At 43.1% G+C, this 41,957-nt stretch carries 31 protein-coding genes and 2 tRNA genes; 31 read left to right on the top strand and 2 right to left on the bottom strand.

Translation table 11 applies throughout. The features are described from left to right. Window positions 1-126 precede the first annotated feature (126 nt). The 7 genes from F7D47_RS03605 to F7D47_RS03575 all read left to right on the top strand — a co-directional run bounded on the left by F7D47_RS03605 (window position 127) and on the right by F7D47_RS03575 (window position 6,144). Window positions 127-1,293, top strand: coding sequence for a sensor histidine kinase (locus F7D47_RS03605; protein WP_153086051.1), 1,167 nt, complete (start codon window positions 127-129; stop codon window positions 1,291-1,293). Window positions 1,294-1,397: 104 nt separating this feature from the next. After that, window positions 1,398-1,916, top strand: a complete 519-nt coding sequence (locus tag F7D47_RS03600) for a YceD family protein (protein ID WP_153086050.1) — start codon at window positions 1,398-1,400, stop codon at window positions 1,914-1,916. Window positions 1,917-1,944: 28 nt separating this feature from the next. After that, window positions 1,945-2,130, top strand: coding sequence for a 50S ribosomal protein L32 (gene rpmF / locus F7D47_RS03595; RefSeq protein ID WP_006848356.1), 186 nt, complete (start codon window positions 1,945-1,947; stop codon window positions 2,128-2,130). Then, window positions 2,130-3,143, top strand: a complete 1,014-nt coding sequence (locus F7D47_RS03590) for a beta-ketoacyl-ACP synthase III (RefSeq protein ID WP_006848355.1) — start codon at window positions 2,130-2,132, stop codon at window positions 3,141-3,143. The genes rpmF and F7D47_RS03590 overlap by 1 nt, the downstream gene beginning before the upstream one ends. A gap of 146 nt (window positions 3,144-3,289) precedes the next feature. Then, window positions 3,290-4,171 (top strand): GTPase Era, encoded by an 882-nt coding sequence (gene era / locus F7D47_RS03585; RefSeq protein ID WP_006848354.1) that lies wholly within the window; start codon window positions 3,290-3,292, stop codon window positions 4,169-4,171. Between the two features lie 221 nt (window positions 4,172-4,392). Next, window positions 4,393-5,706 (top strand): ribosome biogenesis GTPase Der, encoded by a 1,314-nt coding sequence (gene der / locus F7D47_RS03580; RefSeq protein ID WP_117694991.1) that lies wholly within the window; start codon window positions 4,393-4,395, stop codon window positions 5,704-5,706. A 39-nt stretch (window positions 5,707-5,745) separates the two neighbouring features. Further along, window positions 5,746-6,144 carry a hypothetical protein gene (locus tag F7D47_RS03575; protein ID WP_118200187.1) on the top strand — a complete coding sequence of 133 codons (399 nt, stop codon included), beginning with the start codon at window positions 5,746-5,748 and terminating at the stop codon, window positions 6,142-6,144. Window positions 6,145-6,213: 69 nt separating this feature from the next. On the opposite strand, the gene F7D47_RS03570 is transcribed toward F7D47_RS03575, so the two are convergent. After that, window positions 6,214-6,987 carry an ABC transporter ATP-binding protein gene (locus tag F7D47_RS03570; RefSeq protein WP_153086049.1) on the bottom strand — a complete coding sequence of 258 codons (774 nt, stop codon included), beginning with the start codon at window positions 6,985-6,987 and terminating at the stop codon, window positions 6,214-6,216. Between the two features lie 3 nt (window positions 6,988-6,990). After that, window positions 6,991-7,737 (bottom strand): MlaE family ABC transporter permease, encoded by a 747-nt coding sequence (locus tag F7D47_RS03565; protein WP_153086048.1) that lies wholly within the window; start codon window positions 7,735-7,737, stop codon window positions 6,991-6,993. Between the two features lie 133 nt (window positions 7,738-7,870). On the opposite strand from F7D47_RS03565, the gene lptB reads away from it, so the two are divergent. The 24 genes from lptB to F7D47_RS03445 all read left to right on the top strand — a co-directional run bounded on the left by lptB (window position 7,871) and on the right by F7D47_RS03445 (window position 41,888). Then, on the top strand, window positions 7,871-8,695 hold the full coding sequence (gene lptB / locus F7D47_RS03560) for an LPS export ABC transporter ATP-binding protein (RefSeq protein ID WP_022121319.1): 825 nt from the start codon (window positions 7,871-7,873) through the stop codon (window positions 8,693-8,695). Between the two features lie 132 nt (window positions 8,696-8,827). Beyond that, on the top strand, window positions 8,828-10,186 hold the full coding sequence (gene tig, locus F7D47_RS03555; protein ID WP_153086047.1) for a trigger factor: 1,359 nt from the start codon (window positions 8,828-8,830) through the stop codon (window positions 10,184-10,186). Window positions 10,187-10,320: 134 nt separating this feature from the next. After that, window positions 10,321-10,983, top strand: a complete 663-nt coding sequence (gene clpP, locus F7D47_RS03550; protein WP_006848346.1) for an ATP-dependent Clp endopeptidase proteolytic subunit ClpP — start codon at window positions 10,321-10,323, stop codon at window positions 10,981-10,983. Window positions 10,984-11,048: 65 nt separating this feature from the next. Continuing rightward, window positions 11,049-12,278, top strand: a complete 1,230-nt coding sequence (gene clpX, locus F7D47_RS03545) for an ATP-dependent Clp protease ATP-binding subunit ClpX (protein WP_117695001.1) — start codon at window positions 11,049-11,051, stop codon at window positions 12,276-12,278. A gap of 76 nt (window positions 12,279-12,354) precedes the next feature. Then, window positions 12,355-14,535, top strand: a complete 2,181-nt coding sequence (gene recQ, locus F7D47_RS03540; protein ID WP_117728554.1) for a DNA helicase RecQ — start codon at window positions 12,355-12,357, stop codon at window positions 14,533-14,535. 103 nt (window positions 14,536-14,638) lie between these two features. Beyond that, on the top strand, window positions 14,639-16,123 hold the full coding sequence (guaB, locus tag F7D47_RS03535) for an IMP dehydrogenase (RefSeq protein WP_022121322.1): 1,485 nt from the start codon (window positions 14,639-14,641) through the stop codon (window positions 16,121-16,123). Between the two features lie 14 nt (window positions 16,124-16,137). Then, window positions 16,138-17,124 carry a peptidylprolyl isomerase gene (locus F7D47_RS03530; protein ID WP_022121323.1) on the top strand — a complete coding sequence of 329 codons (987 nt, stop codon included), beginning with the start codon at window positions 16,138-16,140 and terminating at the stop codon, window positions 17,122-17,124. A gap of 19 nt (window positions 17,125-17,143) precedes the next feature. Further along, a complete protein-coding gene (locus F7D47_RS03525) occupies window positions 17,144-18,598 on the top strand; it encodes a peptidylprolyl isomerase (protein WP_153086046.1) in 1,455 nt (484 codons plus the stop codon). 50 nt (window positions 18,599-18,648) lie between these two features. After that, complete coding sequence (locus F7D47_RS03520) at window positions 18,649-20,250, top strand: OstA-like protein (RefSeq protein WP_022121325.1); 1,602 nt, start codon at window positions 18,649-18,651, stop codon at window positions 20,248-20,250. Between the two features lie 42 nt (window positions 20,251-20,292). After that, a complete protein-coding gene (gene mutL / locus F7D47_RS03515) occupies window positions 20,293-22,149 on the top strand; it encodes a DNA mismatch repair endonuclease MutL (protein WP_022121326.1) in 1,857 nt (618 codons plus the stop codon). Window positions 22,150-22,300: 151 nt separating this feature from the next. After that, window positions 22,301-23,473: an OmpA family protein gene (locus F7D47_RS03510; protein ID WP_022121327.1), complete on the top strand. Its 1,173-nt coding sequence runs from the start codon at window positions 22,301-22,303 to the stop codon at window positions 23,471-23,473. 336 nt (window positions 23,474-23,809) lie between these two features. Beyond that, window positions 23,810-23,884: transfer RNA gene (locus tag F7D47_RS03505), tRNA-Val, on the top strand. A 51-nt stretch (window positions 23,885-23,935) separates the two neighbouring features. Further along, window positions 23,936-24,010 (top strand) — tRNA-Val (locus tag F7D47_RS03500). A gap of 132 nt (window positions 24,011-24,142) precedes the next feature. Beyond that, the gene (purB, locus tag F7D47_RS03495; protein ID WP_022121328.1) at window positions 24,143-25,489 is read left to right on the top strand and encodes an adenylosuccinate lyase; all 1,347 of its coding nucleotides are present in this window, start codon (window positions 24,143-24,145) and stop codon (window positions 25,487-25,489) included. Between the two features lie 94 nt (window positions 25,490-25,583). Further along, window positions 25,584-27,014, top strand: coding sequence for a pseudouridine synthase (locus F7D47_RS03490; RefSeq protein ID WP_022121329.1), 1,431 nt, complete (start codon window positions 25,584-25,586; stop codon window positions 27,012-27,014). A gap of 66 nt (window positions 27,015-27,080) precedes the next feature. Next, window positions 27,081-28,508, top strand: a complete 1,428-nt coding sequence (asnS, locus tag F7D47_RS03485) for an asparagine--tRNA ligase (RefSeq protein ID WP_153086045.1) — start codon at window positions 27,081-27,083, stop codon at window positions 28,506-28,508. Window positions 28,509-29,727: 1,219 nt separating this feature from the next. Beyond that, complete coding sequence (locus F7D47_RS03480) at window positions 29,728-32,799, top strand: PL29 family lyase N-terminal domain-containing protein (protein WP_153086044.1); 3,072 nt, start codon at window positions 29,728-29,730, stop codon at window positions 32,797-32,799. 84 nt (window positions 32,800-32,883) lie between these two features. Continuing rightward, a complete protein-coding gene (locus tag F7D47_RS03475) occupies window positions 32,884-33,468 on the top strand; it encodes a hypothetical protein (protein ID WP_153086043.1) in 585 nt (194 codons plus the stop codon). Then, window positions 33,465-33,845, top strand: a complete 381-nt coding sequence (locus F7D47_RS03470) for a DUF1573 domain-containing protein (RefSeq protein ID WP_119229753.1) — start codon at window positions 33,465-33,467, stop codon at window positions 33,843-33,845. The genes F7D47_RS03475 and F7D47_RS03470 overlap by 4 nt, the downstream gene beginning before the upstream one ends. Window positions 33,846-33,856: 11 nt before the next feature. Next, window positions 33,857-35,002 (top strand): OmpA family protein, encoded by a 1,146-nt coding sequence (locus F7D47_RS03465; protein ID WP_153086042.1) that lies wholly within the window; start codon window positions 33,857-33,859, stop codon window positions 35,000-35,002. 185 nt (window positions 35,003-35,187) lie between these two features. Further along, entirely contained in the window at window positions 35,188-36,273 is a 1,086-nt protein-coding gene (gene trpS / locus F7D47_RS03460; protein WP_117695026.1) for a tryptophan--tRNA ligase, read from the top strand. Window positions 36,274-36,467: 194 nt separating this feature from the next. Beyond that, the gene (locus F7D47_RS03455; RefSeq protein WP_194252557.1) at window positions 36,468-38,315 is read left to right on the top strand and encodes a transglutaminase domain-containing protein; all 1,848 of its coding nucleotides are present in this window, start codon (window positions 36,468-36,470) and stop codon (window positions 38,313-38,315) included. Between the two features lie 35 nt (window positions 38,316-38,350). Continuing rightward, a complete protein-coding gene (locus tag F7D47_RS03450) occupies window positions 38,351-40,501 on the top strand; it encodes a DUF3857 domain-containing protein (RefSeq protein WP_153086040.1) in 2,151 nt (716 codons plus the stop codon). 91 nt (window positions 40,502-40,592) lie between these two features. Beyond that, window positions 40,593-41,888: an MATE family efflux transporter gene (locus F7D47_RS03445; protein WP_153086039.1), complete on the top strand. Its 1,296-nt coding sequence runs from the start codon at window positions 40,593-40,595 to the stop codon at window positions 41,886-41,888. Window positions 41,889-41,957 lie beyond the last annotated feature (69 nt).

Genomic DNA, 41,957 nt, shown 5'->3' with positions numbered 1-41,957 from the left:
AGGTCGGAAAACGAAAGTAGGAGGAAAACTACTTCGTTTTCCTCCTACTCGATTTTTTTTATCTGCTCAAGATGTTTTTTATCAGCAGATGACGTTGATTACACGGATTTTTATTATCTTTGCAGCATGATTTGGACCGATAGAATACGACAGGTGAAGATTTTTTTGGTGATAGCGGCAGTGTTTATTGCTGTCGCCTCTCTTGTTGTGTCCCATTTTCTGGTTCATGATTTAGCTGAAGAGGAGCGCAACCGTATGGCGGTTTGGGCTGAAGCTATGCGTACGCTCAATAATGCCGATGAGAATACTGACTTGAACTTGGTATTGAAGGTTATCAATGAAAATAATTCCATTCCGGTTATCGTAATGGATTCTGAAAACCATGCTCAGACTTTTCGTAATGTTGATGTGGAAGGGAAAGATTATACAGATTCCCTTGCTTATGCTTCTGCCATCGGTCAGCGACTCTTGAAACAAGGCAAGAATATTAAAATTGAACTAGATGATTCAACGCATGACTATATTCAGGTTTGCTATGATGAATCCCTTATGATACGACGTCTGTCAGCTTATCCTTATATTCAGTTGGGGGTAGTCATGCTCTTTGTGGTTATTGCCATCTTTGCTTTGCTTACTTCCAAAAGAGCGGAACAGAATAAGGTGTGGGTGGGGTTGTCTAAAGAAACCGCTCATCAGTTGGGTACTCCAATTTCCAGTCTGATGGCTTGGATTGAAATTCTGAAGATGAATTATCCGGATGACGAACTCATTCCTGAAATGAACAAGGATATCCAACGTTTGCAACTGATAGCAGACCGTTTCTCAAAGATAGGTGCCCTGCCAGAACCTGTTCCTGCAAGTTTGAACGAAGTGATGAATCATGTTATAGACTACATGGATCGTCGAACATCGAAGAATGTTAAAATGGTGAAGAAAATACCTGAACAGGATGTTATCGTTAAGATGAATGCCTCTCTCTTTGAATGGGTGGTAGAAAATCTGTCGAAGAATGCTGTTGATGCTATGGGAGCAAATGGTGGACAGATTACGCTCCATGTGGAAGAAACAGCTGATAAAGCTATTATAGAAGTTTCAGATACAGGAAATGGTATAAGAAAAAAGGATTTGAAGAATGTATTCCGTCCCGGTTTTACTACCAAAAAGCGAGGTTGGGGCTTAGGTTTATCACTAGCTAAACGAATCGTAGAAGAATACCATCATGGTAAAATATGGGTGAAAAGTACAGAAATTGGGCATGGAACCACCTTCAGAATCGAGTTAAAGAAAGAATAATCAATTAATAATGAGTGATTTTAGTGATTTTTACATAAAAAATTATTTTATCTCAAAAATTATTTGTAACTTTGCAGCCCGAAACAATATAGTATATATTGAATATGTGTAACATAGATTCTTTTAAGATTGATTTGAAAGCTTTACCTCAAGGGATAACCGAAAAGGAATTTAAGCTTACCAATGAATATTTTGAGGCAATCGATGCTCCTGATGTTCAGAGAGGCGAGTTGTCAAGTAGTCTGTCTGTCAATAGGACGGACGACTTCTTCGAACTCAATTTCCATACTGAGGGAGTGGTTCACATACCATGCGACATATGTCTGGACGATATGGATCAAACCATTGAAACTAATGACAGGCTAGTCGTAAAATTTGGAGAAGAGTACTCAGAGGATGATGATCTGGTGACTGTGGCCGAGAACGAAGGAATACTCGATGTCGCCTGGTTTATCTATGAATTTATAGATCTCAATATTCCCATCAAGCATGTGCATGCACCTGGAAAATGCAACCCTGCTATGATTGAAAAGCTCAATGAGCATTCTGCCGCCCGAAGCGGTGAGGAAGAAGAGGAAACTGTAGATCCACGCTGGGAAGCTCTATTGAAATTGAAAAAATAAAAATTAAAATTTTAAACATTTAAAAATTATGGCACATCCTAAAAGAAGACAGTCAAAGACACGTACACTTAAGAGAAGAACTCATGATAAGGCAGTAGCTCCTACATTGGCAGTTTGCCCTAACTGTGGTGCATACTATGTATACCACACTGTTTGCCCTACTTGCGGTTACTATCGTGGTAAGGTTGCAATCGTTAAGGAAGCAGCTGAATAATGGGTAAAATTAATGCTGTAATTACAGGTGTCGGTGGCTACGTGCCAGACTATATCCTCAACAACGAGGAATTGTCTCGCATGGTAGATACTACAGATGAGTGGATTACCACCCGTGTGGGTATCAAAGAGCGCCGTATCCTTACAGAGGAAGGCCTCGGAACCAGCTATCTGGCGCGTAAAGCTGCCAAGCAGTTGATTCAGAAGACTGGCGTTGATCCTGATACAATCGATGCACTGATTGTAACAACCACGACACCTGACTACAAGTTCCCTTCTACAGCATCTATTGTCCTCGGTAAGCTGGGCTTGAAGAATGCTTTCGCATTTGACTTCTCTGCAGCTTGCTGTGGATTCTTGTATACCCTTGATGTTGCTGCAAGCATGATTCAGAGTGGTAGATACAAGAAGATTATTGTGATTGGTGCTGACAAGATGTCTTCATTGGTAGATTACACAGACCGTGCTACTTGTGTTCTCTTCGGAGATGGAGCAGGTGCGGTTTTGGTGGAGGCAACTGAAGAGGAGAACGTTGGTGTTCAGAACTCATACCTTCGTACAGATGGACAAGGTTTGCCTTTCCTTCACATGAAGGCTGGTGGTTCTGTTTGCCCTCCATCACATTTTACAGTTGATCATCGCCTGCACTATCTTTATCAGGAAGGTCGTACTGTATTCCGTTACGCAGTAACAGATATGAGCAACGACGTGATGAAGATCATGGAAATGAACAATCTGAAGGCTGATGATGTGAACTGGGTAATTCCTCACGAGGCTAATCTCCGTATTATCGAGGCAGTAACCAAGCGTGCTGGAATTCCACTTGATAAGGTGGTTGTAAACATCGATCATTATGGAAATACTAGTGCAGCAACAATTCCATTGGCACTCTGGGATGCTGAAAGCCAATTGAAGAAGGGCGATAACGTCATCTTCACAGCATTTGGTGCAGGATTTGTACATGGCGCTTCTTTCTATAAGTGGGCATATGATGGCGCTGCTTACGGAAAGTAATCTATAAAAATAGGATAGAATAATAATCTATATAAGGAAACGCATCTTTCTTATTTCTCTATAAATAAGTAAGGATGCGTTTCTTTAGCTTAAAAACAATAGAGCTTAACTTCTTGATAGTAAAATTTTGCTAAATTCAATTTTTTATGCATAAAGCTGGTTTCGTTAATATAGTAGGTAACCCTAATGTGGGAAAAAGTACCTTGATGAATCAATTGGTGGGTGAACGTATTAGTATTGCAACTTTTAAGGCTCAGACAACCCGTCATCGTATCATGGGTATTGTGAATACTGATGATATGCAGATTGTATTTTCTGATACTCCTGGTGTTTTGAAGCCTAATTACAAGATGCAGGAGATGATGCTTGCCTTCTCTGAGAGTGCATTGGCGGATGCAGATGTGCTGCTTTATGTGACTGATGTGATAGAAAACCCTGAAAAGAACATGGAATTCTTGGAAAAGGTTAAGAAAATGCAGATTCCTGTACTCTTGCTCATCAACAAGATTGATCAGAGTGATCCGAAGAAGTTGGGTGATATTGTTGAAAAATGGCACTCTTTGTTGCCTAATGCAGAGATTCTTCCTATCTCAGCGAAGAATAAATTCGGAACGGATATGCTCTTGAAGCGCATTAAGGAACTCTTGCCGGAATCTCCTGCTTTCTTTGATAAGGATCAGCTGACAGACAAGCCTGCCCGTTTCTTCGTTTCAGAGATTATCCGAGAAAAGATTTTGCTCTATTATGATAAGGAAATACCTTATTCTGTAGAGGTAAGAGTGGAGCGATTTAAGGAAGATGAAAAACGTATCCACATTAATGCGGTGATTTATGTTGAACGTGATTCCCAAAAGGGTATCATCATCGGGCACCAGGGTATCGCATTGAAAAAGGTGAATACCGAGAGTCGTAAGGCTTTGGAAAAGTTCTTCGACAAGAAAATCTTCTTGGAGACTTTCGTAAAAGTTGATAAGGATTGGCGCAGCTCTCAGAGAGAACTTGATGCCTTTGGATATAATCCGGAATAATTGATAGTTAAGAGCTAATAGTTTAAAGACGCCCTTAATAACTATAAACTATCAACTGTAAACTATCAACTAAAATAACTCCTCCCTGAATGTAATCGAGGGAGTGACTCTCGCCAAAAGAGCGAGGGCCGGAGCAAGGTCAGCTTCGGCAAATTATTAACTTGGATGCAGAGACCACATCCTTGAATACCTCCTAAAAGGAAGGAGGATAATGACTGTTTATGGCAAATTTAGTAGCTATTGTAGGACGCCCTAATGTGGGTAAGTCTACTTTATTTAATCGTTTGACTCAATCACGTCGCGCTATCGTTAGTGATACTGCCGGTACTACTCGTGACCGTCAGTATGGTAAGTGCAGTTGGAATGGTAGAGAATTTTCGGTTGTTGATACCGGTGGTTGGGTTGTAAAATCTGATGATATTTTTGAAGATGCTATCCGCAAGCAGGTGCTTGTTGCTACCGAAGAGGCTGACCTGGTTCTCTTCCTGGTAGACGTTAACACTGGCCTTACTGATTGGGATGAAGACGTGGCGCTTATTTTGCGTCGTGCCAAATTGCCTGTTATCCTTGTTGCTAACAAGGTTGATAACAGCGCAGAGTATTATCAGGCTGCTGAGTTCTACAAGTTAGGCTTGGGGGATCCTCAGTGTATCAGTGCTGCTACAGGTGGTGGTACTGGTGATTTGCTTGATATGATTCTGGACAAACTTCAGGACAATCCTGAGGAGGCAATCGAAGAAGATATTCCTCGTTTTGCGGTAGTAGGTCGCCCGAATGCTGGTAAGAGTAGTATTATCAATGCTTTTATTGGTGAGGATCGTAATATCGTGACAGAAATTGCAGGTACTACACGTGACAGTATCTATACCAGATACGATAAGTTTGGTTTCGATTTTTACCTGGTTGATACAGCTGGTATCCGTCGTAAGAACAAGGTAAGCGAAGACTTGGAATTCTATTCAGTGATGCGTTCTATCCGTGCCATCGAGAATAGTGATGTCTGCATCCTGATGCTTGATGCTACCCGTGGTATCGAAACCCAGGATATGAACATCTTCCAGTTGATTCAGAAGAACAACAAGAGTTTGGTGGTTGTTGTAAACAAATGGGATTTGGTTGAGGAGAAGAATCAGAAGGTAATTGATACTTTTGAAAATGCAATCCGCAAGCGTATGGCTCCATTCGTAGACTTTCCTATCATCTTTGCTTCAGCCTTGACTAAGCAGCGTATTTTCCGAGTATTGGAAACTGCCAAGGAAGTTTACCAGAACCGTAAGGCTCATATTGGAACTTCTAAGTTGAATGAGGTGATGTTGCCTATTATCGAGGCATATCCTCCACAGAGCATAAAGGGTAAGTATATCAAAATTAAGTATTGCACCCAGTTGCCTAATACAACGATTCCTTCGTTTGTGTTCTATGCAAACTTGCCTCAGTATGTCAAGGAGAACTATCGCCGTTTCCTGGAGAATAAGATTCGTGAGAACTGGTCATTACATGGCTGTCCTATCAACGTCTTCATTCGTCAGAAGTAAATAAATGAAGCGAAGAATGCTGAATCAAAGTGTATAAAAATGAAGAAACTTTTGATTTTTATGATATTCATGATGGGATTGTTTTTTTCTTCCTGTAGGGAGGAGAAATCTGATCCTGGCTATCTTGCAGGTATTGCAGCCAAGGGATATTATGATTTGCTTTTAGAGGGCAAGTATAAGGAGTTTGTAGATGGTTACAATCAACCTTATCGGTTGCCAAATGGCTATCAGGATCAATTGCTGATGAATGCCAAAATGTTTGTTGAACAGCAGCAAGATGAACATAAAGGTATGGTTAAGGTGAATGTTCTGAATGCAAAAGCTGATACAGCGCATCATGTTGCTGATGTTTTTTTGCAAGTGGTGTATGGTGACAGTACTAAAGAACAGATTGTGGTACCTATGGTAGAGGTAAAGGATGCCTGGAAAATGAGATAGTATTTATTTTGTAATAAAAAAGCCATCAGCCAGTTTCTGGGCTGATGGCTTTTTTTGAACGATACTGTTTTATTTGTTTTTAGCTTCTTCCAGCTCCACCTCCTTTACTTTGCGGAAGAGATCGGAAGCAAAGACTAAATCGTTGAGTTTCTCGTTTGTTGAGGTCATCACTTCATCTTTGTTGCCTTGCCATTCTTTATGACCTTGGTAGATAAAGCTGATGTTTTCACCAATGCCCATCACCGAATTCATGTCGTGGGTGTTGATGATAGTAGTCATATTATAGTCTTTGGTGATGCCTGAAAGCAGTTCATCTATCACAAGTGAGGTCTTTGGATCCAAACCTGAGTTTGGCTCATCGCAGAACAAGTATTTCGGATTCATTACTATGGCACGTGCAATAGCTACTCGTTTCTGCATACCACCCGAGATTTCTCCGGGATATTTCTGCTGAGCCTCTATCAGATTGACGCGGTCAAGACATTCCTGAGCCCGTTTTACGCGCTCCCTGTAATTCATGGTAGAGAACATATCAAGTGGAAACATGACATTCTCAAGTACATTCAAAGAGTCGAACAGGGCTGCGCTTTGGAAAATCATTCCCATCTCGCGGCGCATCAGAACTTTTTCTTTTTTCGACATCCGGGTGAAGTCACGGTCATCGTAGAGAACTTCGCCACTTGTAGGCTGAAGTAATCCTACGAGATTCTTCATGAGTACGGTCTTTCCGGAACCGCTCTGTCCGATTATCAAATTAGTCTTTCCTGTTTCAAAGGTGACGTTTATATTGTCTAATACAACCTTGTCGCCAAACGACTTGGTGAGATTTCTAACTTCTATCATAGTTTACGAGAGAATTTGAGTGAGGAAAACATCTGAAAACAGAATCAAAACACTAGAACAGACAACAGCATCGGTTGACGATTTTCCAACCTCAACAGATCCACCTTCTACGGTATAACCGAAATAAGAAGATACGCTGGAAATGATGAATGCAAAGAAAAGGCTCTTGATAATGCTCATCCATACAAACCATTGGTTAAATGAATGCTGCAAGCCGAGTGTCAGATCATCTGGTGGTAGGATATGCCCAATATATGCCGTTCCATAGGCGCCGATGATACCCATGCCAGAACTGAAGATAACCAGGAATGGCATGAGGGTAACCAAACCGAGAATTTTAGGCAGAATGAGGTAACATGCAGAGTTCACTCCCATGATATCAAGGGCATCAATCTGTTGGGTGACACGCATTGTTCCCAACTCCGAAGCGATATTAGAGCCCACTTTACCTGCGAGAATCAGACACATGATACTTGATGAGAACTCCAAAAGCATGATTTCTCGAGTGGTGTAACCTGAAACCCATCGTGGCATCCATGGACTCTGAATGTTCAATTTCATCTGGATGCAGATAACTGCTCCAATGAAGAAGGATATCAGTAAAACGATACCAATAGAGTCAATACCCAATTGCGACATCTCCTTGATGTATTGTTTCAAGAACATGCGCATGCGCTCAGGACGGGAAAAAGAACGTCCCATCAATATGAGATATTTACCGAAGGTGGTAAGCCATTTTTCTATTAACATGCTATTATAAAACTGAATTTTGCTGCAAAATTAACCAAAATCCTCTAAAAAACTGCAATATTATGAATAGTTTTTGATTTTATAAGCGATATTTCCTTTATTTTTAGTATTTTTGCAGCCAAATTAGCTAATTATGGACGAAATTAACAATAACGAACAGCAAAATCAGAATTCTCTGGTTTTGCGAACAGAGGGATTGGTGAAGCGCTATGGTAAACGAACGGTTGCCAATGGAGTTTCTATCAATGTGAAGCAAGGAGAAATTGTGGGATTACTGGGACCTAATGGTGCTGGTAAGACAACTTCTTTCTATATGACAACTGGACTTGTTGTGCCTAATGAGGGACATGTCTTTCTGGGAGATCAGGAAATTACTGATTTTCCTGTATACAAACGTGCCCGTGCGGGAATCGGATACCTGCCTCAGGAGGCCAGTGTTTTCCGCAAGATGAGTGTTGAGGACAATATACTTTCAGTCTTGGAAATGACAGGAAAACCACGTAGTTATCAGTTGCAGAAGTTAGAGAGTCTTATTAGCGAGTTTCGTCTCAATAAGGTTCGTAAGAATAAGGGTGACCAGCTTTCCGGAGGTGAGCGCCGCCGTACAGAGATTGCCCGTTGCCTGGCTATTGACCCAAAGTTTATCATGCTCGATGAGCCATTTGCTGGTGTTGACCCTATTGCGGTAGAAGATATTCAGCATATTGTATGGCAGTTGAAGTATCGCAATATCGGTATTTTGATTACCGACCATAATGTACAGGAGACTCTGACCATTACTGACAGAGCCTATCTGCTGTTCGAAGGTAAGATTCTTTTTCAGGGCAAACCGGAGGAATTGGCAGAGAATAAGATTGTGCGCGAAAAGTATCTGAGTAACAGTTTTGTGCTCAGAAAGAAGGACTTTCAGCTCATAGATGAGCAAAAAAGAGCCAAAGAAGCAGCGACTGATGGTTAAAAAATCATTTTTTTCTCTTATATATTAGGTATATCCATTAAAAATGTGTAATTTTGCAAGCCAATTGCGGTTATACACGAAAACTGTAGAATTAAAGAAAATATTAACAATAATAAAATAACAAATATCAAGATGAAAATTTCATTTGAAAATCCTGACAAGATTAATGGTCTTTTGACCCTCGTTGTCGAAGAGGAAGATTACAAGAATGATGTCGAGAAGACATTGAAAGATTATCGTAAGAAGGCTAATGTTCCAGGTTTCCGTCCTGGTCAGGCTCCTATGGGTATGATTAAGCGTCAGTTCGGTCCATCTGTAAAAATGGAAGCTATCAACAAGCTCGTTGGTCAGCAGATTTACAAGTATGTACAGGACAACAATATCCAGATGCTCGGTGAGCCTCTCCCATCAGAGAAGCAGGAGCCAGCTGACTTGGAGAATGGTACTTCTTTCACATTTATGTTTGATATCGCTGTTGCTCCAGAGTTCAAGGTAACTCTCAATGGTCGCGACAAGGTTGATTATTATAACATCACAGTTGATGATAAGATTCTCGATCAGCAGATTGATATGTACGCTCAGCGTGCAGGTAGCTATGAGAAGGCTGAGAAGTACGAGGAGAATGACCTTTTGAAGGGTGACTTGCGTGAGCTTGATGAAAATGGCAATACCAAGGAAGGTGGTATCACTGTAGAGGGTGCTATCCTGATGCCTAGCTACATCAAGGTTGACGAGCAGAAGAATCTCTTCAACGGTGCTAAGCTCGGTGATGTAATCACATTCAACCCTAAGAAGGCTTATCCAGAGAACGATACTGAGGTTTCTTCACTCCTGAAGATTGAGCGTGAAGCTGTTAAGGACTTGGAGTCAGAGTTCAGCTTCCAGATTACAGAAATCCAGCGTTTCAAGAAGCACGAGATCAATGAGGAACTTTTCAAGCAGGTTCTCGGTGAGGATACTGACGTGAAGGACGAGGCTGCTTTCCGCGCTAAGATTGCAGAGGGCTTGCAGGCACAGCTCGTTAACGACTCAGATTATAAGTTTATCCTCGACGTTCGCGAGCACTGCGAGAAGAAGGTTGGTGAATTGCAGTTCCCAGATGCACTCTTGAAGCGTATCATGTTGGCTAACAACAAGGATAAGGGCGAGGAGTTCGTAGAGAAGAACTATGCTGAGAGCATCAAGGAGTTGACATGGCATCTTATCAAGGAGCAGCTTATCAAGGCTCAGGATATCAAGGTTGATGACAATGACCTGATGGAGACAGCTAAGGAGGCTGCTCGTGCTCAGTTCGCTCAGTATGGTATGAACAACATTCCTGAGGAATACATTGAGAACTATGCTAAGGAAATCCTCAAGAAGGGTGACGCTACAGATGCACTTGTAGATCGCTCTATCGACCGTAAGTTGGCTGCAGCTCTGAAAACAGCTGTAAAACTCAACGAAAAGGAGATTTCTGTAGAAGATTTCAACAAGATGATGCAGGAATAACATTTTTTTGAAAAAAAACTTCAAATAAATACGAGGTTATCGACTTTTTTTATTATCTTTGTTCCACCGAACGAGAAATAAGGGTCGATAACCTCTTTTTTCGTATGATTTAAGACGTAAAATACTATATAGATATGAACGATTTTAGAAAATATGCAACCAAGCATCTTGGTATGAATGGTATGGTGCTTGATGATGTTATTAAGGCACAGGCTCAGTATATGAACCCTTACATCTTGGAGGAGCGTCAGTTGAACGTTACTCAGATGGATGTTTTCTCTCGCTTGATGATGGATCGTATCATCTTCCTGGGTACACAGATTGATGACTACACAGCAAATACATTGCAGGCGCAATTGCTGTATCTTGATTCTGTAGATAGTGGCAAGGATATTTCTATCTATTTGAATAGTCCTGGTGGTAGCGTTACTGCCGGTTTGGGTATTTATGATACCATGCAGTTTATCTCTAGCGATGTTGCTACTATCTGTACAGGTATGGCTGCTTCTATGGCTGCCGTGCTGCTCGTTTCTGGCCAGGAGGGTAAACGCTCTGCTTTGCCTCATAGCCGTGTCATGATTCACCAGCCATTAGGAGGCGTGCAGGGTCAGGCTTCTGATATTGAGATTGAGGCTCGCGAAATCTTGAAGATGAAGAAGGAATTGTATACTATCATTTCTGACCATTCTCATACTCCTTATGATAAGGTTTATGCTGATAGCGACCGTAACTATTGGATGACAGCTGAAGAAGCCAAGGAATATGGAATGATAGATAATGTGTTGGTTCGTAAATAACGAATTGTTTTAAGTAAATATGCGTATATATAATAAGGTGCGCAAGAAGAGATAATAATTATAATATGCCAAAGAAAGTATGTAGCTTCTGTGGAAGATCAGAAAATGAAGTCAGATTACTCATCACGGGTATCAATGGCTTCATTTGCGAAGATTGTGCTAAGCAGGCTTATGAAATTATACAGTCTACAGGGGTATTGGCTCCTAAAGCTGGGGAGGGTAAGTTTGTTCTCAAAGAGGTGCCAAAGCCTGTAGAGATCAAAAAATACCTGGATGAATATATCATCGGTCAGGATCAGGCTAAGCGCAATTTGGCTGTCGCTGTATATAACCACTACAAGCGTTTGCAGCAGCCAAAGGATGAAGATGGTGTAGAAATCGAAAAGAGTAATATCATCATGGTTGGTAGTACCGGTACAGGTAAAACCTTGTTGGCGCGTACAATAGCTAAGATGTTGGATGTTCCTTTCACCATTGTTGATGCCACTGTATTTACTGAAGCAGGTTATGTGGGTGAAGACGTTGAAAGCATCTTGTCGCGTCTGTTGCAGGTTGCTGATTATGATGTGGCTGCAGCAGAAAGGGGCATTGTGTTCATTGATGAGATTGATAAGATAGCCCGCAAGAGCGATAATCCTTCTATCACGCGTGATGTGAGTGGCGAAGGTGTACAGCAGGGATTGTTGAAACTCTTGGAAGGTACCATGGTTAATGTTCCGCCTAAGGGTGGACGCAAGCATCCTGATCAGGATTATATCCATGTAGATACCAAGAATATCCTGTTTATCTGTGGTGGTGCTTTTGACGGTATTGAGCGTAAAATAGCTCAGCGTATGAATACGCACGTAGTAGGCTATAATTCGGTTCAGAATGTAGCTAAGATAGATAAGAAGGATTTGATGCAGTATATCCTTCCACAGGATTTGAAGTCTTTTGGCTTGATACCTGAAATTATCGGCCGTTTGCCTGTGCTTACTTATCTCAATCCGTTGGATAGGGAGGCTTTGCGCAAAATCTTGGTTGAACCTAAGAATTCAATTGTCAAGCAGTATCAGAAATTGTTTGAGATGGATGGCATCAAGTTGAAGTTTGATGAGGAAGCACTCGATTATATCGTAGATAAGGCGGTAGAGTATAAATTGGGTGCTCGCGGACTTCGTTCAATTGTTGAAGCTGTGATGATGGATGCTATGTTTGAGATTCCATCAGAGAAGGTTAAATCATTCACTGTTACGCTGGAGTATACCAAGCAACAGTTGGATAAATCTCATCTCGGACAGTTGGAAACAGCATAAATCAGTTGGGCTTTTCGCCCAATTGAATGCTATTTAATCGTATATATAGACATATATAATATAATAATAGGTGGATATGACAGAACAGGTTAATCTTACAGGACAGTTGAAGCATTATTTCGGCTTCGATTCGTTTAAGGGTGATCAAGAGGCAATCATCAGAAATTTGATGAGTGGCAATGATACTTTTGTATTGATGCCTACAGGTGGCGGTAAGAGTTTGTGTTACCAGTTGCCTTCGCTCATTATGGAGGGCACAGCTATTGTGATTTCTCCTCTGATTGCTTTGATGAAGAACCAGGTAGATGTTATTAATGGTTTGAGTGAAAGTGATGGCGTGGCTCATTATCTCAATTCATCATTGAATAAGTCGGCTATTGAGAAGGTGAAGAATGATATTCTCAATGGTACGACCAAACTCCTGTATGTTGCACCTGAATCTTTGACGAAAGAAGATAATGTTGAGTTCCTTAAAACAGTAAAGATTTCGTTCTATGCCATTGATGAGGCTCACTGTATCTCTGAGTGGGGACACGATTTCAGACCAGAGTATCGTCGTATTCGCCCTATTATTAACGAAATAGGTGTTGCACCTGTGATAGCGCTTACAGCTACTGCAACAGATAAGGTACGTACTGATATCAAGAAAAACTTAGGCATCATGGATGCCAAAGAATTCAAGAGTTCTTTTAACCGCCCTAACTTGTATTATGAGGTGCGCCCGAAGAACAAGGATATCGATCGTCAGATCATCATGTTTATTCGTCAACACAAAGGAAAGAGTGGTATTATCTATTGTCTCTCCCGTAAGAAAGTAGAGGAATTGGCAGAGGTGTTGAAAGCCAATGAAATCAAAGCAGCTCCTTATCATGCCGGTCTTGATTCGGCTACCCGTTCTCAAACCCAGGATGATTTTCTGATGGAGCGTATTGATGTCATTGTTGCTACTATCGCCTTCGGAATGGGTATCGATAAACCTGATGTCCGTTTTGTTATTCATTATGATATACCCAAGAGCTTGGAAGGTTATTATCAGGAAACGGGTAGAGCTGGCCGTGATGGCGGTGAGGGCATCTGTATCGCCTTCTATGCCCGTAAAGACCTCAGAAAACTGGAGAAGTTTATGGAGAATAAACCTGTAGCAGAACAGGATATCGGCAGACAGTTGTTGCAGGAAACGGCTGCCTATGCAGAATCGTCTGTCTGTCGCAGAAAAATGTTGCTTCATTATTTTGGTGAGGAATATCATGAAGAAAACTGCCATAACTGCGACAACTGCTTGCATCCTACAGAAAAATTCGAGGCTAAGGATGCGCTGCTCGTTGTTTTGGAGTCTGTTGCTGCGGTGAAGGAGAATTTCCGTCAGGAATATATCATCGATTTTGTAAAGGGACGTGCTACTGATGATATCGTTTCTCACAAGCATGATGAACTGGAGGAGTTTGGAGCAGGAGAAGATATGGATGCTAAAGTTTGGAATCCTGTTATCCGTCAGGCGTTGATAGCCGGTTATCTCAAGAAAGATGTAGAGAACTATGGCCTTTTGAAGTTGACAGCTGCGGGTAAGCGTTTCATTAAGAATCCTGAATCATTCATGATCGTTGCCGATAAGGAATTCTCTGATGATTTTGATGGAGCGCCTCTGAGCGAGCATAATACAGGTGCTTTGGATCAGACACTTTTCTCCATGTTGAAAGACTTGCGTAAGACAGTAGCAAAGAAGCATAAATTGCCGCCTTATGTTATTTTCCAGGATATTTCTCTGGAACAGATGGCAACGATGTATCCTGTAGATATGCAGGAATTGCAGAACATACAGGGAGTTGGAGCCGGTAAGGCAAAGAGGTATGGTAAGGAGTTCTGTAAATTGATCAATCAGTATTGTGAAGAGAATCTGATAGAGCGTCCTGAGGAATTACGTGTCAGGACAGTTGCCAAGAAATCAGTCTTGAAGGTAAGCATCATTCAGAGCATAGACCGCCAGATAGATCTTGATGATTTGGCAGAAGCAAAAGGTTTGGATTTCTCAGAATTGCTTGACGAAATAGAGGCAATCGTTTACAGCGGTACCAAGCTGAATATCGATTATTTCATAGAGGAAGTTGTGGATGATGACCATGTAGATGACATCTACGATTACTTCATGGAGAGCGATACTGATGATTTGAATGCGGCTCAAGATGAATTGGGTGAAGACTACAATGAAGACGAAATTCGACTCGTCAGAATCAAGTTTTTGTCCGAACAAGCCAACTAATCACGTTAAATAGCATTAATAAGGTAAGATTTTCGTGAAAAGCGAACTCTATCTGAGAAATTATTGCTAAATTTGCACGCAATAAATTTTTAAAGGTTACAATATGTCATCATTTGTTGCAGATAAAATTGTAATGGACGGTCTCACTTACGACGACGTCCTTCTTATCCCTGCGTATTCAGAGGTACTACCAAAACAGGTAGAGTTGAAAACCAAGTTCTCTCGTAACATCGAGTTGAACGTTCCATTCGTTACAGCAGCGATGGACACCGTTACTGAGGCTTCAATGGCGATAGCTATCGCTCGTGAAGGTGGTATCGGTGTAATTCACAAGAACATGACCATTGAGGAGCAAGCTCGTCAGGTCGCTATTGTGAAGCGTGCTGAGAATGGTATGATTTATGACCCTGTCACCATCCGTCGTGGCAGTACAGTGAAGGATGCTCTTGATATGATGCATGATTATCATATCGGTGGTATTCCTGTGGTAGATGATGAAAATCATCTTGTAGGTATTGTTACCAACCGTGATCTTCGTTTTGAGCGCCACATGGACAAGAAGATTGATGAGGTAATGACTAGCGAGAATTTGGTTACCACTCACATCCAGACCGACTTGGTTGCTGCTGCTGCCATCCTGCAGGAGAATAAGATTGAGAAACTCCCTGTAGTTGACAACGAAAATCACCTGGTAGGTTTGATTACTTACAAGGACATCACAAAGGCTAAGGACAAACCTATGGCTTGCAAGGATGCCAAGGGACGTCTTCGTGTGGCTGCCGGTGTGGGTGTTACTGTAGATACATTGGATCGTGCCAAGGCTTTGGTTGAGGCTGGTGCTGATGCTATCGTTATCGATACTGCTCATGGTCACTCTAAGGGTGTAATTGAGAAACTCAAGCAAGTTAAGGCTGCCTTCCCACAGGTAGATGTTGTGGTAGGTAATGTGGCTACTGGTGAGGCTGCCAAGTATTTGGTAGAGAATGGTGCTGATGGTGTTAAGGTAGGTATCGGTCCTGGTTCTATCTGTACTACTCGTGTGGTTGCCGGTGTTGGTGTTCCACAGTTGAGTGCTGTTTATGATGTATATTCTGCTCTTAAGGGTACTGGTGTGCCTTTGATAGCTGATGGCGGTCTTCGTTACTCAGGTGATGTTGTGAAGGCTTTGGCTGCCGGTGGTAGCTGCGTCATGATCGGTTCTTTGGTTGCTGGTACCGAGGAGAGTCCTGGTGATACCATTATCTTCAATGGCCGTAAGTTTAAGAGCTATCGTGGTATGGGTTCTTTGGAGGCTATGGAACAGAAGAATGGTTCTAAGGACCGTTACTTCCAGGGTGATACCAAGGATGTCAAGAAATTGGTTCCAGAGGGTATCGCTGGTCGTGTGCCTTACAAGGGAACTGTCCAGGAGGTCATCTACCAGCTGATTGGTGGTTTGCGTTCTGGTATGGGATATTGTGGTGCTGCTACCATCGAGAACTTGCACAATGCCAAGTTCGCTCGTATCACAAATGCAGGTGTGTTGGAGAGTCATCCACATGATATCACTATCACTAGTGAGGCTCCTAACTATAGCCGTCCTGAATAATATAATTAGGAAATATGAAGTTTTATGCACTTATAGCGGCAATGCTCCTTTCGGGGAGCATTGCTTTTGCTCATACCGACCCAATTGTTATGATTATTGATGGTCAATCTGTCAAGAAGTCGGAATTTGAGTACTTTTATCAGAAAAATCATTTGGGAAATACGGTTGATTCTAAAAGTGTCAAGGTGTTTACCGATGGCTTTGTTGATTATAAGCTGAAAGTGCAAGCTGCTAAGGATGCTCATCTCGATACGTTGCCTAATATCAGGCGTGTGTTGAAACGATATGATGATGTCGAGTCATGCGAGTTGATGCCCGATAAAGGCAGTGTTCATGTTGCACATATCCTCTTGAGATTGGGACAGAAAGCATCTTACCAGGAACAGGAGGTGGTGGAAAGAAGAATCGATTCTATTTATCAGGCTCTTTGCAAAGGTGCAGATTTTGCAGACCTGGCAAAAAAGTGTTCTGATGATAAAGGGTCTGCGGTCAATGGGGGGACTTTGGCATGGTTTACAAAAGGTCAGACTGTGCAGGCTTTTGAAAAAGTAGCTTTCTCTCTGCGAAAGGGTGAGATTAGTAGACCGTTTATGTCTGAGTTTGGTTATCATATCGTCAAGTTGCTGGATAAACATGATGATGGTAATCTGAAAAAATATGTTGCTGATGCTAAGGTAGAAAATTGTCGGGGAACCTACCAGCAGCAGGAGGAAGTAGAAAACCTTTTGCTGAATGAAATCTGCCAGCGTAATATTTGGGATAAGGCTGCTGCTGATAAAAAAGGTCTGGCTGCCTTCTATGCCAAGAATAAGAAAAAATACAAATGGGAAATGAAGCGCCTGAAGAAGATGAAGGTTAATCTGCCCCGGAATGGCGAATACCCGGATGTGGTACTTGCTGACTATCAAGACTCGTTAGAGAAACAATGGGTCGCACAATTGAAGAAGAAATATAAAGTGGTGGTTTTCCATAGCATGTTGACCACTCTCAATATACATTAATATATTATAGAAACAATACATGAATACTGGATATAAAATGACAATGGCATTTATAACCCTGCTGATGATAGTAGGAATAAGTGCTAGTGCAACAAGAGCAAGCCGTAGTGCTTTGGCTCATGAGGCTGATTCTGCAAATATCAAGCAACAAGCTGCTGCCGATTCTCAGAAAATCAATGAGGGTAGTGTGGTTGATGAGGTAATTTGGGTTGTCGGCGATGAGGCTATCCTGAAGTCAGACGTCGAGGTAACCCGTTTGCAGGCTGAGGCTGAAGGTATTAAATATACTGGTGACCCAGACTGTTCTATTCCTGAGCAGATTGCCGTTCAGAAACTGTTTCTCCATCAGGCAGCTATCGATAGTATCGAAGTATCTGAGTCAGAAGTCATGAATGGTATCGACGAACAGATCAACAGTTGGGTTTCCATGATTGGTTCTCGTGAAAAACTGGAGGAGTATCGCAAGCAAAGTATCACCCAGATGCGCCAGCAGATGCATGATGATTTCAAAAACCAACAGCTGATTCAGAAGATGAAGCAGGAACTGGTGAAGGATATCAAGGTGTCTCCAGCTCAGGTACGTAAATACTTTAAGGATTTACCTGCCGACAGTATCCCTTTTGTTCCTACAGAGGTAGAGGTTGAGATTCTTACCATGCAGCCACGTATTCCTCTTGAGGAGATTAACCGTGTGAAAAATCAGTTGCGTGAGTTTACTGACCGTGTGAATAAGGGGGAGACTTCTTTTGCTACTTTGGCTCGTCTTTATTCTGAGGATCCGGGTTCAGCCCGTATGGGTGGCGAGATGGATTATATCGGTAGAGGTATGTTGGATCCTGCGTTTGCAAATGTAGCATTCAATCTTACCGATCCTAAGAAAATCTCAAAGATTGTTGAGTCTGAGTTTGGTTATCATATCATCCAGTTGATTGATAAGCGTGGTGATAAGATTAAGTGTCGCCATATCCTGCTCAAGCCTCAGGTTTCTCAAGATGCTATTGATAAGTCTATCGGCCGTCTGGATTCTATCGGTAATGATATCCGTGCCGCTAAGTTTACCTTTGAGCAGGCTGTTGAAGCATTGTCTGATGATAAGGATACCCGCAACAACAAGGGTTTGATGGCCAATGTTACTCCTGACCAGTCAAGAACTTCCCGCTTCCAGATGAAGGATCTGCCTACCGAGGTTGCCCGTACGGTAGATACAATGAAGGTAGGTGAGGTTTCTGCACCTTTCACGATGGTGAATTCCAAGGGTAAAACCACTTGTGCTTTGGTAAAACTGGTAAGCCGTGTTGACGGACATAGAGCTACTATTACCGAAGATTTTCAGGTGATGAAGGATGTAGTGTTGGCTAAGGAGCGTGCCCAGACCTTGCACGATTGGGTAGTCAATAAAATCAAGCAGACTTATGTTCGTATGAACGATCGCTATAAGGATTGTAAGTTTGAATATCAAGGTTGGATTAAATGATAAATAAAAGATTAAATAATCATATCAGAGGGCATAGAATCATATCGGTTATGATTCTATGCCTGTTTGGGTTTTGTCTGATGCAAGCCATGCAGGCTCCAAAGAAGCATGCCAGAAAACGCCCTCATGGTGACCGCGTATATCTTTTGCATGCAGATGAATTGTACTATGATATGTTCGGTAATAATCCTGATGCCCAAATATTGAAAGGTAAGGTCTCTTTCTTGCATCAGGGCAGTCATCTTACCTGTGACAGCGCGTATTTCTATCAGGCTTCTAATTCCGTGAAAGCTTTCGGACATGTCCATTACCGGCAGGGAGACACCTTGTCACTCACTTGTAATAGAGCAGAGTATGATGGGCAGATGCAGATGATGAGAGCACGCAAGAATGTGGTCTTGCATCATCGTCGGCAGACTTTGCGTACTGATAGCTTGGATTTCGACCGCTTGTATAATATGGCAAACTTCTTTGATGGCGGAACGCTGATTGATGGTAAGGATAAGCTGGTTGCCGATTGGGGTGAGTATCATACCGAAACGCGTGAGGCTAAGTTTGTCTATAATGTCAAGTTGCGCAGCGGAAAGGATGTTGTTACCACCGATACTTTGTATTACGATGTCCGTAAGTCAAAGGCTCACATGGTAGGACCTTCTAAGATTGTTTCCGGTGCAAGTGTTGTCAAGACTGAAAATGGATATTATGATACCAAGACCGATAGAGCGCAGCTTTACGGGCGCTCTACGGTTGTAGATAAAGACAAGACGCTTACGGGTGATACGCTCTATTATGTAAAGGATGGGGAGAGTACCGGATATGGCAATGTGGTTTATGTAGACAAGAAAAATAAAAATTCCCTGACTTGCAATTATCTGCGTTACAACGAGAAAACCGGTAATGGCTTTGCCACCCGCAATCCTGTAGCGATTGACTATTCGCAGAAAGATACCCTTTGGGTTCATTCTGATACCATGCGTATCAATACCTTCCATATCAATACCGATTCGGTATACCGTAAGGTGCATGCTTATCCTAAGGTCCGTGCCTATCGCCTGGATATGCAGGCCATCTGCGATTCCCTGGTTTTCAATTCTCAGGATTCCTGCATGACCATGTATAAGGATCCTATCGTCTGGAATGGAAACCGTCAGTTGCTGGGTGAGAAGATTCTGGTCTTCATGAACGACTCTACCGTTCGTTTTGCCCATGTCATCGGACAGGCGCTGTCTGTAGAGCAGATGCCGGATAGTGTTCATTTCAATCAGATCAGTTCTTCTGAGATGAAATCTTACTTTGAAAAAGGTGAGATTAAACAAGGAGAGTCTATCGGTAATGTGCAGACCATCTATTATATGACGGATGATAAGGACAGTTCGCTCATTGGCTTGAATTATCTGGAGACCGATACCATGCGCATGTATATGGGACCGGGCAGGAAGATGGAGAAAATCTGGACCAATAAGTTTACGTCTACCATGTATCCTATGACGCAGATTCCGCCGGCAAAATATAAACTTAACAATTTTGCCTGGTTCGAGGATTTGCGTCCTAAAGATAAGAATGATATCTTTGTATGGCGTGGTAAATCCAAGGGCTCCGAACTCAAGAACATTAAGCGTCATGAAGCTCCACTTCAGAAACTGACTGACTGATTATAATGAAGCATCATTTTCTTATATGATTAATATTTAGAGATGAGTGATATTATTCAACTTTTACCCGATTCTGTTGCCAATCAGATAGCAGCAGGTGAGGTTATACAGCGTCCGGCTTCAGTTATCAAGGAGCTGGTCGAAAATGCAGTCGATGCGGGTGCCAGGAATATCCATGTCACAGTTACCGATGCTGGCCGTACCAACATCCAGGTGATAGATGATGGAAAAGGTATGTCTGAAACAGATGCTCGTTTGGCTTTCGAACGTCATTCTACGTCCAAAATCCGCAAGGCTGATGATTTGTTTGCTCTTCGCACCATGGGCTTCCGTGGCGAAGCTTTGGCGTCAATAGCTGCTGTGGCTCAGGTAGAACTGAAGTCACGACAGGCTACCGACGAGATAGGAACCCTGATACAGATTTCTGGTTCCCGATATGAGAAACAGGAGCCATGCTCCTGTGCTGTGGGAAGCATCTTCTCTGTCAGCAATATCTTTTATAATGTACCCGCGCGAAGAAAGTTCCTGAAGTCCAATTCTACAGAGTTGAACAATATTCTGACGGCTTTCGAGCGGATTGCATTGGTAAATCCTCAAATCACCTTTACTTTACATAGCAATGGTACCGAAGTATTCAATTTGCGTGCCGCTAATTTGCGTCAGCGCATTCTCGATGTCTTCGGCAAGCGTTTCAATCAGGAACTCCTGCCGGTAAATGTAGAAACCACTATGTGTAAGGTGTCTGGATTTGTGGGCAAACCGGAATCTGCCAGAAAGAAAGGTGTGCATCAGTTCTTCTTTGTCAACGGGAGATACATGAAACATCCTTATTTCAATAAGGCTGTGATGGCAGCTTATGACCGTCTGGTTCCTCAGGGTGAACAGGTGCCTTACTTTCTGTATTTTGATGTAGATCCGAAGGATATTGATGTGAATATCCATCCTACGAAGACTGAAATCAAATTCGAGAATGAGCAGGCTATCTGGCAAATCCTCTCGGCTTCGGTCAAGGAGTCCATCGGTATGTTCAATGATGTACCTACCATTGATTTCGATACCGAGGATAAACCGGACATCCCTGTTTATAATCCAGAGATGAGTACGGCTGCTGCGGCACCGAAGATCAGTTTGAATCCTGGTTATAATCCGTTCAAGTCTTCCTCTTCCACGGGAGCAGGCTTCTCTGTTCCTAAGTCAAAGCCTCAGGTGGATGAAAAATGGGAACAGCTTTATGAAGGACTCAAAGATCAGGATGATGTGCAGGGGATGGAGCAGACCATGGTGTTTTCCGATGATTCTAGTCAGGATAATACGCCAGACAGTATCATTGCAGAGAAATCGCCAGCCCATTATCAGTATAAAGGCAAGTATATCATGACTGCGGTAAAATCGGGATTGATGATTATCGACCAGCATCGTGCCCATGTGCGTGTCTTGTTCGAACAGTATTTGCGCCAGTTGGCTGACCGGACCTTTCATTCACAGAAAGTCCTCTTTCCTGAGGTTGTGCAGTTCCCGATGTCTGAGAAGGTAATCTTTGAAAAGATCCTGCCTGAAATGGAATCGATGGGCTTTGAACTGGAAGATCTTGGAGGCGGAAGCTATGCCGTAAATTCAGTTCCTGGCGGACTGGAAGGATTGAATCCTCTTAAACTGGTACAGGACATGGTTTCTTCTGCAGTAGAAAAGGGCGTATCAGCCATTGATGAAATCAATCAGACTTTGGCTTTGAGTCTGGCTCGCCAGGCTGCAATACCTCAGGGGCAGATATTGAGTAATGAAGAGATGGAGGGGCTGGTGAATGATCTTTTTGCCTGCCAGAATGTCAATTATACGCCCGACGGAAAGTCGGTACTTTGTATCCTCCGTCAGCAGGAAATTGAGCATCTTTTAGGTTAAAAGCGAGGAAAAATCCCGTTTTTCTTAAAAAAGTTAACGAAAAATGCTATTTTTTTTAGAAAATGAAGGTTATTTCAAAAAATAGTATTATCTTTGCTCCGTCATTCAGAAGGTATATATATATATAAATTGATTTTTAAATTATAAAGTTATGAAAAAGTTATTAGCAGTGCTAGCATTGGCTAGCGTAACAATGGGCAGTATGGCTCAGGATGCAGCAACTACTGAGAAGTATAGCGTTGCAACAAATTCTTTCTGGAGCAATTGGTTTGTTCAGGCAAACGTTGCTGGTTCTGCATTCTGGGGCAACCAGGAAGAGGGCAATGGTTTCTCTAAGAGCCCACTCAAGGGTTTCAGAAACAATCTCGGTTTCTCTGTTGCTGTAGGTAAGTGGTTCACACCAGGTCTCGGTCTCCGTACCAAGTTAAATGGCGTTTGGGGCCGTACAGTAGTTTCTGAGAATAAGTCAACAAATGCAAATAAGTATTGGACTTTGAATGAGCAGGTTTTGTTCAATGTTAGCAATATGTTGTGTGGTTACAACGAGGCTCGTGTTTGGGATTGCATCCCTTACGCAGGTTTTGGTATTAACCGTAACATGAGCGCTAACTGCTATGCTCCTGTAGTTGGTGTTGGTATCTTGAACGAGTTCAAGATCAATAAGAAGTGGGCTGTCAACCTCGATGTAAACTATGCATTAGGTGCTAGCGACTATGATGGTTACACAGGTGTATTGGCAGGTGCTAAGCCTAGCACATCTCGCTCTATCGACAACGTGATTGCAAGACACGACCGTTCTTTGAATGTTGAGGTCGGTGTTACATACAACTTGGGTAAGGCTACTTGGAACAAGGTTCCAGATGTTGACGCTATCAACGCTCTTCATCAGTCAGAACTCGACGCTCTCAATGCTAAGTTGAACGATGCTAATGCAGAGAACGACCGTTTGAAGAATCTCTTGAACAATCAGAAGTCTGTAGAGGAAAAGGCAGTTAAGGAGTATGTTGCTACTCCAGTTTCTGTATTCTTCAACATCGGCAAGTCTAAGGTTGCTTCTAAGAAGGATCTCGTAAACGTACAGGCTCTCGCTCAGTATGCTAAGGACAACAACGCTAAGTTGGTAGTTAACGGTTATGCTGACAGCGCTACTGGTTCTGCAGCTGTTAACCAGAAGATTTCTAAGGCTCGTGCTGAGAAGGTAGCTGATGAGCTCGTTAAGTTGGGTGTTGCTAAGGAGAACATCGTAGTTAAGGCTAACGGTGGTGTTAAGGATTTGACTCCTGCTTCTTACAACCGTCGTGCAACTGTTCAGGTTGGTGAGTAATTATACAGTATATATAATATAAGGTATAAAAATAGAATAGGGCATTCTTCCTCGTGAAGAATGCCTTTTTTGTTTCTTTGAATTTCTTAAAAAGAACTTTTCTTTCTCAATAAGTACCTTTTGGGGTTGAAAGAGGTTTGGCTGTCCCATCGTAAGTACTTTCTCTTGGTTGGCTGTTTTTGGCAATTGAAATGCAAAAACTGACCGTTTCTACCCTGAAAATTGAGGAAAAACACCAGAAAATGCACTTTTTTGAAGAAAAAACGAAAAAAGTTGCTGAAAAATTTGGTGGAACCAAAAAATAGTCGTACCTTTGCAACCGCTTACGAAAAGTAAGGGCGCTTAGCTCAGCTGGTTTAGAGCATCTGCCTTACAAGCAGAGGGTCGGCGGTTCGAATCCGTCAGCGCCCACGGGGGTGTTCCCTGTGATTCACTTTTGTGGTTGCAGGGACTTTTTTTAGAGGGCGTTTAGCTCAGCTGGTTTAGAGCATCTGCCTTACAAGCAGAGGGTCGGCGGTTCGAATCCGTCAACGCCCACAATGGTGAAGGTCTTTCAACAAATGTTGAGAGACCTTTTTTTTATGCTTTTAAATTTATTTATCACTATTTTCTCTGTTTTCTCACGATAATTCATTAATTTTGCACCCTATATATATAATACGTATTGTTATGAATTTAGATTTATTGACTGCCATATCACCAATTGATGGTCGTTATAGGGGAAAAACAGAGCAGCTCGCTAACTACTTCTCAGAGTATGCTCTCATTCGTTATCGTGTACGCGTAGAGATTGAATACTTCATTACTCTATGCGAGTTACCTTTGCCACAGCTTGCTTCTTTCGACAAGTCGCTGTTCGAACGTCTGCGTGACATTTATCGTAATTTTGACGAAAATGAAGCACAGCGCGTAAAAGACATCGAGAAGATTACCAATCACGATGTAAAGGCTGTAGAGTATTTTATCAAGGAAGAATTCGATAAGATCGGAGGCTTGGATGCTTACAAGGAATTTATCCATTTCGGTTTGACATCTCAGGATATCAACAACACAAGTGTACCTCTCTCTGTAAAGGAGGCTTTGGAAGAGTGCTTCTATCCGCAGGTTGAAGAGCTGATTGCACAGCTCCAGACTTATGCTGATGAATGGAAGGATGTGCCTATGCTGGCTAAGACTCACGGACAGCCTGCTTCACCTACCCGCCTGGGCAAGGAAATCATGGTTTATGTTTACCGTCTTACCGAGCAGCTTAATTCGCTCAAGGCTTGCAAGATTACAGCTAAGTTCGGTGGTGCTACCGGTAACTACAATGCTCACCATGTAGCTTATCCACAGTATGACTGGAAAGCATTCGGTAACAAGTTTGTCAGTGAGAAACTCGGTTTGGAACGCGAGCAGTATACCACACAGATCAGTAACTATGACTACCTTGGCGCTATCTTTGACGCCATCCGTCGTATCAACACCATTATCATCGACTTAGACCGTGACTTCTGGATGTATATCTCTATGGATTACTTCAAGCAGAAGATCAAGGCAGGTGAGGTTGGCTCAAGTGCGATGCCTCACAAGGTGAATCCTATCGATTATGAGAACAGTGAAGGTAACCTGGGCATAGCCAATGCCATTCTTCAGTTCCTGGCACAGAAACTTCCGGTTAGCCGCTTGCAGCGCGACCTTACTGACAGTACCGTACTCCGTAACATCGGTGTGCCTCTCGGTCATAGCGTCATTGCTATCCAGAGTACATTGAAGGGCTTGCGTAAACTGATTCTTCACGAGGAAAAACTGCAGGAAGATTTGAATAATACATGGGCAGTTGTAGCTGAGGCTATCCAGACTATCCTTCGCCGTGAGGCATATCCACATCCTTACGAGGCATTGAAGGCGTTGACACGTACCAACCAGCACATGACTGAGGAAACTATTCATGAGTTTATCCAGGGATTGAATGTGAGTGATAGTGTTAAGGCAGAACTGATGGCAATCACACCAAGCAATTATACAGGTATCTAATATACACAAAGGAATTTTGTAGTTTTAGTACATATATATAAGTAAAAATTAGATTTATTAACCCAGCCGTGAGGCTATTAAGTATTTTAAGAAAATGGATTCAGAATTTGAAAACAAACCTCAAGATCAGTCTTCTGAGAATGAGAGAACCCGTGAGGGCTACAACCCAGCAGGTGGTTATCAGAAGAGTTATCGACCAGTAGGTCGCACACAGCGTCCTCGTATCAATTCACATCGCGCATACAGCAGCGACAGAAGTAGCAGTAACAGCGAAGGCGGTTTCCGTCCTGAAGGTTTCGGTGCTGGCTTGCAGAGTACAGGCAGCAGCGAGCGTCCACAGCGCAGCAGCTATCAGAGCCGTGGTGGTTATGGTAACAGCAACCGTGGTGGCTACCAGCCACGTCAGCAGGGAGGCTATCAGTCTCGTCCTCAGCAGGGTGGCTATCGTCCTCGTTACAACAATAATGATGAGCAGGGTGGTTATCAGCCTCGTCAGCAGGGTGGCTATCAGCCACGCCAGCAGGGAGGCTACCAGTCTCGTTCTCAGCAGGGTGGTTATGGCAACAACCGTGGTGGTTATGGTCGTCCACAGGGTGGCGGCTATGGCAACAACCGTGGTGGCGGCTATGGTCGTCCTCAGCAGGGTGGTTATGGCAACAACCGTGGCGGTTATGGCCGTCCACAGGGTGGTGGCTATGGCAACAACCGTGGTGGCGGTTTCCGTCAGCACACTCCTGGTTACGATCCAAATGCTAAGTATAGCATGAAGAAGCGTATCGAATATAAGGAGGAGAACATCGACCCAACAGAGCCATTGCGCTTGAACAAGTTCCTCGCCAATGCTGGTGTATGCTCTCGCCGTGAGGCTGATGAGTTCATCCAGGCTGGTCTGGTAACTGTCAATGGTGAGGTAGTTACCGAGTTGGGTACCAAGATTCTTCGTACCGATGAGGTGAAGTTCCACGACGCTCCTGTAACTTTGGAGAAGAAGGTATACGTATTGCTCAACAAACCAAAGGATTATGTTACAACCAGCGATGATCCTCAGCAGCGCAAGACTGTGATGGACCTCGTAAAGGATGTTTGTCCTGAGCGTATCTATCCTGTAGGTCGTCTCGACCGTAATACAACAGGTGTACTTCTCTTGACCAACGATGGTGACCTGGCTTCTAAGCTTACTCACCCTAAGTTCCTGAAGAAGAAGGTTTATCACGTTCATCTCGATAAGAACCTGACTGCTCACGATATGGATCAGATCCGTGAGGGTATCACCTTGGAAGATGGTGAGATCAAGGCAGATGCTGTAGAGTATGCTGATGATCGCGACAAGGCACAGGTTGGCATCGAGATTCATAGTGGCAAGAACCGTATCGTGCGCCGTATCTTCGAGAGCCTCGGCTATCGTGTTACCAAGCTCGACCGTGTACAGTTCGCAGGTTTGACTAAGAAAAATCTCCGTCGCGGTGACTGGCGCTTCCTTACTGAGAAGGAGGTTGACATGCTCCGCATGGGTGCTTTTGAATAAGGATAATAAGATATAATAAGAAAGGAGACTATCTGTTTAGTCTCCTTTTTAACCTATTAATTAACAATGGAAAAAGTAAAAAGAACTAAAGTTGTAGACTTGCTCAAGAGTACAGCCTACGGCTCAATCGTGAATGTCAAGGGATGGGTTCGTACCCATCGTAGTAGCAAAGCAGTCGATTTTATCGCTCTTAACGATGGTTCTACTATTAATAATATTCAGATAGTAGTCGACCCATCAAAGGTCGATGAGAATCAGCTCCGTCAGATTACTACCGGTGCTTGTATCAGCGCCGTAGGTACGCTGGTAGAAAGCCAGGGTGCCGGACAGAGTGTTGAAATCCAGTGCGAGAGCATCGAGATTTACGGTCTCTGCGGCAGCGACTATCCTATGCAGAAGAAGGGACAGAGCTTCGAATACATGCGTCAGTATGCTCACCTCCGTCTTCGTACCAATACCTTTGGTGCCGTGATGCGTATCCGCCATAACATGGCAATGGCTATCCACACTTACTTCCATGAGCATGGATATTTCTATTTCAATACTCCGCTCATCACAGCCAGCGACTGCGAGGGTGCTGGTCAGATGTTCCAGGTAACTACCAAGAATCTCTACAACCTGAAGAAGACCGAGGATGGCAAGATTGACTATTCTGATGATTTCTTCGGCAAGCAGACTTCCCTGACCGTTTCCGGTCAGTTGGAGGGTGAGCTCGGTGCTACAGCACTTGGCGCCATCTATACCTTCGGTCCAACCTTCCGTGCAGAGAACAGTAATACTCCTCGCCACCTGGCTGAGTTCTGGATGGTAGAGCCAGAGGTTGCTTTCCTGGATATGGATGGTTTGATGGAGTTGGAGGAAGACTTCATCAAGTATTGTATTCGTTGGGCACTGGAGCATTGCAAGGACGATCTTGCTTTCTTGAACAAGATGATTGACAAGGGTCTGATTGCCCGTCTGGAAGGCGTATTGAATTCCGACTTCGTTCATCTTCCATATACCGAGGGTATCCGCATCCTTCAGGAGGCTATTGCCAACGGTAAGAAGTTTGAGTTCCCATGCGAGTGGGGTGATGACCTGGCTTCAGAGCATGAGCGTTTCCTCGTAGAGGAGCACTTCAAGCGCCCGGTTATCATGACCAACTATCCTAAGGCTATTAAGGCATTCTATATGAAGATAGACGAGGGGGAGAGTGGTTTCGGCGGCAAGAGCGGTCAGACCGTTCAGGGTACCGACGTACTGTTCCCACAGATTGGTGAGATTATCGGTGGTTCTGTCCGTGAGGAGAGCTATGACAAGCTGATGGGTGAGATTGAGGATCGCAACATCCCTATGAAGGATATGAACTGGTATCTCGATACCCGTAAGTATGGTTCATGCCCACACGCAGGTTTCGGTCTCGGTTTCGAGCGTCTGATTCTCTTCGTAACCGGTATGCAGAATATCCGCGACGTGATCCCATTCCCACGTACACCAAAGAACGCAGAATTCTAGAATAAATAAATGAAGCCTGTTTCGATTCCCTTCGAAACAGGCTTCATTGTTCTATTCATTGGAACGCTTGGTGTATCGACTGAACAAAACAAGGGCTTTTGCGTTCAATATGGCCCCTTTTTTCGTCTTTTTATCACCAAAAATGGAAGTGAGGCTTACTTTAGATTCAAAAAAGGCTCTTTCGAACTTCAAAAGAGCCTTACTTAATAATGGGTAGGATGCTTCTGAAACTGCGTCACGACGTAGCTGTCACTGCATCGTGACGTAATTTCTCCTGCATCGTTGGCGGAATAACTCTCCCTCCCTCTCATATACTGATAGCTTCGATAAGCAAATCGTTGTATCTGTCTATCACATCGTCATTGATACTTTTCCGATATTCACATCAATGCCAGTATATATGATAAGGTGTAGGGACTCCAGCCAGTTTAAGTAAGCAGATGAAATCATGTACGTCATTTAACAAGTTCATATGTTTCATTGCGTCGATAGATATGGCTGCGTTGGGTTAAAGATACGACTGCGCTGGGCGGAAGATTCGATTTCGTTGGGTTAAAGATTCGACTTCGTTGGGTGGAAGAGTCAATTTCGTTGGCTGAATAATATGGCTGCGTTGGCTGAACGAAGTAGCTCAGTTAGCTGAACGAAGCACTTGAGTTATCAGATGAGACAGCTTGGTGTAATACGATTTACTCATACATTCGTATCTAGATGGTCCCTATATATAATAAGGTGTAGGACCGCCAATCTCCCCTATATATAATAAGGTGTAGGTTTTATATCGGCAAAATGGAGAAAAACAGGGAAAATGGACTGGTTAGAAGCCCAATATGGGGGCTATTTTATAAAAAACATAAGAAAAATAGCCTTTTTTTGAAAAAAAATGCTCAAAAACTTGCAAGTTTCGAAAAATATACTTATATTTGCAACATGAAAAATCTCCCGGCTGGAGATATGGTAAAAACAATAAGAACTGAGTGGCGATAAAAAGCTACAATATTTAAGAACAATAAGAACTGAGTGGCGATAAAAAGCCACACGATATATAAGAACAATAAAATAACTTTTCTAAGAGGACCTTTGAAACTGAAAAAAAGAACTTTTCTAAGAGTGCAGACTCTTTTCATCAAACGGAACTCTTAATTCGATATAGAGAATTAATTAATAACTTCCTGCCGAAAGGCTAGGAAAATCGTATAACTTTATAAATTATTACCGTATGAAAAGAAAGTATTTTAGCGCGCTGCTTATGGGTGCATTGACAATTGCCTCGGTAAGCACATTTACTTCTTGTAAAGATTACGACGATGACATCAGCAGCTTGCAGTCTCAGATTGACAAGTTGAATGAGATGGTAAGTAAGATCCAGGGTCAAATTGACAATGGTGCAGTCCTGACAGGTGTTAACCCTGTAGAAAATGGTGTTAAGCTTACCTTGAGTAATGGTGCTATTTACACTATCACAAATGGTAAGGACGGAGCCAAAGGTGCTGATGGCGCTGCTGGCGTTCCTGGTACTCCAGGTAAGGATGCTGACATTTGGAAGATCGGTGACGATGGCTTCTGGTACAAGAATGAAAAAAAGACAGATTGGAAGGCTGTTGGTACTGATGGTGCTGCCGGAGCTGCAGGCACAGCTGGTAAGAATGGTAAGTACTATGTTCCAAATCCACAAACCGGTACATTCTTCGTTTATGGCGATGGTGATAAGGATGCATATGATTCAGGTGTTTCTTATCTTGCTTCTGGTATCATTACCGCAACTTGGTCTAAGGATGTCCTGACATTGAATGGCGTTAAGAATGAAGCTGGTGAGCAGATCGTAATTAACCTTACTACTGATTTGAAGGCTCTCGTATTCAGTCCAGAGTACTATTATGAGGGTATCGAAGCTTTCGAAATGGCTACTTACAAGTTCAAGCCAAAGACAGTCGAGAAAGTTGATCCAGATGGAAATTATAAGACAGATGCTCCTACAACAGCACCTGAATTCTTCAACTATGCTCCTGATATGACTGCTTCTTATTTCCTGAACCCAGCTAATGCTAAGGTAGAGGATAAGGCTGAGCTGTTCAGCTTCATTTCAACTGATAAGAAGTATGTTACTCGTGGTACTGAACCAAAGCGTGACTTCAGAGTAGAGAAGGTTGACTTGTCTAAGAGGGGTATGGTAACCGTTCACACTAAGTACAATGGTGATGCAGTTAAGAGTCTTGCTGCTGATAATCAGGTTACTGTTCTTGCATTGCAGTATAAGGGTGTTAACGGCACTGTTACATCTGATTTCGCTGCAGTTAGAGCTACAGCATACACAGATTTGCAGTTGAACTTGGCTAGTGATCCTCATGCTTGCAATCACTTGTATGCTACAGCAGCGAGGGCTATTAATAATCCTGCACAGGCTAATCTCAAATATAATGACGATAAGGGTATTGACCTTCGTGAGTTGATTAATACCGATCGTGTATATCAGGGAGGAACCTGTCAAGGTTGGGACAAGAATGCTAAGGAAGACCTTGTAAAACAGGCTGGCTTTAAGTATTCATTCGAACTGGTTGGTTATCACAAGGGTATAAATGAAACATCGCAGAGTGCTCATGCAGCTATTGCTGCCGATGGTTACACAATGCGTGCCCAGATGCCTGAAGGTGGTAAGCAGCAGCCTTATGGCTATTCTGCAGCAGAGGCAAACAAATTGCAGAATCCGGCTACTATGAACCGTGAGCCACTGGTACGTGTTATCTTGACCGATACCGTTAACAATAAGATTGCTAGCGTAGGTTACCTGAAGTTCAAGATTACTGATAAGGATACTCAGGATCAGCAGCAGGTATTCCCTATGGCAACTGTAACTACTCCTTATACCATCGATTGTGATGATGACAACGTCATGAAGCAGGATTTGAAGTGGTTCGATATCGAGGAGCAGATTATCGCTCAGTTGTCTTTGTCTAAGACTCAGTTTGAGACAACTTACGACTATGAAGGCGATGCATTAGATCTTGATCAGTTTGATAAGGCTGAATTGAACGCAACTGCATTGCTTCCTGTTAATAAGATTGGTGTTGTTCAACATACAACTCAGGACGTGAATGGTACAGAAACAGAGGTTCTTAAGTGGGCTGTTAATAATCAGAAGGCTTATGCTGCATTCAAGTCAGGTAAGACTAGCCTTACAACTTACATACGTTTCACCAAGAAGACAGATGCAACAAGCGTAGCTAAGCCAGATTATGTAAACAGCGCTGACAAGTACGTTTATGTTAAGTTCACTTGGACTCCATCTGCTATCAATTTGACTCCAAGCACTGCATTTGATAATGGTAGTAAGCTTGTTTCTTACTGGTATGGTGCAAATAAGTTGGATGCTAATTCTGGTTTCGCAGAGATCCATGGTAACGTAGAGGCAGTTGGCTCTACTGATAATTTGAAGAATGGTGCTGAAACTGCTGCTGCTAACGACGAGTTCGTATTCAATATCAGCAATACATTGAAGGGCAATAAGCTTGCTGTCAATGAAATGAAAGCCCCTTATGCCGGTCTCAACTCTAAGTTGGTTCTTACTTATGAGTTCGTTACTGGTCATGGTCTCTATGCAAATGCTGCTGGCGACAAGATCTTTACTGATCCGCTTCTCGCTAATTTGGTTGCTACATTGAACAAGACAACTGGTGTCGTTTCAATGAAGGGCTGTAGCGATGCAGCTAAGGAGAAGTTGAATGCTTATGCTCCTAAGACTGGTGAAGTTAACACTTTGGATAAGGTTCTTACAGCAAGAGTTAAGGTTGTAGCTACAATGTGCGGCAACATCGATGTTCCTGTTGACAATAAGGAATTTGATGTTAAGTTCATCCGCCCTATCAGTATTACAGATGCTACTGCTAAGTTCGTTGATGGTGTAACAACTACTGCTCCATTGAAGCTTACATTCGTAGATTGGCGTGGTTACAATTTCACAGGTACTCGCGTTCCTACAGCTAACTACTTCACTTACTATGGTGTTAAGAGTATCGCTCTTGACATTCCAAATGCTAAGACCAACTTGAACAATAATTGGAATGACAAGTTGAGTGAGTTGACAAGCAAGATCAAGCTTGCCTATGTTGCTCCAACAGAGGCTCAGATTGCTGCTGAGGACTTCGGTACTATTACTTATAGCAACAATGGTAGTACAGTTGGTACATTCCAGGTTAAGATTCCTGCAACCGTAACTTACGATTGGGGTGAGTTGAAGACTGAGGTTGTTGTAACTGTCGAGAAGACTCAGATCGGTGGTGCAAAGAGAAAGTAAGATTTAGTTTTTACTAAGTAAATATTGAAATGAGGGCAGGCATGACTGTACGGCATGCCTGCCCTTTTAAATAAGGGATAGATTATGGTTAAGAAATTAAATGGAATCGTTTGGGCTTTTTTATGCGCCCTTCTGTTGATAGCATTTGCTGGTTGTTCTGACAAACCTAAAAAGGACAATGGGCTTACTGGTTTTGAACAAAACTTAACCAATAAAGATTCTGTTGAGGTTACTCAACTTGTTAATACATTCTTCCAATATGCAGAAGCAGGTGATTATGGTTCTGCTGCAGGCATGTTGTATAAAAACAATGTTGATTCTGTATACGAAGAACCACAGCCTCTGAGCAACGAAGAGATGGCAAGTATAAAGAACATGTTGTCTGCACTTCCTATCAAGAGTCATACCATTGACTACATCAAGTTTAAAGAGGTTTATAATAACGAAGTGAAATGCACTGCTCTTATTATGGAAGCACATGATAATGTTCCTGAAATCAAGACAGCCTTTTATTTCAAGCCAATAGACCATCTGGGTAAATGGAGGCTGTGCATGGTTGATAGCCGTCGTGGTGATAAGACCATCATCACCCCAGAGCAGAAAGATTCCATGCAAAATCTATACAACAAAGAAATGAGAGACAAGAAACGCTCTCAAGGTAAAAAATGAAAAGATTAGTTCTGATTATTATTTCACTTATCGTCACATGTTGCCAGTTACAAGCTAAAGACAAAGAAGGGACCATAGCATTTGGTAAAACTTCATTCAACTTTGGTACTTTTCAGAAAAGTACAATCAGAAAATGTGTCTTCCCATTCAAGAATACTGGAAATGCTCCTATTAGCATTAGTGCAGCTGAAGTTACCTGTAATTGCACAACTGCTACTTATACAAAAAGTCCCATCATGCCAGGTAAAACAGGATATGTGACTATTTATTATAATGGAAGGAATTACGGTACTGGACATTTCCGTAAGACGGTTGACATCAGGTCAACAGCCAGTAATGGACTTGTCAGACTGGTAATTGAAGGTATAACTAAATAATTATCAAGATTATGAAATCAATTAAACTGCTCATGGCAACGGCCATGCTCGCCATCGGCTCTACAGCCGCTATGGCGCAAGCATCCTACACAGACAAGGATGGAAACGAATATCAGTTTAAGCGTCACTGGTTTCTGGATGTTCAGGCTGGTGGGCAATATACTGTGGGTGAGGCAAGCTTCTCAGACCTGCTTTCTCCTAACTTCCAGGGTGCCATCGGCTACCAGTTCTCTCCTGTTTTCGGACTCCGTGGTCAGATAAACGGTATCTGGAGCAAGGGCGGATGGAACGGATACAAGGCTACCAAGGACGGTACTCCGTATACCGCCAGCTACAAATGGAAATATGTAGCTCCGGGTGTGGACTTTATGTTCAACCTCTCTAACCTCTTCTGTGGCTGGAACCCGAACCGCGTGTTCAGCGCTACAGCCTTCGTAGGTGGTGGTATCAACTGGGCTGGAGCTAACCAGGAGGTAAACGACCTGGCTGCCAACATCAAGAATCAGAGCAACTATCTGCTGGAATATCTCTGGCAGGGAAAGAAGGTTCGCCCTTACGGCAGAGCCGGTATCGACCTGGAATTCAAGGTAAGCAAGGCTGTGAGCATCATGCTCGAAGGCAATGCCAACATGATTTCAGACAAGTACAACTCTAAGAAGGCAGATAACCCTGACTGGTACTTCAATGCACTGGCAGGTGTACGCATCAACCTGGGCAAGAGCTATACCAAGAAGGCTAAGCCGGTAGAGGAACCTGCTCCGGCACCAGCTCCTAAGCAGGAATATGTAGCTCCTAAGCCAGAGCCTAAGCCAGCTCCTGTAGAGAAGAAGATAGAGGAGATTCGCCGTGACATCTTCTTCACCATCAATTCTTACAAGATTGCTCCTTCTGAGGATGCTAAGATCCGTGAGGTGGTTGACTTCCTGAACAAGAACACAGAGGCAAAGGTTGTAGTAACCGGCTATGCTGACAAGGGTACAGGCAATGACGTCATCAACGACCGCATCGCTGCCAAGCGAGCAGCAGCTGTGGTTTGGATGCTGACAAAGAAATATAATATACCTTCAGAGCGCATTACAGAAGAATCTAAGGGTGCACGTGTGCAGCCTTTTGCAGAAAACGCAGAGAACCGTGTAACGATCATGATCGCTAAGTAGTACGGTAAGTTTATAATGCGACAATCAATTATTTTAATTGGTGGCGGGGCATCCTCAGGGTGCCCCGTTTTTCTTTCAGATATCCCTTCCTTCTCCTGCTCATTTTGTTATTTTTTCACCATTTCTTGCAGTTTCTCAATATTTTGTTGTACCTTTGCACAAAAATAATAATAAATTGCAAGAAAATGGGAAAGATTATATTGACGGGCGACCGTCCTACAGGTAAACTTCACCTGGGTCATTACATCGGCTCTCTGCAGCGCCGAGTACAACTTCAGAACGCTGGCGACTTCGACAGAATGTTCGTTTTCATGGCAGATGTTCAGGCTTTGACTGATAATGCCGACAATCCTGAGAAGATTCGACAGAACATTACAGAGGTGGCTCTTGACTATCTCTCTGCGGGCCTCGACCCACAGAAGTGTACACTCTATATCCAGAGTATGATTCCTGAGTTGGCTGAGTTGACTACCTATCTGATGAACCTCATCAGCGTATCTCGTGTTCAGCGTAACCCAACCGTGAAGACTGAGATCAAGATGCGTAACTTCGAGGCAAACATTCCGCTCGGTTTCTTCTGCTATCCTGTGAGTCAGGCTGCCGACATCACCGCTTTCAAGGCTACAACCGTGCCTGCCGGTGAGGACCAGGAGCCTATGCTGGAGGTAACCCGCGAGTTGGTTCGCCGCTTCAACCAGACTTATGCACCTGTATTGGTAGAGCCGGAGATTCTGCTTCCAGAGATTGCCTGCTGCCGTCGTCTTCCAGGAACTGACGGTAAGGAGAAGATGAGTAAGAGTCTCGGCAACTGCATCTACATGAGCGATGATGAGAAGACCGTTTGGAAGAAGGTGAAGAAGATGTCTAACGGTGAGCCACGTATGAGCATGGAAGAGCCTGGACATCTGGAGGGCAATGCCGTGTTCACCTATCTCGAGGCATTCTCTACACCAGAGGACTTCGCTGAATTCTGGCCTGAGTTCAAGACTTTGGATGAGTTGAAGGAGCAGTATGTGAAGGGTGGTATCGGAGACGGCACCTGCAAGAAGTTCCTGAACAGCGTCATCAACAAGATGCTCGACCCAATCCGTGCCCGCCGTCATGAGTTTGAGCAGGATATTCCTGAGGTATTCAACATCCTGAAGAAGGGTAGCGAGGATGCCCGCGAGTTTGCAGCCCAGACCATGGATGAGGTTCGCAAGGCTATGCGTATCGACTATTTCAGCGATGCTGCCTATATTGAGGAGCAGGCTGCGAAATTTAAGGTTTGATGATGATGTAAAAGATAGAAATATAAAGTGAAAAGGCAAAAGTTATCGTCAGCTGGTAACTTTTGTCTTTTTTATATTATTATGATATGTTTTTAACGCAAAAAACAAAATAATTTCTTTTCTTATCCTTTGTTCTCGTTTTTTTTTCTTATTTTTGCAAACAGAATAAATAAAAGAAGCAGAGTATAATGAAAATGAGAAAAATGCTCCAATACAGACTTGCTGATTTAGATAGTATGCTGGTATTGCTCTTCGCTTTTTTGCAACCCATCTCGGCTCAAAAAGCTGATGACAATGTGCATATATTGCAATGCAATGATAGATACGTCTTCAAAACTGATGACGCAGGTAAGACTATTGTTGTTAACACTACGGATTATGAGTATGGTGTAACCCAATATTCCGCTCTAGTTCAACCATGTGCTTATTACGGAGAGTTTATTCGTTTGGACAAGGCACAGTGTAAGGGGTATGCACAATACAAGTCAGCCATTCCTCGTAATGTCTTTTACGATGATACCAAGATTTGCTACTTTAGCTATCAGATTCCAAAGGTTGGCAAGACTCTGAAGGCTTCTTTTACTCGAACCTATCTCAATCCTATTTATTTCACAACTATTCCTTTGTGTGAAGCTAATTATGTAGAGCATAAGAAGATAGAGGTAATCAAGCCAAAAGCCTTCCAGCAGTTTCGGATAAAAGAATATAATCTTCCTGCTGGTATAGAGAAAAGTACTACATGTAATGCAGAGGGAGATTCCGTTTTTACTTATGTGATTCATTCCTTACCTGCACAGCTGAGAGAACCTAATTCTCCATCTTGGGGATATAGTGCTCCTCATCTCTTGGTGTTGGGAGCATTCCAAAGTCTGCAAGATATGTTTGTCTGGTCTCATCAGTTGGCTAATGTGGATTGCTCTATTCCTAATCAAGAAGAAATACTAAGAGAGATACAGAAAGGGGCAAAAAACGATTATGACAAGATAGCCAATACTTATGCCTGGGTACAGCAGAATATCAGATATTTGGCTTTTGAGGCAGGCATTTCTGCCCATCAACCGGCAACACCTGCTGAAACTATTCGTAAGCGTTATGGTGATTGCAAGGCTATGGCTCTTTTGCTCAAAACCTTGCTCAAGGCGCAAGGCTTTGATGCTCGTCAAACGGATATAGGGACATGGGATGTACCTTATTCTTTGCAGGAAAATCCTTCTATTGCATCTATTGATCATGCGATATGTACGGTTTTCTATCAGGGAAAGCCATATTATCTGGATGCTACGAATCCATATGTTCCTCTAGGCTATGTGCCAGACAATATACAAGGAAGGATGGCTTTGGTAGAAGACGCAGATAGCTTTCGTATGAATAAGTTACCTGAGCTGGCTGCTGATTCTTGCTTTTCTTCTATAACATATCAGGCAACCTTAGAATCTGGGGATGATGGAAACTACGATATAAAGGGAAAATTGTACTCTAAATGGAAGGGCGATATGAAGTCTTGGATACTAGTGGGGAATGACGCTACGGCACAAGATGAAAAAGAGAAGGCCTTGGTGGCAGCGATGGGGGCTGGTGAACGATTGGATAAGATTGGGGATATAGTGATGACGGGAAATCGTCCTCGGGATGAGTCTTTGAATATCACTGCTTTTTTTATGAAAAAGGGAGCTGGGCAACTGGTTGACGGTAGTGTTTATTTAGATGCCAATCTCGATGAGAGCCTTTTTCTGACTCCAGTGGATACAACCAAACGGGTTTCCGATTACATGATAGACTTGCGGTCTAAGGAAGTACGTGATGTAAAGATTTTGATTCCAGAGAAAATGGAGGTCAGTAGTCTCCCCGCACCTTATCAGATTCATACTGCATGGGTTGATTTTTGTCGCACTTATTCTCAAACAGGCAATCAGATTGTTATGCATAAGGAGTGTGTAATACACCACAGACGTGTTCCGCGAAGCGAAATCCCTGCTTGGAATAAGATTATAAGTGATTGGGGAGCAGCTTGTAATGAGCAAGTAGTATTAAAGGAAAAATGAGTTAAATGTATTATTCATAGTCAAAAAGTTGAATTATGGGAAAGATTAAAGTAATCCGAGTTGTCTTCACTATTCTGTTGGTACAGCTCTTTACGTTGTCAGTGAATGCTGACGAGAAAGCTGATTATTTGAAGTTGGCGCAAAAGGTGCGGCAAGAAGTTTGGAGCAGTACGCCTGCTGACTTTCAAAAACGAACGGTTCCCGACAGATACAAGAATGCTTCGGCCGTCATACTATCTTATTATCGGGAGTTGAGCACGGATTATTATCGTAAGGCAACGGCTGATCTGGTGCTCAATCTTCGCCTTACTCGTCAGATAGACTGTACGGATATGGAGCGTATGTTAATTCAAATCAATGACAAAAAGGCGTTGAAGGATTATTCTGAGTTTACTTTCAAGACGAAAAGTAGAAAGTGGACCTGGGGATATCATCATAAAACGCAAACGGTGCTTGGCATTCGTGTTATAAAGAAGAATGGTAACGTACAGGAAGTAAGTTTAGATGACTATGTAGATGTCAAGGAAGGCAAAAATGACAAGGACTTGAGTCAGAAGATAGCTGTGCCTGGTTTGGAAGTGGGAGATTGTATTGATGTCTTTTCTCTAGACCAAATAGATACACAGGAACAACAGCTGGATCCTTTCTATTTTGTTCTTCGTCAAGACGAACCTGTCCTTTATACCAAGGTTCACTGTGTGCTAGACCAAAGTCTTGCCACCGTCTATCGGACGATGAATGGTGCCCCTGATTTTACTCAGACCACAGACAAGGACAAAAATGCAGTGCTTGATATGGTTATGGATAAGCCGGTAGATGCAGAATCATCCATTTGGTATAATTCTTTGGAGCAGTCACCTTTTATAGAGATGTATATTACCCCGACCAAGGCTAAAGTGGCAGTAGTAGAGAAGGCTATGCGCAAAAAAGGTGTTCGAGGCAATCCTGATGTAACACCAATCCTGCAAGACGATTGGAAATTGCTGAAATCTTATGTGTCTAAGGGGGGATATTCTCCTGCTGGTCTTCCTAGTACGTATAAGAGCGTCTTCAAGTCTGCCAAAAAAGAGGGGATGTCTGCCGAGGAGAAAGCTGACCGTATTTATTCTTTTGAGTATGTTAGTAGTGGATCTTCTCAGAGGGCTTTTAATACAGTGGCTAATTATTTGCGTAAATTGGGCGTGGAAATAGAAATGGGCATTACCACTCCGTTTGGTGCATTGCCTGTTGATAAACTGATTAATTATAATTCTACATCTTGGTTCTTCCGCCTTAAGGGAACTGATATGTACTACTTCCCTGGGACTTATCCTAAGGTTGCTTCCGAGATACCTTATATATATCAAGGAAGAAAGGCGTATATGCAAGATTCCGAGGAACAAATAACGATACCTGTGAGTCAAGCTGAAGACAATAAGTCGGTGAATGATATGGTGGTTAAACTTGATGGTACTAAACTTGATATCAGTAGGAAGGTAACTTATTCGGGTGAACAGAAAATGTACGGTCAGTCTTTGGTGAGTCCTGATAACACGCTTTTTGGTTCAAGCCAACTTGAAGCTTATTGGCGATATTTGAAATACGACGACAAAGATCCGTACTCTTGTTATACTAAGAAGGAATCTGTTGAATTAAAAGGAGCTTTCAATGAATATCGGAAAAATGCCATAGATCCGTTTAAGGCTGAAATCAGTAGTTATCACGATGCTGATCCTGTGCAAGTCGGTGGCTATGGAGTAGATTGCGTGGGAATCCGTCGAGATAGTTCTAACTTTGTTTATCATGTAGATTATGTGATGGATGGAATGGTGAAACGCGCTGGAAATAACTATTTGTTGTCGGTAGGTAAGTTAATAGGAAGTTCGTTGAAACTAGAAGGCAAGGATCGAGAGCGTATCGATGATGTTTGGCGCAAGATGGCGTTTGTTGATGAATGGAATATAGAGATTCCGTTGCCGCAAGGATATAAGGTCTCTGCTGAAGCATTAAAGAAGATTGAGACTTCGGTGGCTAATGAGTGTGGAGAATTCACGGTTAAGGCTACCGCTGGAAATGAAAGTGTAAAAGTGTATGTGCGCAAATGTTTTGCTCATAGAGTGGAACCTGTCTCAAACTGGAGCAAACTGTTGGCTTTGGTTGACGCTTGTAGTGCTTTCGCTGATAAGCAGATGGTAATAGCGAAATGAATGTAAGTTTATTGAGTATATTTTTAAATTCTAAAAGAGGTGGTTACAGTTTGAAGGTCATATACCAGTAAAACTAAATGAGGTTTAAGAATTGAAAAAGGTGAATAAACGAATATTGCAATTAGCGGTGCCGTCGATAATATCCAATATCACGGTACCGCTTTTGGGTTTGGTTGATGTCGCTATCGTCGGGCATATCGGTGATGCGGCTTACATCGGAGCCATTGCCGTGGGGTCGATGCTATTCAATGTCATCTACTGGCTTTTCGGATTCCTGAGAATGGGAACCAGCGGAATGACTTCGCAGGCTTTGGGAAGGAGAGATCTGGCTGAGGTGCTGAGGCTCCTGGTGCGCTCTCTGAGTATCGGTGTGGGAATAGGAGTGCTGTTCTTCGTTCTCCAGAAATGGCTGATAGGCTGCGGACTCTGGGCGATGTCGCCGGAAGCGGATGTCGTGGAACTGGCACGAAGATACTGTTATGTCTGTATCTGGGGAGCCCCGGCAGTGCTCGGACTCTACGGATTTACGGGCTGGTTTATCGGTATGCAGAACACGCGCATTCCGATGATGGTATCGCTGACGCAGAATGTGGTGAACATCATAGCCTCCCTGCTGCTGGTCTTTGTCGGCGGTATGACGGTAGAAGGTGTGGCGCTCGGAACAGTCATTGCCCAATGGTGGGGATTCCTGATGGCATGTCTGTTCTATCGTATCTGTTATCGCCGGTTAAGCAAGTATGACTATCGCCGGCATCTCTTTGCTGCCGAACCGCTGAAGCAGTTTTTTTCGCTCAATAAGGATATCTTTCTCCGCACCCTCTGTCTGGTGGCGGTCAACCTCTTCTTTACGGCGGCAGGTTCCAGGGAGAGTACCATCGTGCTGGCTGTGAATACGCTGCTGATGACGCTCTTTACCATCTTCTCTTATTTTATGGATGGTTTTGCCTATGCGGCAGAGGCGTTGAGCGGCAAGTATTACGGAGCCCGAAACATGGGGGCATTCCGCGAGGTGGTCAGAAGAACGATGGGTTTTGGAGCTGTCGTGGCTGTAGGTTTCACCTTATTATATATAGTGGGTGGCGAGAATTTCCTCTCTTTGCTCACGAGCGATAAGCAGGTGATAGCTGCATCGGGCGAATATTTCTGGTGGGCTGTGCTGATTCCGCTGTCTGGCATGTCGGCATTCGTCTTCGATGGCATCTTTGTAGGCATCACCCAGTCTAAGTCGATGCTCTGTTCTACCGCCGTAGCCTCGGCTTCGTTCTTCGGTCTGTTCTTCGGCTTGCATCCTTTCCTGGGCAATCATGCCCTGTGGTTGGCCTTCATTCTCTACCTTCTGTTGAGGGGAATCGTACTGTTCGTCATTTACCGTAAAAAACTGCGGTAAATGACGAATTGTGGTATGCTCGGCATGAGCTTATTCTAATGGGTGCAAGTCCCTAACAAGCCCTAATAG

This window comes from Segatella copri, from assembly GCF_009494835.1.
Lineage (GTDB): Bacteria > Bacteroidota > Bacteroidia > Bacteroidales > Bacteroidaceae > Prevotella > Prevotella copri_F.
The sequence above is the reverse complement of the archived record's forward strand: the minus strand, read 5'-3'. Positions and strand labels throughout refer to the sequence as shown.

Coding starts and splice junctions, on each gene's coding strand:
- F7D47_RS03605 (WP_153086051.1), top strand. CDS start 127: ATGATTTGGACCGATAGAATACGACAGGTGAAGATTTTTTTGGTGATA.
- F7D47_RS03600 (WP_153086050.1), top strand. CDS start 1,398: ATGTGTAACATAGATTCTTTTAAGATTGATTTGAAAGCTTTACCTCAA.
- rpmF (WP_006848356.1), top strand. CDS start 1,945: ATGGCACATCCTAAAAGAAGACAGTCAAAGACACGTACACTTAAGAGA.
- F7D47_RS03590 (WP_006848355.1), top strand. CDS start 2,130: ATGGGTAAAATTAATGCTGTAATTACAGGTGTCGGTGGCTACGTGCCA.
- era (WP_006848354.1), top strand. CDS start 3,290: ATGCATAAAGCTGGTTTCGTTAATATAGTAGGTAACCCTAATGTGGGA.
- der (WP_117694991.1), top strand. CDS start 4,393: ATGGCAAATTTAGTAGCTATTGTAGGACGCCCTAATGTGGGTAAGTCT.
- F7D47_RS03575 (WP_118200187.1), top strand. CDS start 5,746: ATGAAGAAACTTTTGATTTTTATGATATTCATGATGGGATTGTTTTTT.
- F7D47_RS03570 (WP_153086049.1), bottom strand. CDS start 6,987: ATGATAGAAGTTAGAAATCTCACCAAGTCGTTTGGCGACAAGGTTGTA.
- F7D47_RS03565 (WP_153086048.1), bottom strand. CDS start 7,737: ATGTTAATAGAAAAATGGCTTACCACCTTCGGTAAATATCTCATATTG.
- lptB (WP_022121319.1), top strand. CDS start 7,871: ATGGACGAAATTAACAATAACGAACAGCAAAATCAGAATTCTCTGGTT.
- tig (WP_153086047.1), top strand. CDS start 8,828: ATGAAAATTTCATTTGAAAATCCTGACAAGATTAATGGTCTTTTGACC.
- clpP (WP_006848346.1), top strand. CDS start 10,321: ATGAACGATTTTAGAAAATATGCAACCAAGCATCTTGGTATGAATGGT.
- clpX (WP_117695001.1), top strand. CDS start 11,049: ATGCCAAAGAAAGTATGTAGCTTCTGTGGAAGATCAGAAAATGAAGTC.
- recQ (WP_117728554.1), top strand. CDS start 12,355: ATGACAGAACAGGTTAATCTTACAGGACAGTTGAAGCATTATTTCGGC.
- guaB (WP_022121322.1), top strand. CDS start 14,639: ATGTCATCATTTGTTGCAGATAAAATTGTAATGGACGGTCTCACTTAC.
- F7D47_RS03530 (WP_022121323.1), top strand. CDS start 16,138: ATGAAGTTTTATGCACTTATAGCGGCAATGCTCCTTTCGGGGAGCATT.
- F7D47_RS03525 (WP_153086046.1), top strand. CDS start 17,144: ATGAATACTGGATATAAAATGACAATGGCATTTATAACCCTGCTGATG.
- F7D47_RS03520 (WP_022121325.1), top strand. CDS start 18,649: ATGATTCTATGCCTGTTTGGGTTTTGTCTGATGCAAGCCATGCAGGCT.
- mutL (WP_022121326.1), top strand. CDS start 20,293: ATGAGTGATATTATTCAACTTTTACCCGATTCTGTTGCCAATCAGATA.
- F7D47_RS03510 (WP_022121327.1), top strand. CDS start 22,301: ATGAAAAAGTTATTAGCAGTGCTAGCATTGGCTAGCGTAACAATGGGC.
- purB (WP_022121328.1), top strand. CDS start 24,143: ATGAATTTAGATTTATTGACTGCCATATCACCAATTGATGGTCGTTAT.
- F7D47_RS03490 (WP_022121329.1), top strand. CDS start 25,584: ATGGATTCAGAATTTGAAAACAAACCTCAAGATCAGTCTTCTGAGAAT.
- asnS (WP_153086045.1), top strand. CDS start 27,081: ATGGAAAAAGTAAAAAGAACTAAAGTTGTAGACTTGCTCAAGAGTACA.
- F7D47_RS03480 (WP_153086044.1), top strand. CDS start 29,728: ATGAAAAGAAAGTATTTTAGCGCGCTGCTTATGGGTGCATTGACAATT.
- F7D47_RS03475 (WP_153086043.1), top strand. CDS start 32,884: ATGGTTAAGAAATTAAATGGAATCGTTTGGGCTTTTTTATGCGCCCTT.
- F7D47_RS03470 (WP_119229753.1), top strand. CDS start 33,465: ATGAAAAGATTAGTTCTGATTATTATTTCACTTATCGTCACATGTTGC.
- F7D47_RS03465 (WP_153086042.1), top strand. CDS start 33,857: ATGAAATCAATTAAACTGCTCATGGCAACGGCCATGCTCGCCATCGGC.
- trpS (WP_117695026.1), top strand. CDS start 35,188: ATGGGAAAGATTATATTGACGGGCGACCGTCCTACAGGTAAACTTCAC.
- F7D47_RS03455 (WP_194252557.1), top strand. CDS start 36,468: ATGAGAAAAATGCTCCAATACAGACTTGCTGATTTAGATAGTATGCTG.
- F7D47_RS03450 (WP_153086040.1), top strand. CDS start 38,351: ATGGGAAAGATTAAAGTAATCCGAGTTGTCTTCACTATTCTGTTGGTA.